Origin of the sequence: Mesorhizobium sp. M8A.F.Ca.ET.161.01.1.1 (assembly GCF_004792105.1) — a bacterium.
GTDB lineage: Bacteria > Pseudomonadota > Alphaproteobacteria > Rhizobiales > Rhizobiaceae > Mesorhizobium.
The window spans coordinates 1-57,525 of the sequence record NZ_SRTD01000018.1; the positions used below are offsets into that span (position 1 = coordinate 1).

The 57,525-nt window shown below is 65.0% G+C and carries 51 protein-coding genes and 1 pseudogene (1 of these 52 only partly in view); 23 read left to right on the forward strand and 29 right to left on the reverse strand.

From position 1 onward, the window contains the following. Positions 1–320 precede the first annotated feature (320 nt). Entirely contained in the window at positions 321–1,148 is an 828-nt protein-coding gene (locus EN804_RS28910) for a ferredoxin--NADP reductase (protein WP_127275363.1), read from the reverse strand. A 220-nt stretch (positions 1,149–1,368) separates the two neighbouring features. Here EN804_RS28910 and EN804_RS28915 point away from each other — a divergent pair, with 220 nt between their 5' ends. From EN804_RS28915 to EN804_RS28930, 3 genes are all read left to right on the forward strand, one after another. Next, positions 1,369–3,453 carry a hydantoinase/oxoprolinase family protein gene (locus tag EN804_RS28915; RefSeq protein WP_135921832.1) on the forward strand — a complete coding sequence of 695 codons (2,085 nt, stop codon included), beginning with the start codon at positions 1,369–1,371 and terminating at the stop codon, positions 3,451–3,453. A 265-nt stretch (positions 3,454–3,718) separates the two neighbouring features. Beyond that, positions 3,719–5,416 (forward strand): hydantoinase B/oxoprolinase family protein, encoded by a 1,698-nt coding sequence (locus EN804_RS28925; RefSeq protein WP_135921833.1) that lies wholly within the window; start codon positions 3,719–3,721, stop codon positions 5,414–5,416. Positions 5,417–5,601: 185 nt separating this feature from the next. After that, positions 5,602–6,717, forward strand: coding sequence for an aminomethyltransferase family protein (locus EN804_RS28930; protein ID WP_135921887.1), 1,116 nt, complete (start codon positions 5,602–5,604; stop codon positions 6,715–6,717). A 276-nt stretch (positions 6,718–6,993) separates the two neighbouring features. Here EN804_RS28930 and EN804_RS28940 read toward each other — a convergent pair whose 3' ends face one another. From EN804_RS28940 to EN804_RS28960, 5 genes are all read right to left on the reverse strand, one after another. Beyond that, positions 6,994–7,650, reverse strand: coding sequence for a methionine ABC transporter permease (locus EN804_RS28940; protein ID WP_135921834.1), 657 nt, complete (start codon positions 7,648–7,650; stop codon positions 6,994–6,996). Next, positions 7,631–8,719 carry a methionine ABC transporter ATP-binding protein gene (locus EN804_RS28945; protein ID WP_135921835.1) on the reverse strand — a complete coding sequence of 363 codons (1,089 nt, stop codon included), beginning with the start codon at positions 8,717–8,719 and terminating at the stop codon, positions 7,631–7,633. The genes EN804_RS28940 and EN804_RS28945 overlap by 20 nt, the downstream gene beginning before the upstream one ends. 85 nt (positions 8,720–8,804) lie before the next feature. Further along, positions 8,805–9,659 (reverse strand): MetQ/NlpA family lipoprotein, encoded by an 855-nt coding sequence (locus EN804_RS28950; RefSeq protein ID WP_135921836.1) that lies wholly within the window; start codon positions 9,657–9,659, stop codon positions 8,805–8,807. 241 nt (positions 9,660–9,900) lie between these two features. Beyond that, positions 9,901–11,388: an aldehyde dehydrogenase gene (locus EN804_RS28955; RefSeq protein WP_135921837.1), complete on the reverse strand. Its 1,488-nt coding sequence runs from the start codon at positions 11,386–11,388 to the stop codon at positions 9,901–9,903. Between the two features lie 59 nt (positions 11,389–11,447). Continuing rightward, the gene (locus EN804_RS28960; RefSeq protein ID WP_135921838.1) at positions 11,448–12,896 is read right to left on the reverse strand and encodes an APC family permease; all 1,449 of its coding nucleotides are present in this window, start codon (positions 12,894–12,896) and stop codon (positions 11,448–11,450) included. A gap of 187 nt (positions 12,897–13,083) precedes the next feature. Between EN804_RS28960 and EN804_RS28965 the strand changes: the two genes are divergently transcribed. Genes EN804_RS28965 through EN804_RS28990 form a run of 6 tightly spaced genes read left to right on the forward strand, consistent with a single transcriptional unit; the run spans position 13,084 to position 19,514 of the window. After that, entirely contained in the window at positions 13,084–13,854 is a 771-nt protein-coding gene (locus EN804_RS28965) for an IclR family transcriptional regulator (RefSeq protein ID WP_135921839.1), read from the forward strand. After that, a complete protein-coding gene (locus tag EN804_RS28970) occupies positions 13,854–15,125 on the forward strand; it encodes a Tm-1-like ATP-binding domain-containing protein (protein WP_189524586.1) in 1,272 nt (423 codons plus the stop codon). The genes EN804_RS28965 and EN804_RS28970 overlap by 1 nt, the downstream gene beginning before the upstream one ends. Then, a complete protein-coding gene (locus tag EN804_RS28975) occupies positions 15,122–15,811 on the forward strand; it encodes an HAD-IA family hydrolase (RefSeq protein WP_135921840.1) in 690 nt (229 codons plus the stop codon). Before EN804_RS28970 ends, EN804_RS28975 begins: the two co-directional genes overlap by 4 nt. Continuing rightward, entirely contained in the window at positions 15,811–17,160 is a 1,350-nt protein-coding gene (locus EN804_RS28980) for an aminotransferase class III-fold pyridoxal phosphate-dependent enzyme (protein ID WP_135921841.1), read from the forward strand. The genes EN804_RS28975 and EN804_RS28980 overlap by 1 nt, the downstream gene beginning before the upstream one ends. A gap of 27 nt (positions 17,161–17,187) precedes the next feature. Beyond that, complete coding sequence (locus tag EN804_RS28985) at positions 17,188–18,495, forward strand: aminotransferase class III-fold pyridoxal phosphate-dependent enzyme (protein ID WP_135921842.1); 1,308 nt, start codon at positions 17,188–17,190, stop codon at positions 18,493–18,495. Then, entirely contained in the window at positions 18,492–19,514 is a 1,023-nt protein-coding gene (locus EN804_RS28990; protein WP_135921843.1) for a phosphotransferase, read from the forward strand. The genes EN804_RS28985 and EN804_RS28990 overlap by 4 nt, the downstream gene beginning before the upstream one ends. A 24-nt stretch (positions 19,515–19,538) precedes the next feature. Here the strand turns inward: EN804_RS28990 and hpaH are convergent, their stop codons facing one another. The 5 genes from hpaH to EN804_RS29020 form a co-directional block, all read right to left on the reverse strand. Beyond that, positions 19,539–20,345, reverse strand: coding sequence for a 2-oxo-hept-4-ene-1,7-dioate hydratase (gene hpaH / locus EN804_RS28995; protein WP_135917544.1), 807 nt, complete (start codon positions 20,343–20,345; stop codon positions 19,539–19,541). Further along, positions 20,342–21,211: a fumarylacetoacetate hydrolase family protein gene (locus tag EN804_RS29000; RefSeq protein ID WP_135921844.1), complete on the reverse strand. Its 870-nt coding sequence runs from the start codon at positions 21,209–21,211 to the stop codon at positions 20,342–20,344. Before EN804_RS29000 ends, hpaH begins: the two co-directional genes overlap by 4 nt. Before the next feature lie 250 nt (positions 21,212–21,461). Next, a complete protein-coding gene (gene hpaD, locus EN804_RS29010) occupies positions 21,462–22,442 on the reverse strand; it encodes a 3,4-dihydroxyphenylacetate 2,3-dioxygenase (RefSeq protein WP_135921845.1) in 981 nt (326 codons plus the stop codon). A gap of 14 nt (positions 22,443–22,456) precedes the next feature. Further along, positions 22,457–23,974, reverse strand: a complete 1,518-nt coding sequence (hpaE, locus tag EN804_RS29015) for a 5-carboxymethyl-2-hydroxymuconate semialdehyde dehydrogenase (RefSeq protein WP_135921846.1) — start codon at positions 23,972–23,974, stop codon at positions 22,457–22,459. Between the two features lie 12 nt (positions 23,975–23,986). Further along, entirely contained in the window at positions 23,987–24,373 is a 387-nt protein-coding gene (locus EN804_RS29020) for a 5-carboxymethyl-2-hydroxymuconate Delta-isomerase (RefSeq protein ID WP_135883909.1), read from the reverse strand. Between the two features lie 215 nt (positions 24,374–24,588). On the opposite strand from EN804_RS29020, the gene hpaR reads away from it, so the two are divergent. Then, on the forward strand, positions 24,589–24,984 hold the full coding sequence (hpaR, locus tag EN804_RS29025; protein ID WP_246693499.1) for a homoprotocatechuate degradation operon regulator HpaR: 396 nt from the start codon (positions 24,589–24,591) through the stop codon (positions 24,982–24,984). 322 nt (positions 24,985–25,306) lie between these two features. Here the strand turns inward: hpaR and EN804_RS29030 are convergent, their stop codons facing one another. Together EN804_RS29030 and EN804_RS29035 are read right to left on the reverse strand one after the other, a co-directional pair. Next, the gene (locus EN804_RS29030; RefSeq protein WP_135921848.1) at positions 25,307–25,816 is read right to left on the reverse strand and encodes a flavin reductase; all 510 of its coding nucleotides are present in this window, start codon (positions 25,814–25,816) and stop codon (positions 25,307–25,309) included. A gap of 5 nt (positions 25,817–25,821) precedes the next feature. Beyond that, the gene (locus EN804_RS29035; protein ID WP_135921849.1) at positions 25,822–27,366 is read right to left on the reverse strand and encodes a 4-hydroxyphenylacetate 3-hydroxylase N-terminal domain-containing protein; all 1,545 of its coding nucleotides are present in this window, start codon (positions 27,364–27,366) and stop codon (positions 25,822–25,824) included. 94 nt (positions 27,367–27,460) lie between these two features. On the opposite strand from EN804_RS29035, the gene EN804_RS29040 reads away from it, so the two are divergent. From EN804_RS29040 to EN804_RS29095, 11 genes and pseudogenes are all read left to right on the forward strand, one after another. Further along, a complete protein-coding gene (locus EN804_RS29040; protein ID WP_135921850.1) occupies positions 27,461–28,330 on the forward strand; it encodes a helix-turn-helix domain-containing protein in 870 nt (289 codons plus the stop codon). Between the two features lie 149 nt (positions 28,331–28,479). Further along, positions 28,480–28,962 carry a hypothetical protein gene (locus EN804_RS29045; protein WP_135883905.1) on the forward strand — a complete coding sequence of 161 codons (483 nt, stop codon included), beginning with the start codon at positions 28,480–28,482 and terminating at the stop codon, positions 28,960–28,962. Between the two features lie 196 nt (positions 28,963–29,158). After that, positions 29,159–30,253: a transporter substrate-binding protein gene (locus EN804_RS29050; RefSeq protein WP_135921851.1), complete on the forward strand. Its 1,095-nt coding sequence runs from the start codon at positions 29,159–29,161 to the stop codon at positions 30,251–30,253. Continuing rightward, on the forward strand, positions 30,250–30,867 hold the full coding sequence (locus EN804_RS29055) for an ANTAR domain-containing protein (protein WP_127278050.1): 618 nt from the start codon (positions 30,250–30,252) through the stop codon (positions 30,865–30,867). Before EN804_RS29050 ends, EN804_RS29055 begins: the two co-directional genes overlap by 4 nt. Continuing rightward, positions 30,845–31,750, forward strand: a complete 906-nt coding sequence (locus EN804_RS29060) for an ABC transporter permease (RefSeq protein ID WP_135921852.1) — start codon at positions 30,845–30,847, stop codon at positions 31,748–31,750. Before EN804_RS29055 ends, EN804_RS29060 begins: the two co-directional genes overlap by 23 nt. A 30-nt stretch (positions 31,751–31,780) precedes the next feature. Further along, complete coding sequence (locus tag EN804_RS29065) at positions 31,781–32,701, forward strand: ABC transporter permease (RefSeq protein WP_127278048.1); 921 nt, start codon at positions 31,781–31,783, stop codon at positions 32,699–32,701. A 46-nt stretch (positions 32,702–32,747) separates the two neighbouring features. Further along, a complete protein-coding gene (locus EN804_RS29070) occupies positions 32,748–34,391 on the forward strand; it encodes an ABC transporter substrate-binding protein (protein WP_135921853.1) in 1,644 nt (547 codons plus the stop codon). Next, entirely contained in the window at positions 34,381–35,325 is a 945-nt protein-coding gene (locus EN804_RS29075; protein ID WP_127278046.1) for an acetamidase/formamidase family protein, read from the forward strand. Before EN804_RS29070 ends, EN804_RS29075 begins: the two co-directional genes overlap by 11 nt. 208 nt (positions 35,326–35,533) lie before the next feature. Further along, positions 35,534–37,297 carry an ABC transporter ATP-binding protein gene (locus EN804_RS29085; protein ID WP_135921854.1) on the forward strand — a complete coding sequence of 588 codons (1,764 nt, stop codon included), beginning with the start codon at positions 35,534–35,536 and terminating at the stop codon, positions 37,295–37,297. Positions 37,298–37,323: 26 nt separating this feature from the next. Then, a pseudogene (locus EN804_RS29090) lies at positions 37,324–37,569 on the forward strand (branched-chain amino acid ABC transporter permease); the annotation flags it as partial. A gap of 355 nt (positions 37,570–37,924) precedes the next feature. Then, positions 37,925–38,764, forward strand: a complete 840-nt coding sequence (locus EN804_RS29095; RefSeq protein ID WP_135921855.1) for a hypothetical protein — start codon at positions 37,925–37,927, stop codon at positions 38,762–38,764. Positions 38,765–38,838: 74 nt separating this feature from the next. Here the strand turns inward: EN804_RS29095 and EN804_RS29100 are convergent, their stop codons facing one another. From EN804_RS29100 to EN804_RS29135, 7 genes are all read right to left on the reverse strand, one after another. After that, the gene (locus EN804_RS29100) at positions 38,839–39,819 is read right to left on the reverse strand and encodes a 2-dehydropantoate 2-reductase (RefSeq protein ID WP_135921856.1); all 981 of its coding nucleotides are present in this window, start codon (positions 39,817–39,819) and stop codon (positions 38,839–38,841) included. A 2-nt stretch (positions 39,820–39,821) separates the two neighbouring features. Continuing rightward, a complete protein-coding gene (locus tag EN804_RS29105) occupies positions 39,822–41,342 on the reverse strand; it encodes an acyl--CoA ligase (protein WP_189524587.1) in 1,521 nt (506 codons plus the stop codon). Between the two features lie 293 nt (positions 41,343–41,635). Further along, entirely contained in the window at positions 41,636–43,222 is a 1,587-nt protein-coding gene (gene ggt / locus EN804_RS29115; RefSeq protein ID WP_135921858.1) for a gamma-glutamyltransferase, read from the reverse strand. 47 nt (positions 43,223–43,269) lie between these two features. Further along, positions 43,270–44,070: an ABC transporter permease gene (locus tag EN804_RS29120; RefSeq protein WP_127277781.1), complete on the reverse strand. Its 801-nt coding sequence runs from the start codon at positions 44,068–44,070 to the stop codon at positions 43,270–43,272. Continuing rightward, complete coding sequence (locus EN804_RS29125; protein ID WP_135921859.1) at positions 44,067–44,993, reverse strand: ABC transporter permease; 927 nt, start codon at positions 44,991–44,993, stop codon at positions 44,067–44,069. The genes EN804_RS29120 and EN804_RS29125 overlap by 4 nt, the downstream gene beginning before the upstream one ends. Further along, entirely contained in the window at positions 44,990–46,075 is a 1,086-nt protein-coding gene (locus EN804_RS29130; protein WP_127277783.1) for an ABC transporter ATP-binding protein, read from the reverse strand. Before EN804_RS29130 ends, EN804_RS29125 begins: the two co-directional genes overlap by 4 nt. Before the next feature lie 75 nt (positions 46,076–46,150). Next, entirely contained in the window at positions 46,151–47,191 is a 1,041-nt protein-coding gene (locus EN804_RS29135; protein ID WP_135921860.1) for an ABC transporter substrate-binding protein, read from the reverse strand. Between the two features lie 217 nt (positions 47,192–47,408). Here EN804_RS29135 and EN804_RS29140 point away from each other — a divergent pair, with 217 nt between their 5' ends. Continuing rightward, the gene (locus EN804_RS29140; protein WP_189524588.1) at positions 47,409–48,110 is read left to right on the forward strand and encodes a GntR family transcriptional regulator; all 702 of its coding nucleotides are present in this window, start codon (positions 47,409–47,411) and stop codon (positions 48,108–48,110) included. 19 nt (positions 48,111–48,129) lie between these two features. On the opposite strand, the gene EN804_RS29145 is transcribed toward EN804_RS29140, so the two are convergent. The 7 genes from EN804_RS29145 to EN804_RS29175 all read right to left on the reverse strand — a co-directional run bounded on the left by EN804_RS29145 (position 48,130) and on the right by EN804_RS29175 (position 55,886). Then, entirely contained in the window at positions 48,130–49,071 is a 942-nt protein-coding gene (locus EN804_RS29145; RefSeq protein WP_135921861.1) for an alpha/beta hydrolase, read from the reverse strand. 45 nt (positions 49,072–49,116) lie between these two features. Further along, positions 49,117–49,899, reverse strand: a complete 783-nt coding sequence (locus EN804_RS29150) for a carnitinyl-CoA dehydratase (protein WP_135883888.1) — start codon at positions 49,897–49,899, stop codon at positions 49,117–49,119. Next, positions 49,892–51,970, reverse strand: a complete 2,079-nt coding sequence (locus tag EN804_RS29155) for an acetate--CoA ligase family protein (RefSeq protein WP_135921862.1) — start codon at positions 51,968–51,970, stop codon at positions 49,892–49,894. Before EN804_RS29155 ends, EN804_RS29150 begins: the two co-directional genes overlap by 8 nt. Before the next feature lie 87 nt (positions 51,971–52,057). After that, positions 52,058–53,221 (reverse strand): acyl-CoA dehydrogenase, encoded by a 1,164-nt coding sequence (locus EN804_RS29160; RefSeq protein ID WP_127277788.1) that lies wholly within the window; start codon positions 53,219–53,221, stop codon positions 52,058–52,060. Positions 53,222–53,225: 4 nt separating this feature from the next. Continuing rightward, positions 53,226–54,320 carry a carnitine 3-dehydrogenase gene (locus tag EN804_RS29165; protein WP_135921863.1) on the reverse strand — a complete coding sequence of 365 codons (1,095 nt, stop codon included), beginning with the start codon at positions 54,318–54,320 and terminating at the stop codon, positions 53,226–53,228. Continuing rightward, a complete protein-coding gene (locus EN804_RS29170) occupies positions 54,317–54,946 on the reverse strand; it encodes an HD domain-containing protein (RefSeq protein ID WP_127871179.1) in 630 nt (209 codons plus the stop codon). Before EN804_RS29170 ends, EN804_RS29165 begins: the two co-directional genes overlap by 4 nt. Before the next feature lie 22 nt (positions 54,947–54,968). Next, complete coding sequence (locus EN804_RS29175; protein ID WP_091586279.1) at positions 54,969–55,886, reverse strand: 3-keto-5-aminohexanoate cleavage protein; 918 nt, start codon at positions 55,884–55,886, stop codon at positions 54,969–54,971. Positions 55,887–55,965: 79 nt separating this feature from the next. Between EN804_RS29175 and EN804_RS29180 the strand changes: the two genes are divergently transcribed. Beyond that, entirely contained in the window at positions 55,966–56,943 is a 978-nt protein-coding gene (locus EN804_RS29180) for a GlxA family transcriptional regulator (RefSeq protein WP_135917583.1), read from the forward strand. Positions 56,944–57,016: 73 nt separating this feature from the next. On the opposite strand, the gene EN804_RS29185 is transcribed toward EN804_RS29180, so the two are convergent. After that, positions 57,017–57,226: a hypothetical protein gene (locus EN804_RS29185; protein WP_127279348.1), complete on the reverse strand. Its 210-nt coding sequence runs from the start codon at positions 57,224–57,226 to the stop codon at positions 57,017–57,019. A 208-nt stretch (positions 57,227–57,434) separates the two neighbouring features. Continuing rightward, positions 57,435–57,525 carry the 3' portion of a xylose isomerase gene (gene xylA, locus EN804_RS29190; protein ID WP_127871181.1) on the reverse strand. Its footprint extends 1,235 nt past the window's final position, so only the last 91 of its 1,326 coding nucleotides appear in the window; its start codon lies beyond the right edge, outside the window; it ends in the stop codon at positions 57,435–57,437.

Here is a 57,525-nt window from a genome sequence, read left to right on the forward strand (position 1 = left end):
TGAAACACATTCTTGGCCAGATCGATTCCAAATCTGATAGCTTGCATGACGGACGGTCTCCTCCGCTGGTGTTTCAACACGACCAGCTTGGCACATTCGATGCCGCAAGGGGCCGTCCACCCATCATTCTAGGGCGGAGCAAGGAGCGGAGCGAAGCGCGCAGACCCTAGAATCCATGCCGTTACGCTAAGGCGTTGCGGCGGCTACAGAATTTTGCACCGTTGCACTCTGCGCCAGAGGACACGGCATGGATACTCGGGTCAAGCCCGAGTATGACGAAGGGATGGGCGTCTCGGCCAATCTCCGACGCCAGGAGCGCCTCAGCCGACGAAGGCGCGTTCGACGACGAAGCTCGAGGGGTGGCTGAGCGACCCTTCCTGGAAGCCGAGGCTTTCGGCCAGCTCCTTGACGTCCTTCAGCATGTGCATCGAGCCGCAGATCATGATGCGGTCGGTTTCCGGATTGAGCTTCTCGATGCCGAGATCGCTGTAGAACTTGCCGGAGCCGATCAGCGCGGTGATGCGGCCCATGCGCGCCGACTCTTCGCGTGTCGTCGAATTGTAGAGCGTGACACGGCCGGCGGTCAGCTCGCCGATCAGCGGGTCGCTTTCCAGTGCCGCCACCAGTTCCTGGCCATAGATCAGCTCGGCATTGTCGCGGCAGGTATGGGTCAGGATCAGCTGATCGAATTTCTCGTAGGTGTCGGGGTCGCGCAGCAGGCTGGCGAAGGGCGCGATGCCGGTGCCGGTCGAGATCATGAACAGCCGCTTGGCCGGGGTCAGCGCGTCGACGACCAGCGTGCCGGTCGACTTCTGGCGCATGATCACGGTGTCGCCGACCTGGATCTTCTGCAGTTCCGAGGTCAGCGGGCCGTCCGGCACCTTGATCGAGAAGAATTCCAGCTCTTCGTCCCAGGCCGGGCTGGCGACGGAGTAGGCGCGGTACACCGGCTTCTCGGCATTGGGCAGGCCGATCATCACGAACTCGCCCGAGCGGAAGCGCAGCGACTGCGGACGGGTGATCCGGAACGAGAACAGCCGGTCGGTATAGTGCTTCACCGAGACGACGGTTTCGGCATAGACATTGGCCGGAATCGGAAACTGCAGCGGGCGGGCTTCAGCGGTATTGAACGCGGGCGTGGTGTTCATCAATTCCAACCTTCTCGCCCAATTACAGACGCGGGCGCCAAACTTTCCCGTGCGCGCCCGAACCATTCAGGTTCCGGCGTGCCTTGCACACACTGCGAGGCGGTAAGCTCTTGTGTCGAGAATTTATTAGTATACAAACGATATTTGCGTCAAGATGCCGCCGTAAAACACCTTTCCAAACTGCGGCATATCCGTAGTCCCAGCATTTCGGGTTTCGACAATGAAAGAGAATTTTTCGGTGCAGCCGCCGGATTCCCTGGGCAGCGTCGTCGCCGGCATCGATGTCGGCGGAACCTTCACCGACCTGCTGCTGATCGACGGCAAGGACGGCGGCAAGGTGTATCTGGCCAAGACCCCGACCACGGTCGACAACCAGGCCTTTGGCGTGGTTTCGGCGCTTGGCGCCACCGGCTTTCCGATCGACGGCATCGATCTCATCGTGCACGGCACGACCACCACCACCAATGCGGTGCTGGAGCGCCGCCTGGCCAGGACCGGCATGATCACCACGCGCGGTTTTCGCGATGTGATCGAGCTTGGCCGGCGCACGCGGCCGCAACCCTATGGCATGACGGGCACCTTCGTTCCGGTCATCCCGCGCAATTTGCGGCTGGAGGTGTCCGAACGCGTCGAGGCATCAGGTGCTATCCGAACGCCGCTCGACGAGGCCGAAATGCGCGATGCCGTGCAGGCGCTGATCGGCGCCGGTTGCGAATCCCTCGTCATCCACTTCCTGCATTCCTACGCCAACCCGTCACATGAGCGGCGGGCGGCCGAAATCGCCGCCGAGTTCTGGCCGAACGGCTACATCACCACCGGCCACGCGCTGCTGTCGGAGGCACGCGAATTCGAGCGCGGGGTAACCGCCTCGGTCAATGCCTCGGTGCAGCCGATCCTGGAGCGCTATGTCGAGCGGCTGCGCAAGGAATTGGCCGACAAGGGCTATGCCCGAGACTTCCTGATCATGAATGGCAATGGCGGCATGATATCGGCCCGCTTCGTCACACGTGAATCGGCAAAGACCGTGATGTCGGGGCCTGCCTCCGGCGTCATCGCCGCCGCCTATACGGGCAAGCGCGCCGGCTTCGAAAACCTTGTCACCTACGATATGGGCGGTACTTCGACCGACGTGGCGCTGATCCGCAACGCCGAGCCGGCGGTCTCGAATGAGATCGAGATCGAATATGCCATGCCGATCCATGTGCCAATGGTGGCGGTGCATACGGTTGGCGCCGGCGGCGGCTCGATCGCTCGCGTCGACGCGGCCGGTCTGATCCAGATCGGCCCGGAAAGCGCGGGCGCCAATCCCGGCCCGATCTGCTATGGCCGCGGCGGCACCGAGCCGACGATCACCGACGCCAATCTGGTGCTCGGCCGGCTGGCGCCGAAGAAATTGCTGGCCGTCGACAATCCGGTCACAGCGGAGCGCGTGACTGGCATTTTCGAGGACCGGATCGGCAAGTCGACCGGCCTCTCCGGCGTCGAAGCGGCTGGCGCGGTGCTCAGGCTCGGCAATATGAAGATGGCCGGCGCCATCCGCATGGTATCCGTATCGCGCGGCCACGATCCCCGCGATTTCGCGCTGTTCGCCTTCGGCGGCGCCGGGCCGCTGCATGCGACGGCGCTCGCCCGCGAACTCGGCCTGCCCAAAGTGCTGGTGCCGGCACGTCCCGGCATCACCAATGCGCTCGGCTGCGTCGTCGCCGATCTGCGCCACGACTTCGTCAACACCATCAACCAGCCAGTGGCCCTGCTTGATGAAAGCCGGCTCCACCAAGTATTGGAACGGCACCGGAACGAAGGCGAGGAACTGATCGCCAAGGAAGCGGTGAAGCCGGCAACGATCCGCGTCACCCACTCCGCGGACATGCAGTTCGTCGGCCAGACCCACATCATCAACGTGCCGTTGCCGTCCTCCTCGGTGACGCGAGCTGCATTGCAGGGCCTGTTCGAGAAAGCCTATTTCGCTCGCTTCAAGGTCGAGCTGCCCGAAATCCGCGCCAACCTCGTCAACCTCAACACCTCGGTCACCGGGATGCGCCCGACGATCGACTTGTCACGCCTGATCGACCCGGCCGGGCGGGCAAAGACGCTGGAAGAGGCGCGGCGCGAAATCCGGCCGGTCTGGTATGGCGGACGCTGGCACGACACGCCGGTGTACATCAGGGAAAAGCTGCCGCTCGATGCGGTCATCGAAGGGCCGGCGATCCTCGAACAGATGGACGCCACCACCGTGCTCGAACCCGGCGACCGCGCGCGCTGCGACGCCGACGGCAACATCATCATCGATGTGGGCAAGGAATGATGGGAAATTCGTCTGTTAGTTTTCTGTCCTTTTACAGTCGGCCTCGCGCTGCCCTGCCGGGCACTTCTCCCCGTATAGTGACGGGGAGAAGGATGCAGCTGCGGCCTCGGCGCTTTTCATGCGACGTTGAAGGTGAGCGAAATCATCGGCGACGGCGTCTTTCTCCCCGTCACCATACGGGGAGAAATGTCCGGCAGGACAATGAGGGGCGGCGCGACGTCTCAGGCCTTCCATGTCCGGCCCCTGCCATGAGGATTACTGAGCAATGACCGGTCTCGACGCCATCACGCTTTCGGTTCTCCAGGCCGCCTTGCAGCAGGTCTGCGACGAGATGGACCTGACCTTTTCCCGCGCCGCCTTCTCGCCCGTCATCGCCGAGGCGAATGATCGCTCGGACGGCATCTATTCGGCCGTCGATGGCTCGCTGATCGCCCAAGGCAGCCAGGGCCTGCCTGTGTTCGTCGGCGTCATGCAATATTCGACCAGGACGGTGATCGAGATGATCGCCGACGGCCGCTGCCTGCCGCCCGAACCCGGCGACATCTACATCGTCAACGATCCCTATCTCGGCGGCACGCATCTGATGGATGTGCGCTTCGCCATGCCGGTCTATCGCGGTGAAAAGATCTTCTGCTGGTTGTCCAACACCGGCCATTGGCCTGATATCGGCGGTTCCGTGCCGGGCGGCTTCTCCGCGTCCGCAACCGCCGTCGAACAGGAAGGCCTGCGGCTGCCGCCGGTAAAGCTGTTCAAGAAGGGCGTGCTCGATCCCGAAATCTACGCCATCATCTGTTCCAACATCCGGGTTGCCGACCAGCGCATCGGCGACATCAGGGCACAGGCCGCCGCGTTGCTGATCGGCCAGGACCGGCTCATGGAAATCCTGGATCGTTACGGAGACGAAACCGTTGTCGAGGCGATCGCCGAACTGCGCCGACGCGCCGCCGAGCAGATGCGCGCCAACATCGCGGCCATTCCCGACGGCACCTATCGCTCCAAGGCCTTCGTCGATTCCGACGGGGTGGTCAACGAACCGCTGACCATCGCGCTCGCCGTCGAGAAACAGGGCGATAGGCTGACCTTCGATTTCACGGGCTCATCAAAGCCCTGCGCTGGGCCGATGAACAGCGTGCTGGCGACGACCTTGTCGTCGGTCTATCTCGCCATGCGCCATATCTTCCCGGATGTGCCGATCAGCGCCGGCGCCTTCGAGCCACTCGAGGTCAAGCGGCCGGAAGGCACCTTCCTGGACGCAAAGTATCCGCGCCCGGTCTCGGGTTGCGCCGCCGAGGTCTCGCAGCGCATCGCCGAGGCGGTGTTCGCCGCCATGGTGCAGGCGCTGCCCAACAAGGTGACGGCGGCTCCCGCCGGCTCCAGCGGCAACTTCGCCTTGGGCGGCAGCGACCCCGCGCGCGGCCGCGACTATGTCATGTACCAGATCTCCGGCGGCGGCTATGGCGGCAATTCGGGCCATGACGGCCTCACCAATGGCTGCTCGACCATCGGCATTTCGAAATCGCCGCCGGTCGAGATCATGGAGCAGGCTTTTCCCGTGCTCTACCGGCACTATGCCTTGCGCGAAGGCTCGGGTGGCGCCGGCAAGCATCGCGGCGGTTTCGGCCTCGCCTACGAGGTCGAGATCCTGCGCGGCGAGGCGCGCGCCTCCTTCGTCATGGATCACGGCCGTTTCGGCCCGCAGGGCGCGCTCGGCGGTGGGGATGGTGAGCCCAACAGCGTGACCGTCTTCCGCGATGGCGAAGAACACATACCGCCGCACCTCTCCAAGGAGCAGGACATCCCGCTCAAGGCCGGCGACCGCGTGCGCGTCGGCACGCCGGGCGGCGGCGGCTATGGCGATCCGCGTGAGCGCGACCCGAAACTGGTCGCTCAGGATGTCCAGCTTGGCTATTATACAGCTGAGCAAGCCAAGCATCTGTTCGGGATCGAGGCACAAGGAAGCTGACCAAACTCGGATGAGCCGCCCCGCGCCGTGATCGCCGCATGACGTGTCGTTTCCGTCTCCGCCGGGAGCATGAAAGCCCGTAGATTTATCCGGTCAACGGAGATCTCGAACATGCGTCTTTTGGGTCGTTTCGTGCTTGCCGCTTCCGTCGCCCTCACCATCGCCACCGGCGCTGCTTGACTATCTTGGCTGAGCGGCGTTCCCCTTTCTACAGCAGCATCGTCGGGCTGGGCGCGACCATGGGCCGGGTCGGCGGCGATTTCATCTCGGCCAAATACTATTCCGGCATTGCCGACGAGCACCTGAACACCCGCGCCAATGTCGGCGTGCAGGACCTCAGCACCATGGGCAAGATGGACATCAAGGGTCCGGACGCCGAGGCGCTGGTCAACCATGTCATCGTCAACGACGCCGCGGCGATGAAACCGGGCAATGTCCGGTACTCCACCGTCTGCCGCGAGGATGGCGGCATCATGGACGACCTCACCGTGTTCCGGCTGGGGCCGGAGCATTTCATGCTGGTGACCGGCTCGGTCAACCGCCTGAAGATGCTGCCTTGGCTCCAGCATCATGCTGAGGGGCGCAAGGCCTATGTCACCGACATCACGGCGGCGGTCGCCTTCCCGACCATCCAGGGTCCGCGTTCGCGCGAACTCCTGAAGGCGCTGGTCGTGGATGCCGATCTCGATGGGTTGAAGCGCTGGGCGTTCACCTCGGGTCGCGTCGGCGAAACCAAGGTCATGATTTCGCGCACAGGCGTGACCGGCGAACTCGGCTTCGAACTGTTCGTGCCGGCGGACGAGGCGACCTCGGTCTGGGATGCGCTGATGCGGACTGGCCAGGCTTTCGGCCTGAAACCTTATGGCGTGCTGGCTATGTTCACGCTCGGGCTGGAGAAGGCCTATCCCGCCCATGGCATCGACATGGACGAGAGCCGCACGCCGTTCCATGTCGGCCTCGACCGCTGGATCAAGTTCGACAAGGGCGATTTCATCGGACGCGAGGCGCTGCTCAAGATCCGCGACAAGGGCCTCGACGAGCGCTGGACCGGCCTGATCCTCGACGGCGACAAGCCGGCCGCGACCGATGCCAGGGTGCTGGCCGATGGCAGGGATGTCGGCGTGGTCACCTATAGCGACCATGGCTATTCCCTCGGCAAGGTGCTGGCCACCGCGCATCTGCGGCTGCCCTTCACGGCTGTGGGCACCGAACTCAGCATCGCCATCGACGGCCAGCCCGTGCGCGCTGTGGTGGCGCCGATGCCGTTCTTCGATCCGGAGGGGGCGAGGTTGAGGGGCTAACCTGGTGTGTGCGCGTCCCACAGCGCCATAGCGGCCAATCCTCCGCGCTGCCCCTCACCTGCCTGCCGGCATCCTCTCCCCGTATAGTGACGGGGAGAGGGGCGCTCCGTCGCCGATTTCGCCAATCATCGGCGTTGCAAGAGGGGCGCCGGCGTCACGGCCGGCTTCTCTCTCCCCGTTCTACGGGGAGAGATGTCCGGCAGGACAGTGAGGGGCGGCGCCAACGCTAAGATTGTTTAGTCAGAAGGTTCGGCCGAACCTGAATATTCAGGCGCCTCACCCTCGCCGGTCGAGCCGCGCCACCAGCCGATCGCCCACCCACTGGATGCCGCAGACCAGGATGATCAGCACGATCACCACCGCCACCATCACCGAGGTTTCAAACCGCTGATAGCCATAGCGGATGGCGAGGTCGCCGAGGCCGCCGGCGCCGATGGCGCCGGCCATCGCGGAGGCGCCGACCAGCGTCACCAGCGTCACCGTGAAGCCGGCGACGATGCCGGGCAGGGCCTCGGGCACCAGCACCTCGCGGATGATCGTCCAGCGGTTGCCGCCCATGGCGCGGGCGGCCTCGATCAGCCCGTGGTCGACCTCGCGCAACGACACTTCGGCAATCCGCGCATAGTAGGGCGTGGCGGCGATCGACAGCGGCACGATGGCCGCCCAGGTGCCGATCGAAGTGCCGACGATCAGCCGCGTCACCGGGATCAGCGCCACCAGAAGGATGATGAACGGCACCGAGCGGAAGCCGTTGATGACGGCGCCGAGCACGCGATTCACCCACAGGCTTTCGGCAATGCCGCCGCGTTCGGTGGCGATCAGCGCCAGGCCGAGCGGCAGGCCGAACACCAGCGAGATTAGGCCGGAGGCGGCCGTCATCAGCACCGTCTCCCAGATCGACCGCAGCAGAAGCTCAAACAGGATCGGCGACATGGCCAAGCACCTCCACCCGCGCCTGGCGGGATTCCAGGAAAGCGATCACCTCGGCGAGATGACCCGCATCGCCGCCAGGGATGGAGAGGAACAGCGTCCCCACCGGCTCTCGCTGGATATGGTCGATGCCGCCATGGACGAGCCGGAAGGCACCGGGCACGGTTCTCGCAAGGTCGGACAGCAGCGGCCCGCGCGCAGGCTCGCCCGCAACGTCGACGCGCAAGATCGTTTCGGTGCCACCCGCGGGCAGCAGCCGCGCCGCCAGCTCCGGCGGCAGTTGCGGCCGGATCGCGCCGAGCAGGCGTCTTGTGATCTCGGACCGTGGATCGGCGAACACAGACCAGACTGGCCCTTCCTCGACGATGCGTCCGGCGTCGATCACCGCCACCCGGTCGGCGATCGAGCGGATCACCTCCATCTCGTGGGTGATCAAAAGGATGGTCAGGCCAAGCTGCCGGTTGATGTCCTTGAGCAAGGCGAGGATGGACCGCGTCGTCTCTGGGTCGAGCGCTGACGTCGCTTCGTCCGACAGAAGCAGCGCCGGCCGCGAGGCCAGCGCCCGGGCGATGCCGACGCGCTGCTTCTGGCCGCCCGACAGTGACGCCGGATAGGCTTTCGCCTTTTCCGACAGGCCGACGAGATCGAGCAGTTCCGCCGCCCGCTTCAGCCGTTCGGCCTTTGGCCGGCCCTCGATCTTCAGCGGCAGCGCCACATTATCCTCGACCGTCTTGGCCGACAGCAGGTTGAAATGCTGGAAGATCATGCCGATGCGCCGCCGCAGCGGCTGCAGGTCGCGCTCGCCGAGCCGGCTGATTTCGCGGCCCTCGATGAACACCTCGCCGGAATCGGGCCGCTCCAACCCGTTGAGGCAGCGGATCAGCGTCGATTTGCCGGCGCCGCTGCGGCCGATGATGCCGAGGATCTCCCCCTTGCGCACCGTCAGGGAAATGCCGTCGAGCGCCGCCGTCGCGCCGAAGCGGCGCTTCAGCTCGACAAGACGCACCACGTCCTGCGCCGGTGCATCGGCGTCGTTCGTGTTCTCGATGGCTGCGGTCACATGCTGGTTCATACGCGGATCCCGAAACAGGATTGCGGCCCGCGCGTTGCGCGGACCGCTTTTCTTGTCAAAGCAGACACTTTCGTGCCCGGATTGCTCAATAGGCGCTGAGGCCGGTGCCCTTGTAGACCTTGTCGAACTCGGCTTTGACCGCCTCGTTCTGGTAGGACGCCACCAGCGTCTTCACCCAGGCCTCGTTCTCGTTGCCGACCTTGACCGCAATGAAGTTGCGGTACGGATTGTCTGCGATCGGCTCCTGGGCGATGCGGTTTTCCGGTGTCAAGCCGCTTTTCAGCGCCCAGTCGGTGTTGACCACGGCTGCGTCGAGGTCCTCGACCGAGCGGCCGACGATGCCGGCGTCGAGTTCCTTGATCTCGACCTTCTTGGGGTTTTCGGCGATGTCGGCGGTGGTGGCCAGGATGCCGGTGCCGTCCTTCAGCTTGATCACGCCCTCATTCTGCAGCACGCGCAGCGCCCGGCCTTCATTGGACGGGTCGTTGGGCACGCCGATGACAGCACCCTGGGGCAAGTCGGCGACCGCTTTGTACTTCTTGGAATACAGGCCGATCGGCCACACGCCGGTATAGCCGACGCGCACGATATGGTAGCCCTGCGTCTTGATCTGGTTGTCGAGATAGGGCTGGTGCTGGAAGGCGTTGGCGTCGATCTCGCCGCGCTCCAGCGCCTCGTTGGGCTGGGTATAGTCGTTGAACACCACCGTCTCGATGCTCAGGCCCTTCTCGGCGGCTTGAGCGACCACGACGCGCCAGACGTCCTCGTCCTCGCCGCTGATGATGCCGACCTTGATCGCCTTCTTGTCCTCGGCGAAGGAGGCATGCGGCGCCATCAGGCTGCCTATCGCGACGGCCGATGCGAACAGCAGAGCCAGGCCACTGCGGCGGTTCAGGGTTGACCTTGGGGAAGAGGACAAAGTGTTGTTGAGGTCGGACATGATTGATCTCTGCGGTTGTGAAGTCATGGCAGCAAGGCGGATTGCCTAGCCTTGTTCACATCGTCAGAAATTCTATCGATTTTATCAAAGAACGCCTTTCGCCATTCTCCCTTGAAGCCGGGAATATTCTCTCAAAAATTTTGAAGAAGGGAGTAAAGACGCCCAGGATCGACCGCAACGGTTGCGGAGCGATCCGGCGGGCGTCAGAAGCGGCGAGGTTTTCAGCGAACCCGGCGGCCCCTCAAAGCGAGATCCAGGCGGTCTTCAGTTCGAGATACTTCTCCAGCGCGTGCAGCGACTTGTCGCGGCCGAAGCCGGATTGCTTGACGCCGCCGAGCGGCACGGTGACGTCGGCGCCGCCATAGGTGTTGACGTGGACAACGCCGGCATGGATGGCCCGCACCATGCGGTGCGCGGTGGAGAGGTTTGATGTCCACACCGCCGAGGCAAGCCCGTAGACCGTCGAGTTGGCAAGCCGCACCGCTTCCTCCTCGGTCTCGAAGCGCATCACGCCGAGCACCGGCCCGAACACCTCTTCGCGGGCAAGCTGCATGTCCTGCGTCACGTTCTCGAAGATCGTCGGCGCCATATAGCTGCCGCCGGTCTCGGCCAGGATCCGTTCGCCGCCGGTGACCAGCCTTGCGCCTTCTTCAGTGGCCATGGCGACGAAACCGAGATTCTTGTCCAACTGCTCCGCGCTCGACACCGCGCCGACATCGCTTGCGAGATCGAGCGGATCGCCGACCTTCAGCCTCGTGGTCGCCGAGAGCAGTTCGTCCATGAAACGGTCATAGACGGAGGCCTGGACAAGCAGCCGCGAGCCGGCGACGCAGACCTGGCCGGAATTGCGGAAGATGCCGTTGGCCGAGACGACAGCCGCCTGTTTCAGGTCCGGCGCGTCGGCAAAGACGATGTTGGGTGACTTGCCGCCGAGTTCGAGGAAGACGCGCTTCAGATTGGAACGGGCGGAGTATTCGAGTAGGCGGCGGCCGACCGGTCCCGAGCCGGTGAAGGCGATGGCGTCGACATCCCCATGCAGGCCGAGCGCCTCGCCGGTGACCGCGCCCCTGCCGGTCACGACATTGAGCACGCCGGCGGGCAGCCCGGCTTCGGCAGCCAGTTCGGCCAGCCGCAGCAGCGTCAGCGAGGCGATCTCCGGCGGCTTGACCACCACGCAATTGCCGGCGGCCAGCGCCGGCGCGATCTTCCAGGCGCCGATCATCAACGGGAAGTTCCAGGGAACGATGACGCCGACGACGCCGAGCGGCTCCTTGTGGATCAGCCCAAGCACGTTGTCGGCGGTCGGCGCGATCTCGCCATAGACCTTGTCGATCGCCTCGGCGTAGTAGCGGATGGTGCCGGCCGCCGACAGCGGCTCGGCCTTGTAGGCCATGCCGATCTCGGTGCCGTTGTCGCGCACGCCGAGCACGGCCAGCTCGTCGACGTGTCTTTCGATCAGCTCGGCGAGCCTGGTCAGCACCTTCTTGCGGAAAGCGGGGGCAGCGCGCGACCATGAACCCTTCTCGAACGCCTTGCGTGCCGAGCGCACGGCGCGGTCGATGTCGGCTGCATTGCCGTCGGCGATGCTGGCGAAAGGCCGGCCGTCGATCGGCGAAATCACCAGCAGGCTCGCGCCGCTTGCCGCCTCCGCTTGGGCGCCATCGATGAACAGGCCGCGCGCGCCGATCTCCGCCTTGCGCAGTGTGTCGATGGCACTTTGACTGATCATTATATTCTCACTTCAGGAGAGTCTGCGGGGCGGCGTGATACGCCGCCCTGATATCTCGCTCAATCCTTGAGCGGTACGCCGAGATTGTCGAAGGCCACCGGATCGCGGCTCTTCAACGCGCCTGCCAGCAGCAGGCCCACCACGCCGGCGATCAGCACCAGCCCCGGCAGGAACGCACCGAGGAAGCCGCCGGCCCCCGACAGGCTGCCGAAATTGATGACGATCAGGTAGATGATGACGACGAAGGCGATGAAGGTCAGCCCGGGCAGGATCGTGGTCTTGAGCGCGTTCTCCTGGGCCGACGGGTTGGCGCGGAAGTACATCACCACGGCGAGCGAGGCGACCGCCATCATGACGATGACGCCGAGCGTCGCAACATTGGTCAGCCACGAGAACAGCGCCAGCACCGGATCGAGCCCGAGCACGGCGAACAGCCCGACGACGACAGCCGCCAGCACGCTCTGGATCACCGAAGCGACATGCGGGCTCTGGTGCGCCGAATGCGTCACGCCGATCGCCTGCGGCAACAGCCTCTCGCGGCCGGAGACATAGATGTAGCGGGCAACGGCATTGTGGAACGCCAGCACGCCGGCAAACAGGCTCGACACGAACAGGATGCTCATCGCATGCGTGAGCAGCGTTCCCGCATAACGGTCGGAGAGGCCGAACAGGAAGGTGGTCGGGTCCTGCAGGTCCTGCAGCGCCGGCAGCAGTTTGTCGACGCCGGCACCCACCGCCATCAGCCAGGCGGTGACCATGTAGAAGACGCCGATCAGCAGCACCGAGAAATAGGTGGCGCGCGGAATGGTGACCTTGGGGTCACGGGCTTCCTCGGCATAGATCGTCGTCGCCTCGAAGCCGATGAAGGCGGCGAAACAGAACAGGATGGCGATCGCCGGCGCGCCCGAGGTGATCTGGCTCCAGCTGAACGGGGCCGCCGAGAGGCCGCTGTCGCCGCCGGTCCTGAGGATCACCAGGTCGAGGATCAGCACCACGGCATATTCGCACAGCACCAGCACCGTCAGGATCTTGGCCGACAGGTCGACCTGGCGGTAACCGAGCACGGCGACGATGGCGATGGCGATGAAACTCCACACCCACCAGGGAAGGTTGATGCCCCAGCTGGCGAACAGCCCGGAGGTCGCCGCACCCAGCAGGCCCATGACGCCGATCTGCATGGCATTGTAGGACAGGATGGCGATCAGCGCCGTGGCGCCGCCGGCAAGGCCGCCCAGGCCGCGCGCGGCGTAGGCATAGAAGGCGCCGGCGTTGCCAACATGGCGCGACATGGCGACATAGCCGACCGCGAAAAGAAGCAGCAGCACCGTGACGATCAGATAGGTGCCGGCAAAGCCGGCGCCGTTCCCCATCAGCATGCCGAGCGGCGTGCCGCCGGCGACCGCCGTGAGCGGGGCGGCGGCCGAGATCACCATGAAGGTGATGGCGCCGACGCCGAGACTGTTCTTGCGCAGCCTGTTGGCCGGCGCCGCTTCCGAAACTGCTGACATTTGTCCCTCCTGTTTGCAAACCGGTTGGCTTGCCGGCCGAATGGCCTGTCCCATACGCTCTGGATGTGGTTCATTATTTGAACCGTTATTTTGAATATAGACTTGCAAACAAAGCGGCTTCCTGTCAAGTTAATTCACACGTTAATTGATTGCCGCTTATGGGGCGCACATTGCTGGGAGGAATGCGTTGAGTACGGTCGGCAAGGCGATTTCACTCTTGGAGCTGTTCACCGTGGCCGAGCCCGAGCTCGGACTGTCGGACCTCGCGCGCCGGTCGGGTTTCGACAAAGCGACGACGCGGCGCCTGCTGGTGGCGCTGACCGGCCACGGTCTCGTCGAGCAGGATGCCGCCACACGGCACTATCGGCTCGGCGCCGGCCTGTCGCGGCTGGCGCGCATCCGCGAGGCCCGCTTTCCCTTCCTGCAGACCGCGGTGCCGCTGGTGCGGGATCTGGCAAGTGCCACGGCCGAGACCGTGCATCTGTCGGAGTATTGCATCGACCGGCTGGTCACCGTCCATGTCGAGCATCCGGCGCGGGCAAACCGGGTCAATGTCGATATCGGCCAGCTCCTGCCCCTGCATTCTACCGCCTCCGGCATCGTCTATCTGGCCTTCGCCAGGGACGAGGCCGTCAAGGCATGCTTGACCACTCCCCTGGAGGCCTTCACCGCGCATACACTGACCGAACCGGCCGCCATCGCGCGCTCCATGGGCGAGGCGCGCGAGCGCGGCTATTCGATTTGCGACCAGGGCCTGGAGGAGGGCGTCATATCAGTCGCCGCGGCAATCCTGGCGGCGGATGGGTTCGCGCTCGGCACGATCGCCGTGGCGGCGCCGAAGGCCAGGACGACGGCGGCCGACATCGCCGAGCGCGGACTTGCGGCCGTGGCCGCGGCGCGCGAGATTTCGATGCGGCTCAACGGCGACAATCTGCAAGCGCTGAGGAGGCAGGCCTGATGTCCGAACCCCGCATCCTGGTCATCGGCACCGGCGATACCAAGGCCGAAGAACTGCTGTTCATGAAAGCATGCATCGAGGCATCGGGCGGCAGTGCCGTGATGATGGATGTCAGCGTGCTGGGCGACCCGCCCTACAGCCCCGATCACGACAAGCACGCGGTCGCCCGCGCCGTGGATGTGACCATCGCCGAGATCATCTCCAGCGGTGACGAGAACACCGCCATGACGCTGATGGCGGGCGGCGCCGTGCAATTGGCGCGCAAGCTCCAGCAAGACGGCGAGATCGACGCCTTCATCGCCATAGGCGGCTCGATGGGAACCGATCTGGCGCTCGATGTAGCGCTTTGTCTGCCGCTCGGTATGCCGAAATTCGTCGTCTCGACCATCGCCTATTCGCACCTGATCCCGCCCGAGCGGGTCGCGCCAGACCTGATGATGATCCTCTGGGCCGGCGGGCTCTACGGCCTCAACTCGATCTGCAAGCTCGTCCTGTCGCAGGCCTGCGGCGCGGTCGTCGGCGCGACGAAGATGATGCTTGAAACCCGCGCCTCCGCGCCGGCGAAAGGCCCGACTATCGGCATGACCTCGCTCGGCAGCTCCTGTCTGCGCTACATGAAGACGCTGAAGCCGGCGCTGGAACGGCGCGGCTATGACGTCGCCGTCTTCCACACCACCGGCATGGGCGGCCGCGCCTTCGAATCGATCGCCGGCCAGGATCATTTCTGCGCGGTGTTCGATTTCAGCCTGCAGGAGATCACCAACCATCTGGCCGGCTCCGTCGTCAGCTCCGGCGCCGACCGGCTGGAGAATGCCGGCGCCCGTGGCGTTCCGCAGATCGCGGCACCTGGTGCGGTCGACATGGTCGACCTGCCAACCTGGCAGGATTTGCCGGCTAAATTTTCCGAGCGCCCGTTCCACGCCCACAACAGGCTGATTGCCTCGATTACAGTCGATGCGGATGACCGCCGCGAGGTCGCCCGGACCATCGCCGGGAAGCTCGGCATGGCCAAGGGCCGTTCCGCGCTCATCCTGCCTTCCCGTGGCATCCAGGAATGGGACACCGAGGGCGAGCCGCTCTATGAGCCCGAAGCGCTTGCCGCTTTCGTCGATGAGATGCGCAGGGCGATCCCCGCGGGCGTCGAGTTCCATGAGATCGACGCTCACATCAACAGCGACACCTTCGTCGCCAAGGCGCTCGAAATCTTCGACCGCTGGGTCGAGGAAGGCATTGTCCCGCGCGGCATGCCGGCCAAGGAGGTCGCCGCGTGAGTGCTGTTTCCGCACAGGCGCTGGTCCTCGACTTCGGCGGCGTCGTCACCCGTACGCTGTTCGAGACCCATGCCTTGACCGAACAGGCGCTGGGCCTGAAGCCGGGAACGCTGCAGTGGCGCGGCCCGTTCGATCCCGGCAGCGATCCGCTGTGGCGTGCCATGCAGGCCGACGAGATCAGCGAGCGCGACTATTGGCGCACCCGCACTCGGGAGGTCGGCCGCCTTGTCGGCGAGGACTGGCAAGCGATGGAAACCTTCGTCCAGCGCGCGCGTGGCGCCGAGCCCGAAAAGGTGGTGCGGCCGGAAGCCATCAGCGCCATTCGCGCCATCCACGCGGCGGGATTTCGCCTGGCGATCCTGTCCAACGAACTCGACCTGTTCTACGGCGCCGGCTTCCGCCGGCGGCTGCCGCTGCTTGACCTGTTCGACGTGATCGTCGACGCCACCTATACCGGCATCCTCAAGCCGGATCCGCGAGCATACGCCTTCGTCACCGAAGCGCTTGGCCTGCCTGCCGCCGCCTGTGTCTTCGTCGACGACCAGCAGCGCAATGTCGATGGCGGCCGTGCCGCCGGCATGCGTACGGTTCATTTCGACGTTTCCCGGCCGGTCCATTCCTATGCCGAGGCCCTCGGCCATTTCGACCTCGTCCAGCTGCCTGAGACCTTTTGCGGAGCCTTGTGATGCGCGACATCAACTTCCTCACCGAGACCAATGCCAGGCCGATCTGGCACCCGATGGCGCATCCGGCCGAGATGCGAGCCAATGCGCCCAAGGTGATCATGAAGGGCGAGGGCGTCATGGTCACCGACATCGCCGGCAACACCGTCCTCGACGCCGTCGGCGGGTTGTGGAACGTCAATCTCGGCTACAGCTGCGACCCGATCAAGCAGGCGATCGCCGACCAGCTCGGCGCACTGCCTTACTACTCCGGCTTTCGCGGCACCTCGACCGGACCGTCGATCGAGCTCGCCTACGAACTTGCGGAATGGTTCGCGCCGGAAGGCATGGTGCGCACCTTCTTCACTTCGGGTGGATCGGATTCGGTCGAGACGGCGCTGCGGCTGGCGAGGCAATATTGGAAGATCCGCGGCCAGGGCGACCGCACGAAGTTCCTCGCCCTGAAGAAGGGCTATCACGGCACGCATTTCGGCGGTGCCTCGGTCAATGGCAACGCCAATTTCCGCCGCAACTACGAACCGCTGCTGCCCGGCGTCTTCCACATTCCCGCACCCTGGACCTTCCGCAACCCGTTCGACGAGGCCGATCCGGCGCGGCTGGCGAAACTGTGCGCCAGGGCGCTGGAGGACGAGATCGCCTTCCAGGGCGGCGACACGATCGCCGCCTTCATCATGGAGCCGGTGCTGGGTGCGGGCGGCGTCATCGTTCCACATGAAAGCTTCATGCCGCTGGTGCGCGAGATCTGTGACCGCCACGAAATCCTGCTGATCGCCGACGAGGTCGTCACCGGTTTCGGCCGCACCGGCGCCTGGGCTGGCTCGCGCCTGACCGGCGTGAAGCCGGACTTCATGACCATCGCCAAGGCGATCACCTCGGGCTATTTCCCGCTCGGCGCCACGCTGATCGGCGCCAAGGTTGCCGACGTCTTCGAGGCCGACAAGACCAGTTTTGGCGCCATCGGCCATGGCTACACCTATTCCGGCCACCCGGTCGGTTGCGCGGCGGGACTGGCCGCACTCGCCGAGACCAAACGGCTTCGCCTCAACGAAAACGCGGCCGCGCGCGGCGCAGAACTGGCGGTGGTCCTCGAAGGTTTGAAAGCGAAGCACGCGATCGTTGGCGATGTCAGGTACAAGAGCCTGATGGCGGCGGTGGAACTGGTTGCCGACCGCGCGACGAAGAAACCCGCCGACAAGAAGACCATGGCTGTCGTTTCGGAGGGGGCCTACGAGGCCGGCGTCATGCTGCGCGTCTCCGGTAACAACATCATCTTGTCGCCACCGCTCATCATCAGCGCCGCCGATGTCGCGAAGATCGGTGAGGCGATCGACGCAGGCCTGTCGAAGGTCTGACGCATGCAACGGAGGTTTGGTACACCGATGGCCCAATCGCGGCAAGAACAGGCTGGGGAAACACTGGTTAGCCGGCGTGGCCGGCTGCTCGGCGCGAAATCGCAACTGTTCTATGACGAGCCCGTGCATCTTGTACGCGGCGAGGGTGTCTGGCTCTACGACGCCGATGGCCGCAAATATCTCGACGCCTATAACAATGTCGCCCATGTCGGCCATTGTCACCCGCATGTGGTCGAGGCGCTGTGCCGGCAGGCGAGCCTGCTCAACACCCACACGCGCTATCTCCACACCGCGATCCTCGATTATGTAGAGCGGCTGACCGCCACCTTCGATGCCAGCCTCTCCACCGCCATCCTGACCTGCACCGGCAGCGAGGCCAACGACATCGCGCTGCGCATGGCGCAGGCGGTCTCCGGCCAGATGGGCATCATCGCCACCGACGCCACCTATCACGGCAACACCACAGCCGTTTCGCAGCTCTCAACCCGCATGCCGCCGGTCGGCGGCCGCGCCCACCATGTCAGGCTGGTGCCGGCCCCCGACAGCTATCGCCATCCCGATGCGATGACCAATGGCAAGGCCTTCGGCGATGCCGTGCGCGCGGCGATCGCCTCGCTGGCCGAGGACGGCATCGGCCTCTCCGGCATGATCCTCTGCCCCCTGCTCGCCAATGAGGGCTTTCCGGCACTTCCGAGCGGCTTTTTCGACGACGCCGTATCGGCGGTGCGCGAAGCGGGCGGTCTGATGATCGCCGACGAGGTACAGCCCGGCTTCGGCCGCACCGGCAGCCATTTCTGGGGCCATCAGCGCGCCGGTTTCGTCCCCGACATCGTCACCATGGGCAAACCGATGGGCAACGGCCACCCGGTCGCCGCTGTCGTCACCACTCGAGAGATATTGGCGACCTTCCGCGACGCCTTCCGCTACTTCAACACCTTCGGCGGCAATCCGGTCTCCTGCGCGGTGGCCAATGCGGTCCTCGATGTGCTGGAGGACGAAAACCTCATCGCCAATGCGCGCGATGTCGGCGCCTATGCGCTCGGCCTGCTGCGGCCACTGGCCGATCGTCATGAATCGATCGGCGAGGTCAGGGGCGCCGGCCTTTTCTTCGGGGCCGAACTGGTCCGGGACCGCAAGACACGCGAGCCGGCGCCCGACATCGCCGGCCGCGTCATCAACGCGATGCGCGACCGTGGCGTGCTGATGGGCAAGACCGGCATTCACGGCAATGTGCTGAAGATACGCCCGCCAATGCCCTTCTCCCGTGCCAATGCCGATCTGCTGATCGAAACGCTCGATGAGGTGCTCGGCGAAGTCGGCGGAGTGCCGGCGTGAACGCTGTCTCGACGCATGCCGAGCCTGAAACGGCAGCTGATGTCACCGACCTTGCCAGACGTGCGCTGGACCATTGGGGCGTTCGCGGCGGCGAGCCGGAGCTCTTGAAATACCGTGAGAATGCCGTCTTCCGGATCCACTTGCCCGATAGCCGGCCGGCCGTGATGCGCGTGCATCGGCTTGGCTACCACACGGATGCCGCGCTGCGCGGGGAACTGCAATGGATGGGCTTTCTGCAAGCCGCCGGCGTCGCCACGCCGTCTCCGATCGCAACGCAGGCCGGCGACCCGTTCGTGCTCGTCGGCACCGCCGCTTTGACGCAACCGCGCCAGGTCGATTGCTTGAGCTGGCTCGAGGGCCGCGCCGTCGGCGCGCGCGGCGTACCGCTGGACTATACGCCGGAACAGTTGGAGCAGGTCTTCAGGGAGATCGGGCGAAGCATCGCCCACATGCACAATGTCACCGCCACGTGGACGCCGCCTTCAGGCTTCACCCGCCATGCCTGGGACTTCGACGGCTTCTTCGGCGCGGCCCCGAATTGGGGACGCTTCGAGACCTCCCCCTTCCTCGACGACGCGCGCCGCGATCTGGTTTTCCAGGCGCGGAAAAAGGCGGTGAAGGCGCTGGCGGAACACGAACGCAGCGCTCGCAATTTCGGCATCATCCACGCCGATCTGGTGCGCGAGAACGTGCTGATCCATGATAGTGGGGTGCGCATCATCGACTTCGATGATTGCGGCTTTGGCTGGCACATGTACGACCTCGCCGTCGCGCTATATCAGAACCGCCAGGAGCCGCTCTATCCGCTGATCGAGGCTTCGCTGCTGGACGGCTACCGGCAGCAGCGGGAGTTGACCGCGCTGGATGTCGCCGCGCTGACGCTGTTCGCCGCGCTGCGGGCCTTCGCGTTTCTGGGCTGGGTGCAAAGCCGCGTCGAGGGCGATATCACCCGCGAAGTCGGCCTGAGCATGTCGAACATCGCCGCCGATGTGATTGCGGCCTATTTGCGCGACAAATGAGGCGGTGTGGCTGGCGGGGAACCGTCAGCCTTTCGCGAAATGGATGCTGACCGTTCCCGAACCGCCGAAATCGGCGACGATCGTGTCGCCCGGCCGTGCCTCCACGGGCCGCACGAAGGAACCCGACAGCACCACTTCGCCGGCCGCGATCGATAGGCCGTAGCGGGCGAGCCGGTCGGCCAGCCAGGCCACGCCCATGGCCGGATGGTTGAGCACGCCGGCGCCGAGCCCGGTCTCCTCGACCTCGGCATTGCGCGAGACGATGGCGCCGATCCAGCGCATGTCGGCTTCATCGGGCCGCTGCGGCCGCCCGCCGATGACGATGCCGGCATTGGCGGCATTGTCGGAGATGGTGTCGAAGAAGGTGCGCGCCTTCTTGGTCTCGGCATTGACGCGCTCGATGCGCGTATCGAGGATTTCCAACGCCGGCGTGATGTAGTCGGTGGCGTTGAGCACGTCGAAGAGGGTCATCCCGGGCCCCTTCAGCGGCGCCTTCATGACGAAGGCGATCTCGGCCTCGACGCGCGGCTGGATGAAACGGCCGGCGGCAATGGTCGCGCCGTCGTTGAAGAACATGTCGTCGAAGAGCACGCCCGAATCCGGTGTGTCGATGGCCAGCGCATATTGCATCGCCTTGGAGGTCAGGCCGATCTTCCAGCCTTTCGGCTTCAGCCCGGCATCGGTCTTGCGCTTCACCAGCGCCGCCTGGACGCGATAGGCATCCTCCATCGTCGCTTCCGGGAAATCGAGGCTGAGCAGCCGGATCTGGCGGCGCGAACGCTCGGCTTCGAACAGCCGGTTGGCGGCCTCTTCCACTTGGCTTGGGGTCATTGTGCGGCCTCGTCGACGACGCCGTTTCTGAGCACGCCGATGCCGTCGGCCTCGACCTCGATCACATCGCCCGGTTTCAGCCAGATCGGCGGATCGAAGCGGGCGCCGGCGCCGGTCGGCGTTCCCGTGACGATGATATCGCCAGGCACCAGCGTGGTGAAGGTCGAGATGTAATTGATGATCTTGCGGAAGGAAAAGATCATCCGGCTGGTGCGGTCCTGCTGGCGCGCCTCGCCATTGACGCGGGTGGTCAGCGCGATGTCGGCGATCTGCGCCTCGTCCGTGAACGGCACCAGCCACGGGCCGATCGAGCCGGTGCGCTCGAAGTTCTTGCCTTGCGTGACGTTGAATTTGGCGTGCCGCACCCAGTCGCGGATGGTGCCTTCGTTGCACAGCGACAGGGCGGCGATGTGGTCCAGCGCATCGGCCTCGGCGATGCGCCGGCCGGGCTTGCCGATGACGATGACGATTTCGCCCTCGTAGTCGAGCTGTGGTGATTCCGGCGGCCGCACCAGCGGCGCGCCATGACCGACGAAAGAGCGCGGAAAACGGATGAACAGCGAGGGGTTGGCGGGAGCTGCCTGCCCGTCCTTGTACTCCTCGTTGCGGTCGGGATAGTTGACGCCGACGCAGATGATTTTTTCCGGGGAGGGAATGGGGATGTCGTAGGTGATGGCGTCGAGCGGGAAATCGGGGGCGAAGGCCTCCGCCTCTTCCGCCAGGCGCCGCAGGGCGCCGGCCTCGATGACCTCGCGCAATGTCGGCCATTGGCTGTGGCGGGCCGACAGGTCGACGACACCCTTGCTCGTGACGGCGCCATAGCGCGTCTTGCCGTTGACGGTGAAGGTGGCGAGGCGGGTGCTCATGCTCCGGCTCCGGTTCTATTTGCCGACCGGAATCGCCGAGTTCTACGGCGCCCCCCTCTGTCCTGCCGGACATCTCCCCCACAAGGGGGGAGATCAGCCGGCCGCGCCGTCGGCGCCTCTCTTGCATCGTTGAAAATTGGGTTGAAAATTGGCGAAGGCAGGGATGCCAGCCAATCTCCCCCCAAGTGGGGGAGATGTCCGGCAGGACAGAGGGGGGTGCGACAGAACGCCGACATCTCCTAATAGCCCTTCACGGCGCGATGATCGGCGAGGCCGTCAGATCCGGCTGGCGCACTGTGGCGCCCGCAAAGACACTGCCCTCCTCGAACCAGCTTTTCGGTGCCGGCGCGCCCCACAACGTCTGGCGCTGCGGGTCCTTCAAATCCCATTTGATCGGCTCGAGGTCGGGATCGACCGTCTGGTAGTCCGAACAGTAGATCTCGATGCGATGATTGTCGGGATCACGGACATAGAGGAAGAACGCATTGGAAATGCCGTGGCGGCCGGGGCCGCGTTCGATGTTCGGCAGGTAGCCGGTAGTCGCCATCAGGTCGAGCAGATCGATGATGTTGAGCGGCGTCGGCACCCAGAAGGCGACGTGGTGCAGGCGCGGGCCGATACCGTTGGTGAAGGCGATGTCGTGGACGCCGCCCTTGCGATGCGTCCAGGCCGCCCACAGCTTTCCGCTTGAGGCATCTTCCGTATATTCGGTAACGCGAAAACCGAGCTCGTTGTAGAAGGTGACGGACTCGTCGACATTGGGCGAGAAGCAGTTGAAATGGTCGATGCGCAACGGCTTCACGCCCTTGTAGAGCGCGTATTTCTGGTGGATCGGCGGCAACCGCTCCATCGTCGCGTAGAATTCCAGCGGAATGCCGTGCGGGTCGCGCGTGCGGAAGGTGCGCGACTGGTAGGGACGCTCGACCCATTCGACCGGCAGGCCCTTGCCCCTGAAGAAGTGCTCTGCCTTGTCGAGGTCCTCGTCGGAAAAAACCTTGAAACCGAGATCGCGGGCTTCCGGCGTCGTTGCCTTGCGCAGCACGATGCAGTGATGGCCGCGCTCCTCCATGGCCCTGAGGTAGATGGCGCCCGATGTCTCGTCGGTGACCTGCAGGCCGAGCGTGTCGACATAGAAGGCGCGGGATCGGGCAAGGTCGGTCACCGCGAGCTCGACATGGCTGAGCCGAACGATGTTGAAGGCGGGGTAGAGGTTGGGCTTGGGCAAGGGCATCTGGTTTCCTCCGGTCAGCCGCCGAGTTTCTGGATTGCGTGCGCCGAAGTGGCGAAGGCGACGTTCTTCGTCTCCATGTAGAAATCGAAGGAATGGTCGCCGCCGTCGCGGCCGATGCCGGAGTTCTTGACGCCGCCGAACGGCGTCGGCAGATGGCGCACATTCTCCGAATTGACCCAGATCATGCCGGCATCCAGCGCATCGGTGAAGCGGAAGGCGCGGGTCACGTCGGATGTCCAGAGATAGCCGGTGAGGCCATATTGCGTGTCGTTGGCCAATGCCAGCGCCTCCGCCTCGTCCTTGAAGGCGATCGCGGTCAGCACCGGCCCGAAAATCTCTTCCTGGGCAATACGCATCCTGTTGGTCGCGCCGGTGAACAATGTCGGGCTGACATAACAGCCACCGCCCGGGCCTGCGAACTTGCCACCGCCGGCGGCGACCACCGCGCCCTCCGATTTGCCGATCTCGATATAGGACAGCACCTTCTCCTCATGCACCGGATGGATCAGCGGTCCCACAACGGTTTTCGGATCGAGGGGATGGCCTATTCTGATGCGCTTTGCCTTCTCCGCCACCAGATCGGTGAACCGGTCGTAGACCGAGGCCTCCACCAGCAGGCGCGACGACGATGTGCAGCGCTCGCCATTCAGCGAGTAGATCATGAACACCGCCGCATCCGCCGCGCGCTCCAGATCCGCATCGGCGAAGACGATCACCGGGTTCTTGCCGCCGAGTTCGAAATGCACGCGCTTCAGCGTATCGGCGCCTTGCTTCATGATCATCGAGCCGGTGCGGCTTTCGCCGACGAAACCGATCGCCTTGATGACGGGGTGCTCGGTCAGCGCCTTGCCGGCATGTTCGCCGAGGCCGTTGACCAGGTTCCACACCCCCTTCGGCAGGCCGGCCTCCTCGGCGATCTCGACCAGCAGCCGCGCCGTCAGCGGCGAGAACTCAGCCGGCTTATGAACCACCGTGCAGCCGGCGGCCAGTGCCGGCGCGATCTTCCAGGTCGACAGCATGAATGGCGTGTTCCACGGCGTGATGATGCCGACCGGTCCGATCGGCACCCGCGTCGTCATGTTGACCTGGCCAGGCGTCCGCAGCGTTTCGCCATCACGCGCTTCCGGCGCGCGGTCGGCGAAGAAACGGAAGTTTTCGGCGCCGCGCAGTGCGGCCTTGGCCATGAACTTCAGCGCCTGGCCGGTGTCCATGCATTCGACGAAGGCAATCTCCTCGGCGCGCGCCTCGATCGCGTCGGCTATTTTGTGCAGCAGCTTCTTGCGCGCCTCGCCAGGCATGCCGGCCCAGGCCGGAAATGCCGCCTTCGCCGCTTTTGCCGCGCGGTCGATGTCGGCGATGCCGCCGCGCGCGACCTTGGCCAGTGGCTTGAGATCGACCGGCGACAACGTCTCGAAGGTCGAGCCGTCGGCGGCAGGCACCGCTTCGCCGCCGATCTGGTTCAGCACGCCATCGCGCTTGAAGCGGGCGAGGTAGGCTTGCGCCTTTTTCAGATTGCCTTCGAGATCGGACATGTCGGTCTTTCGTCACTTGCCGCGCAGCCGCGGGTGGATTGCATTCTTCTTCCAGCTCAACACCGGGTCGATTTCCCTGATCTCCAGCGACAAGGCGAAATGCGGGGTCTCGAACAGCGTTGCCAGGTATTGGCTTACCGCGGTGAACACGGCCTCGCCGGTGCGTTTCTTGTCCTCGGCGCCGCGGCCGCTACCGATGCGAAACGACATATCGAGAAAGGCGTTTTCCGGCAGGCGATCGGCAATGGCGTAGGCGTCGGCGCGAAAAGCCCGCACCCGCACGGCGCCGGTCTCGAACAGCCCGGTGTCGAGCACCGTGCGCAACACCAGCGCGCACAATTCACTCATGTCGACCTTGGCATCGAGATTGGCCGAATACTCGATGGAGAAGTGCGGCACCGCGTTTCGTTCCCTGGATTCTTGCATTTTGTAGTTAACGCGTTAATTACATGATGTACCCCCAAAGTCAAGTCTTGCATCGGGCTGGAGGCGACGATACGGGATGGAAAGGTCGGGGTTTGACGTTGGTCCATGTGGGGTCAAGACTCGCCGACCACCGCATTTATTGGGGGCGCTGCTTCTTGCTGCCGGAAAACACTCGTCGCTCCTTACCGATGGCATTGCTTCACGCCCGCGAAGCCGTGATGGCGCGGTTTCGCCCCATGCTTGCCGCGCATGACGTGACCGAGCAGCAATGGCGCGTTCTGCGCGTGCTGAGCGAGGCCGGCCCGGTCGAGGCGACCGAGCTTGCCGAGCGCGCCTCGGTGCTGCCGCCGAGCCTGACCCGCATCATCAAGGCGCTCGAGGGCCGGAAATTCATCACCCGCAACAAGGCGGAAGGCGACGGCCGCCGCGTCGTGTTGACCATCGCGCCGGCTGGCTCGGCCCTGATCGATGCGCTCTCGCCCGAGCGCCGTATCATCTACGACGACATCGAAAAGCGCTTCGGCCATGAAAAGCTGGAGCAGCTGCTTGATTTGCTGGAAAGCCTGATCGACGGCGAGAGCTGAGGCTTTTCGGTTCGTCGCGGCGGCTCGCATGATCGCGCCAGGACAGCAACACGCCTTCGCGATTAGCCGCGACATCCATCGTGTCGTCATCCTAGGGCGAAGCAGGAGCGAAGCTCCGTCGCGCAGACCCTAGGATCCATGCCGGGACTCCTGAGCGCCCCCACGGTGCAGATTCTGCACCGCTGCACTCGTCGTCTAATGTCACGGAATGGATCCCAGGGTCTCCGCGACGCCGCTTCGCGGCTGCTCCGCCCAGGGATGACGAGGTTGAGAGGGCGGCGGCCGATCTCCAATGCCTGTACCGCGCTCCCAAGGCCTCGCCTCACCCGCCAAAACTCCCCAGCCGCGTCGGCTGCGTGTAGTTGCGGTCGACATAGAGCAGCGCCGAGCCGCCGCTGCCGTGCCTGACGTCGGTGACGCGGCCGATCATGACATTGTGCGTGCCGACGAGGTGCACCGTCTCGATCTCGCAGTCGAAATTGACGATCGCGTCCGACAGCGCCGGCGTGCCCGACGTCAGCGTCTGCCAGCGCGCCGACGAGTAGCGGGCTTCCATGTCCCTGGTCGCGCCGGCAAACTTTCCTGCCAGATGCATGTGGTCATGCGTCAGCACGTTGACGCAGAAGCGCCAGTTGGCGAGGAACATGGCGGCCTGCGTCGACCGTCCGTTCATGCACACAAGCAGCGTCGGCGGCTCGTCGGAGACGGTGCACATGGCCGTGGCGGTGAAGCCGCCGCGTCCGGCCGGCCCGTCGGTGGTGATGATGTTGACCGGCGCGCAGACCCTTGCCATGGCGTCGCGGAAATCGGCTTTCGAAATCTGCGCGGCCATAGGCTTCATCCCGCCGTTGGAGTGAGTGGCGGCAACCAGGTGTCGCCCGTCCAGCCATGCTGGTCATAGTCGGCCATGCAGGTGTCGACGAGTTCCTCCATCGCCTTCAGCCGGCCGCCGCGCTCGGCGCCTTTCAGCACCTGCAGGCGCACCTCTTCCGGGGCGCCGGCATAGTTGAGCTCGTAGAGCGCGTGGCGGCCGCCGAACTCGGTGCCGGTCGCGTCCCACAACAGCTTCATGATCTTGATGCGCTCGATGTGGCCCATGTCGTTGGAGCCGCGCACATATTGCGCCAGATATTTGTCGATCTCGGGATTGTTGAAATCGCGCACCGACGACGGCAAATAGATCAGGCCGGATGCGATCACACGGCGCACCGTGTCGATGACACGCGGATAGGCCTCCGACATGAAGGTGCGGTAAGCCAGCGCGGCATCGAGATTGGGCAGCACCGCGCCGTTCGCCCACGGGATCGGGTTGTGGGCCATGGCATTGGAGAAACTCCAGAACATGTGGCGCAGCGCAATGACCTCGCCAAGCGCTGCCTGGTTGCCGCGAAACGCGTCGCCGCCGGTGGCGCGCAGCGCCTTGGCCAGCAGGCCGGCGAGGAAGTCGAGCTTCACGGCAAAACGGGTGCAGCCCTGGAAGCAGTAACCGTGCATGAAGCCGGATGCCGGGTGGAACGACAGGATCTTTTGCGCGTCGCGCAGCACCAGCACGTCCTCCCAGGGGATGAAGACATTGTCGAGCACGAGGATGGCGTCGTTCTCGTCGAAGCGCGACGACAAGGGATAGTCGAAGGGCGCGCCGACCGTGTTGGCCGTCTGCTCATAGGAGACGCGGCAGAACATCTTTATCCCCGGCGCGTTCATCGGCACGATGAACATCACCGACAGCGACGGATCCTCGGTCACCGTCGCCGAGCCCTGCGCCAGGAAATTGTAGTGCGTCAGCGCTGAGGACGTCGCCACCACCTTGGCGCCGGAAACATAGATGCCGGCATCAGTTTCCCCAGTGATGTGGACGAAGACGTCCTTCACCTGTTCGGCCGGTTTGTGGCGGTCGATCGGCGGGTTGACGATCGCGTGGTTCATGAACAGCACGGCTTCCTGCGCCCGCTTGTGCCAGGACAGCGCATTGTCCTTGAACGGTCCGTACCAGTCGGCATTGGCGCCGAGCGTGTTCATCAGCGCCGCCTTGTAGTCGGGCGTGCGCCCCATCCAGCCATAGGACATGCGTGACCACTCGGCGATCGCCGTCTGCTGGGCCGCGAGTTCGCCGGAGGATTTGGCGACGCGGAAATATTTGTGGGTATAGCCACCCGACCCGGTGTCGGTCGCAGAGGTCAGCGTCTCTCGACGCTTGCCGTCATGCAGCGCATCGTAGAGCCGCGCCAGCGACCGCGCCGAATTGCGCATCGCCGGATGGGTGGTGACGTCTGCTATGCGCTCGCCATTGATATAGACCTCGCGCCCGTCGCGCAGGCTCTCCAGATACTCCGCCCCCGTGAACGGGCGCGCTTTGTCCGCGCGAAAATCTTCCGACCGCATGATGCTCCTCCACTTGGTGTCGCACACCCTAGCGCCGCCGCTGGCGATCGGGTATGGACGGAACGGCAAAACCGATTGGACTTTTTCCGGCGCCATGAGCCAGAATTCCATCCCCGATTTCTTCGTCTATGGCGAGCCGGTGCGGCCGCTCGATGTTGGCTTCCTGCATGTCGAGACGGTGCTTGCCCGCAGCAACATTCACCTTGGCCAGGTTGCCGCGCACAAGCACCCGCAGATGGGCCAGATCACCTACTGGACCGGCGGTTCCGGCACCTACCGCATCGAGGATCGCTCCTGGGACTTTTCGGCGCCGGCCGTCAGCTTCGTGCCAAGCACTATCGTGCATGGTTTTTCGATCGGGCCAGGTACCGACGCCATCGTCGTCTCGGTCGCCGACGATGCGCTCGCCACGCTTGCTGGCCACAGCCTGCTGCCGCTCGACCGGCCGGTCTTCACCGACGCCCTGCCCCAGCACGCCGCATGGCAAAGGCTGGCAACGGTGCTGGACATGATCGCCGCCGAATACGCCGAGGCGCAGGGCGGCAGCGACAAGGTGCTGCCGGCGCTGATCGCTGTCGCGCTCTCCCAAATCGCGAGGCTCGCTCCTGAGGCGACGGATGCCCGGGGCTCTTCCGACACCTCACTGGCGAGGGGGCTGCGGAGGCTCGTCGATGCGCATTTCCGCGACAACTGGCCGGTCGACCGCTACGTCGAGGCCCTCGCCACGACGCCGCATTTGCTCGACAAGGCCGCCCACGCGGTGCTGGGCAGCGGCGTCAAGCGGGTGGTCGGCGAGCGCCGGTTGCTGGAAGCCAAGCGGCTGCTGCTGTTCACCGTGCGCACGGTCGAGGACATCGCCTACGAAATCGGCTTCGACGATCCGGCCTATTTCTCCCGCTTCTTCCGCGAGCGTACCGGCGAGGCGCCGGCCGCGTGGCGGCGGAGGCAATTGCGGGGTCAGTGATCCTTACGCTGATTGATTGTGCCTGAAGCCAGCATTCTTCCCCGATGCAGCCACGGCCACCTTTTCGTGAAGGTGCGCGGGTTGATCCGGCGGCCTGCATGCCTAGGTAGGGAGAGCGGCCGGGGCGCCACGCGATCTCAACAATCGGTATGACATTTTCCTGTATTCGAAAGCTTGCCCTTTCTGGTCTCATCGTCGCCGTCCAGTCTTCCTGCGTCGTTCCCGACGACACGTCGCGCATCGCCAAGGTTGATCCCACGGCGGCGGCGGCTCGCAAGGAGATGGTCGGCCTCAGCGAAGCCGACGTTCGAATGTGCGCGGGGTTTCCAACCGCCACCGCGGATGCCGGCGGATCCGGCCAGATCTGGACCTATAAGCGCGTCGTTCAGCGCGGCAATCTCAGCATCGTCGTCCCGACCCTGTCGGTGGGGCCGGTCCCGGCGCTCGGTGGCTCCCTCAATGTCGCTCCCGGCGGCTATTGCGACACGCAGGTCCGCATGGTCGGCGGCCGCGTCGCCGAAGTTGCCTACGCCGGCGACAACAATCTGCCAAACAGGCGCGACGCGCTTTGTGTCAGCACCGTGGATGCTTGCGTGTCCTATGCCCGCCAACACAGGCCGGCGGCCAAATAGCGGCAGCGGATTTCGCGGGAAACGGCGATGGCCGGCCTTCGCTGTTTGACGCGGATGGCGTTGAGGGCTTGACTGACCCGCCGGACCGAATACGCTAAGGCCAAATACCGGCTCTGATCGCCGGGCGGCAAACATGCCTCGTATGCCTCGCCTTTCCGGCGCTGGCTGCGGGGCATTGTCATTTCTGGGGTCCTGTTTGAAACGGCGCATCGAAATCGGCATCCTCTATTCCCGCTCGGGCAGCTATCAGCTCGTTTCCGACGCGTGCCGGATGGGCGCCATGCGCGCCATCGCCGACATCAACGCCGACAGGAGTTCAGGCATCGAGCTGGTGCCGGTCGAGCGCGATCCGCAAAGCAATGCCGATCGCTACGCGACGCTGTGCGAGGATATTTTCAAAACCAGCAACGCCCGCCATGTCGTCGGCTGCGTCACCTCCTGGAGCCGCAAGGAAACGATTCCGGTGCTTGAGAAGGCCGGCGGCATGCTCTGGTATGCTTGCCCCTATGAGGGTTTCGAGGCCAACGAGCATGTCGTCTACATGCACGCCTGCCCCAACCAGCACCTGGTGCCGCTGCTGGCTCATGTCGTGCCGCGCTTCGGCGCCAACGGTTTTCTGCTCGGCTCGAACTACATCTGGGGCTGGGAGATGAACCGCGTCGCGCGCGACCTGATCGCGGACGCCGGCGGCAAGGTCTTGGGCGAGCGCTATCTGCGCATCGGCGAGACCGACGTGTCGCGGCTGATCGCCGAAATCCGGGCGACGCGGCCGAACTTCATCCTCAACAATCTGATCGGCACCTCGTCCTATGCCTTCCTGGCGGCCTATCGCGACCTGGGCGTCGAGGATCCCGCCTTCAGTTCGCAAAACTGCCCGGTGATCTCCTGCAACCTCACCGAGGGTGAACTGCCGGCGATCGGCGAGACCGGCAAGGGCCATCTGTCGGTCGGGCCCTATTTCGCGCCAAGGCCGGCCGCCTTCGCCTCGTCCTTCGAGGCCTCCGCCTATGCCTCGGTGCAGGTGATGGCCGACGTGCTGTCGCGCGATCCCGACGCCGGCCCGGCGGAATTTTCCAAGGCCTTCGCCGAACGGCGCTTTTCCACCCGCCTCGGCCCGATCGCCATCGACGCCCATTCCCAGCACGCGACGCTGCCTGTCATCATCGGGCGGATCGCGGATGGCTTCTTCGAAGTCGTCAGCCGCGAGGACGAGGTCGCGCCGGACCCGTATCTGTCGCGCTACGACCCGGCAAAGACATTCGGCCGGCCACGCCTCAGGGTGGTGTCGTGACCCGAACCCCGCGCATCCCCAATCTCGGCGGCGCCAGGGCCTTTGTCCTGCATCGCCCGCACCCGACGGTGCAGGCGATCACCAGGCAATTGTCGGCCATCGGGCTTGTCACCGTGGACTGCTGGCCGGAACTGGCGCCGGAGGCGCTGGCCGCCGACTTCGTCTTCTTCGACGCCGATCTCGGCTTCGACGAGCAATTCCCCTGGAAGCCGGGCGAGGCGCCGATGCCGCTGGTGGCGCTGATCGGTTCCGAAGCGCCCGGCCGCATCGAATGGGCGCTGTCGCACAAGGCCGATGCCCAGCTCCTGAAGCCGGTCGGCAATGCCGGCGTCTACAGCGCGCTGCTGATCGCGCGCCAGAGTTTCGAGGCTCGAAAGCATTTAGCCGGCGAGATCGCCGCGCTGCGCCAGCGTGTCGCCGAGCGCCAGACCATCGTGCGGGCTGTCTCGGCTTTGTCGAAAGGCGGCGACGACGACCGCGCCTATGCGCAGCTGCGCTCGCTGGCGATGAGCTGGCAGATCAGCGTCGAGGACGCCGCGCGCCGTATCGTGGCGATGACGGACGAGGCCAAGACCGAAGAGGAAGGCGGCGATGACCAGTCCCATCGCGCCTGATCTCACGGCCGGGCGCATGCCGGCCAAGCCGCGCGCCGGCGTCTGGCGCCGGCTGATCAAGCGCCGCCTGGCGCTGCTCGGCTTGGTCATCGTGGCCATCGTCGTCGCCGGCGCGATCCTGGCGCCGTGGCTGACCGGCTACGATCCCAACGAGCAGATGTTCGACGGCCTGACCATCGAGGGCTCGCCGCTGCCGCCGACCGCGAAATTCTGGCTGGGCACCGACCTGCTCGGGCGCGATCTTCTGACCCGCATCCTCTACGGCGCGCGCACCTCGCTGATCATCGGCATCGTCGCCAATGGCGTGGCGCTGCTCATAGGCACGCTTGTCGGCGTCAGCGCGGGCTATTTCCGCGGCTGGGTCGGCAGCGCGCTGATGCGTTTCACCGATCTGATGATGGCCTTCCCGGCGCTGCTGCTGGCCATCTGCCTGGCGGCGGTGTTCCAGCCCAGCCTGTGGATCGTCGCCATGGTCATCGCCCTGGTCAACTGGGTGCAGACCGCGCGCGTCATCTACACCGAAACCTCCTCGCTCGCCGAACGCGAGTTCATCGACGCCGAGCGCACCATCGGCGCGAGCGCACCGCGCATCCTGTTTCGCCACATCCTGCCGCATCTCCTGCCCACCATCATCGTCTGGGGCACGCTCGGCATCTCGACCACGGTGCTGCTGGAGGCGACGCTTTCCTTCCTCGGTATCGGCGTGCAGCCGCCGACGGCATCGTGGGGCAACATCATCTTCGAGAACCAGACCTATTTCCAGGCCGCACCCTGGCTGGTGTTTTTTCCCGGCGCCGCGATCCTGGCGCTGGCGCTGGCCTTCAACCTGATCGGCGACGCGCTGCGCGACATCCTCGACCCGACGCAAAGGGGCCGGGAATAATGGGGGACCGGGAATAATGGGAGGCCGGTCATGATCGCCTATCTCGGCCGCCGACTGATCCAGTCGCTGCTCATCCTGCTCGGCGTCTCGCTGATCACCTTCGCGCTGCTCTATCTCCTGCCCGCCGATCCGGTGCGCCAGATCGCCGGCCGCAGCGCCACGCCGCAGACGGTGGAGAACATCCGCCAGCAGCTCGGCCTCGACCAGCCCTTCGTCGTCCAGTACTGGCACTATCTGGTCAAGCTCGTCGGCGGCGATCTCGGGCGCTCCTACATCCAGCGCTCCGAGGTTACCGAGCTGATCGTCTCGCGGCTACCGGCCAGCCTGCTTCTGATGGTCGGCGCCATCCTGTGCGAATTGCTGATCGGGCTCTCGATGGGCCTGATCGCCGCCGTCAAGCGCGGCACCGCCACCGACCAGACCTTGATGGTCGCCTCCTTCGTCGGCGTCTCGGCGCCGCAATTCGTCGTCGGCCTTTTGCTGCTCTACGTCTTTGCGGTCAGGCTGAGCTGGTTTCCGATCGGTGGCTACGGCACCTGGCGCCATCTCGTGCTGCCCTCGCTCACCATGGGCATTCTCGGCGCCGGCTGGTATGCGCGTATGATGCGCTCGTCGATGATCGACGTGCTGCGCCAGGATTACGTGCGCACCGCGCGTGCGAAAGGGCTGGCGCGCGGCGCCATCATTTTCCGCCACGCGCTGCCCAACGCCATCCTGCCGGTCATCGCCATGATCGGCATCGACATCGGCATCTTCATGGGCGGCATCGTCGTCGTCGAAAGCGTGTTCGGCTGGCCAGGCATCGGCCAGCTGGCGTGGCAGGCCATCCAGCGCGTCGACATTCCGATCATCATGGGCGTCACGCTGGTTTCGGCCTTCGCCATCGTGCTCGGCAACCTCTTGGCCGACATCATCGCGCCGTTCATCGACCCCCGTATCAAACTGAGATGAGCGCCCGGATGAAACCAGAAAACAAACAGAGAAAGGGAACACGACAATGAAGAAGTTTCTCGCATCGACCGTCGCCGCATCGGCCTTGGCGCTGATGCTCGGCATGACCAGCGCCCGCGCCGAGGACACGATCGACCCCAACGCCAGGCAGGGCGGCGAAATCATCGCCACATACAAGGACGATGTCACGACGCTCGATCCGGCGATCGGCTATGACTGGCAGAACTGGTCGATGATCAAGAGCCTGTTCGACGGACTTATGGATTACGAGCCCGGCACCACCAACCTCAAGCCCGACCTCGCCGAGAGCTACGAGATTTCACCCGACGGCAAGACCTTCACCTTCAAGCTGCGCCATGGCGTGAAATTCCACAATGGCCGCGAGATGACGGCCGACGACGTCAAATATTCGCTCGACCGCGTCACCAACCCCAAGACGCAGAGCCCCGGCGCCGGCTTCTTCGGCTCGATCAAGGGTTATGACGACGTCGCTGCGGGCAAGGCCGAGGGCCTCTCCGGCGTCACCGTCGTCGACCCCTACACGGTCAAGTTCGAGCTGACCCGCCCCGATGCCACCTTCCTGCATGTCATGGCCATCAACTTCTCGCATGTCGTGCCGAAGGAAGAGGTCGAAAAATATGGCGCCGATTTCGGCAAGCATCCGGTCGGCACCGGGGCGTTCAAACTCGCCGAGTGGACGCTCGGCCAGCGCATCGTCTTCGAACGCAATCCGGACTATTGGCACAAAGGCCTGCCGCATCTCGACAAGATCACCTTCGAGGTTGGCCAGGAGCCGATCGTGGCTTTGCTGCGCCTGCAGAAAGGTGAGATCGACCTGCCGCTCGACGGCATTCCTCCGGCAAAATTCCAGGAGGTGATGGCCGATCCCGAGCAGAAGGCGCGCGTGGTCGAGGGCGGCCAGCTGCACACCGGCTATGTCACCATGAACACCACCATGGCGCCGTTCGACAATGTGAAGGTGCGCCAGGCCGTCAACATGGCGCTCAACAAGGCGCGCATCATCCAGATCATCAACGGCCGCGCCGTGCCGGCCAACCAGCCTCTGCCGCCATCGATGCCGGGCTACGACAGGGCCTACAAGGGTTATCCCTACGACGTCGCCAAGGCCAAGGCGCTGCTTGCCGAGGCCGGCCACCCCGATGGTTTCGAGACGCAACTGTTCGCCATGAACACCGACCCCAACCCACGCATCGCCCAGGCGATCCAGCAGGACCTTGCGGCAATCGGCATCAAGGCCAGCATCCAGTCGCTGGCGCAGGCCAACGTCATCGCCGCCGGCGGCGACAAGGCCGGCGCGCCGATGATCTGGTCGGGCGGCATGGGCTGGATCGCCGACTTCCCCGATCCGTCGAACTTCTACGGTCCAATCCTGGGCTGCGCCGGTGCCGTGCCGGGCGGCTGGAACTGGTCGTGGTATTGCAACAAGGACCTCGACGCCAAGGCGGCCGAGGCCGACTCGATTGTCGACCCTGCGAAGGCCGGGGAGCGCAGCAAGATGTGGAGCGACATCTACGCGAAGATCATGGCGGACGCGCCCTGGGCGCCGGTCTTCAACGAGCAGCGATTCACCATGAAATCGGCCCGCATGGGAGGCGCCGACAACCTCTATGTCGACCCGGTCCACGTTCCGATCAACTACGACAATGTGTACGTAAAAGATGTGCAATAACTGCGACTACACCATCCACGGGCGCCACCACCATTTCGGCTGGGACAATTCGTTTGTCCCGGCGCAGCGCGTGGCGCCCGGCTCCACCATCGAGTTCCAGTGCCTCGATGCCGGCGGTGGCCAGCTGAGGCCCGATAGCACCGCCGCCGACATTGCCAAGCTCGACTTCGCGGGGATCAATCCGGTTACCGGACCGATCTTCGTCGAGGGTGCCGAGCCCGGCGATGCGCTGAAGGTGACGATCGAGATGTTCAAACCGTCCGGCTTCGGCTGGACGGCGAACATTCCGGGCTTCGGCCTGCTCGCGGACGACTTCAAGGAGCCGGCGCTGAACATCTGGAAATACGATGCGGCTTCACTGGAGCCCGCATTGTTCGGCAAGAACGCCCGCGTGCCGCTGAAGCCCTTTGCCGGCACCATCGGCAATGCGCTGGCCGAGATGGGCCATCACTCCGTGGTGCCGCCACGTCGCGTCGGCGGCAATCTCGACATTCGCGACCTTGCCGCCGGCACCACGCTCTATCTGCCGGTGGAAGTGGCGGGCGCGCTGTTCTCGGTCGGCGACACCCATGCCGCGCAAGGCGACGGCGAGGTTTGCGGCACCGCGATCGAAAGCCCGATGGACGTCGTGCTCAAGCTCGATTTGGTGAAAGATGCGCGGCTGAAGACGCCGCGCTTCACCACATCTGGCCCGGTGACGCGCCATCTCGACGCCAAGGGCTATGAGGTGACGACCGGCATAGGCCCCGACTTGATGACGGGCGCGAAGGAAGCGGTGGCCCAGATGGTCGACCTGTTGGCGGGCCGCTACAAAATAGATCCCGTCGAGGCCTACATGCTGGCCTCGGTCTGCGGCGATCTCCGCATCAGTGAGATCGTCGACATGCCCAACTGGGTGGTGTCGTTCTATTTTCCGCGTTGCGTGTTTGAATGAGGGGTCGGCGCCGCACCCCCCTCTGCCCTGCCGGGCATCTCCCCCTCAAGGAGGGAGATTGGCTGTCATTCATGCCGGCTTCCCCCATTGCAGCGTTGGAAATTGGCGAAGCCCTGCGTGCCGTTCAATCTCCCCCCTCGAGGGGGAGATGTCCGGCAGGACAGAGGGGGGCGTGCCGCGCTAAACCTCTCGGAAGCCTGCGCCTCCAATGACCACCACCAACCCCATCCTCACCATCGCCAACCTCTCCGTCTCCGTGCGCGGCGAGGAGGGCTCCCGCGAGGTCGTCTCCAACCTCTCCCTGACGCTCGAGCGCGGCGAAACGCTCTGCATCGCCGGCGAGTCCGGCTCCGGCAAGTCCATGACCGCGCTTGCCATCATGCAGCTGCTGCCGCAGCCCGCCGCGCGCATCTCCGCCGGCACCATCCGTTTGGCCGACACCGAGCTGACCACGCTTGACGAACGCCGCATGCGCCGTATCCGCGGCGACCGTATCGCCATGATCTTCCAGGAGCCGATGACATCGCTCAATCCGGTGCTGTCGATCGGTCGCCAGCTCACCGAATCCATCGAGGCGCACACCAGCCTGACGCCTGCGCAGGCCCGCCAGCGTGCCATCGAGGCGCTGAAGGCGGTGCGCATTTCGGAAGCCGAAAGCCGGCTAAAACAGTTTCCGCATGAGCTCTCCGGCGGCATGCGCCAGCGGGTGATGATCGCCATGGCACTGGCGCTGGAGCCCGACGTGCTGATCGCCGACGAGCCGACGACGGCGCTCGACGTCACCGTGCAGGGCGAGGTGCTGGAGCTGCTGCGGGACCTGCAACGGCAGCATGGCACCAGCGTCATCCTGATCACCCACGACATGGGCGTGGTCGCCGAGATGGCCGACCGCGTCATCATCATGCGGCATGGAAGCATGGTCGAGGAAGGCAAGACATCTGACATTTTCGCTCACCCGCAAGCCGATTATACGCGCGAGCTGCTCGCCGCCGTGCCGCGTATCGGCAGTGGCGTCGGTCGGCAGGCGTCGAAAGAGATTGCCGAAGCCGCAATGCCGGCCAATGTCGCCGATGTGAAAGACCTCCATGTCCGCTTCGACCTGCGCGGCGGCGTCTTCGGTCGGGTCACCCGGCGCGTCCATGCCGTCGAGGGCGTCAGCTTCTCGATCGCGCCCAACGAGACGCTGGCGCTGGTCGGCGAATCAGGCTGCGGCAAGTCGACCACCGCCAAGGCGCTGGCCGGGCTGGTGCCGTATAGCGGCGATATTGTCGTCGGCGGCCGCAACCTGTCCGGCCTCGGCCGCGACGAGCGCAAGGCGGTGCGCCGCGACGTGCAGATGATCTTTCAGGATCCGTTTGCTTCGCTCGACCCGCGCATGCGCGTCGGCGACCTCGTCGCCGAGCCGCTGGTCATCCACGGCATCGCCTCGAAGGAAGAGCGCCGCGAGCGGGTCGCGGCCTTGTTCGATCGTGTCGGCCTATCATCGGATCAGATGGAGCTCTATCCGCACGAGTTCTCCGGCGGCCAGCGCCAGCGTGTCTGCATCGCGCGTGCGCTGGCGCTCAGGCCAAAACTGATCATCGCCGATGAAAGCGTCTCCGCGCTCGACGTCTCGGTGCAGGCGCGCGTGCTCGACCTGTTGAAGGAACTGCAGCGCGAATTCGGTGTCGCCTATCTCTTCATCTCGCACGACATGGCCGTGGTCGAGAACATCTCCGACCGTGTCGCCGTCATGTATCTCGGCCAGATCGTCGAGATGGGCTCGCGCGACCAGGTTTTTTCAAACCCGCGCCACCCCTACACCAAAAGGCTGATCGAAGCCGTGCCGGTGCCCGATCCCGCGCGGCGCAGAAACCGTTTCGCCCGCCTCGATCAGGAAATCCCCAGCGCGACGCGCCGGATCGGCGAGGCGCCGCTGAAACTGGCGCTGAGCGACGTCGGCGACGGCCATCTCGTCGCCGCCGAGGGCTGAGGGACGGCCGCCGCTGGCCGGGCTCCCTCAAGGCGATCGTCTTCCAGTTCGCCACCCTCACCGACGTCACCTGGCAGATGTCGGGCGAGGTGATCCTGATGACGCTTCTCGGCGGCATCGGCACCATGGTCGGCCCGATCATCGGCGCCAGCCTCGTCGTCGGCCTGGAAAACACGCTGGCCACGTCAGGCTTCCCGATGACCATCGCGACGGGGCTGATCTTCATGGTGTGCGTGCTCATTTTCCGACGCGACATCGTCGGCGAACTTTAAGCGCGGCTTCTCAAACGGCCGGGCAGGGGCTGATCAGGTCCAGATCGACTAACCGCGATTGAGCAGGCTGCCGCAAGGTGCGCTTTGCCCAGAGTGGGAACGTCTTGATCGGCGAGGCAAGCGAGAAGGCAGCGTCAAGTTCGAGCCGGAGATGAAGAAGAACGGAGCCATCGCCGCATAGGCGTCCGCCTCCGTGGGTATGGACGGATCCAATCATGCGCAATATGGATGTGGTATTCGCATTTTCACCGCGTCGCTGAGGCAGGAGACGTTTGTTGAATGACGCAGCGCAGGGCGGGTTGGCCTTCTGGTCCAATGCCGCTCGCATAAGTGTCGATATCAGGGGATCTGGTCAATGACCGACAACAAGCCAGACGTTACCAAGGATTGGCAAGCGACGCAGGGCCAGAAGTCCTCCGCCACGCGTCTTCGCCTTTTCGCCGCACTGTCGTGGATCGTCGCCATTGGCGGCGAGATCTACGGGATTATTCTGCTTCGCCAGAACAGGTTCGACCAGGGACACCTGCCGCTGATCATCGGCCTTCTGGTCGGCATTGCGATTTTCGCAATCGCCGGCAATTTGCTGTGGAAGGCGGCCAACAGGCACGATCCGGCCCGTGCATCCGACACAGCCAGGTTCTTCTTCCAAAACCAGCTCGGCGCAATCATCACGCTGATAGCCTTCCTCCCGCTGGTTTTCCTGATCCTCACCGACAAAAACATGGATCCGCAGACCAAGAAGGTTGCCGGCGGCCTCGGCGCTGCGCTGGCCGTGCTCGCGACTGTCATGGGGATCAGTTTCAAACCCTCGTCGGTCGAACAATACACCCAGGATATGAACGCCTGCGCAGCCCAGATCAAGTCGGGGCAGCCCACCACCGCCTGTTCGCCCGACGTCGCCGCCCAGGCGCAGGCGATAGCCACCGACTCCGCCGCGGTGGCTGCGGCGACGAAGGACGCGGCAAATCCCGCAGGTCAGGATGTCGTCTACTGGATCGCGCCCGAAAACGGAGCCGCGAAGTCCACGGAGCCGCATGTTTTCCATCTCTGCGCGGGCGTCAGCCCACTGAAGGACAAGACCGTGAATAGTGGCTCGGTGACGGAGGCCTACGCACAGAACGCCGTCCGCATCACGAAACAGATCGAGATGGAACAGAAGCAGTGCGGGTTTACCGCAACAACCAGCATTAACTGAGCACGCCCTGCTTTCGATCGCGTTCAGCTCTTGTCGAGAGGGATGGCGCGCAAGCGCAGGCTCAGCCCGCCCCCTTACCCGTAACACCCGCGCTCCACCGCCAGCCGCCGTACCAGCGCCAGCACCCCATCGATCGCCGGCGTCGGCTGCCCCGTCAGCCGCCCCAGTTCCTGCACCGCGCCCACCAGCGCGTCGATCTCCATAGGGCGGCCGCGTTCCAGGTCCTGCAGCATCGAGGTCTTGTGTTCGCCGACATCGCCGGCGCCCTTGATGCGGCGGTCGACGTCTATGGGGAAGCGCACGCCGAGGCTTTCGCCGATCGCCTGCGCTTCCAGCATCATGGCGCGGGCGAGCGTGCGGGTGCCCTCGTCGGCGACGATTCCCGCCAGCGTGCTGCCGGTCAGCGCCGAGATCGGATTGAAGGAGAGGTTGCCCCACAGTTTTATCCAGATCTCGCCGCGTATGTCGTCGCGCACCGGCGCCTGCAGCCCGGCCTTGACCAACTCCCCGGCCAGAAGCGTGGTCCGTTCGCTCCTCTCGCCCGAGGGCTCGCCGAGCGAGAAGCGCCTGCCCTCGACATGGCGGATCAGGCCCGGCGCGTCGACCTCGACGGCGGGGTAGACGACCGAGCCGATGACGCGCTGCGGGCCGAGCCGTTCCCAGATCGTGCCGCCGGGATCGACCTGCTGCAGCCTGGTGCCTTCGAGCGCGCCGCCGGCCTTGTAGAAATACCACCAGGGCACGCCGTTCTGCATGGTGACGACCGATGTGTCGGGTCCAAGCAGCGGTGCGATCTGGTCGAGCGCGGGCGCGACGGAATGCGCCTTCAGCGCCAGCACGACATAATCCTGCGCGCCGAGGTCTCCCGCCTTGGCGGCGGCCCTGACCGGGGCGGTCGTTTCCTTGCCGTCCTCGATCAGGCGCAGGCCATCTGCCTTGATCGCCTCGAGATGCGCGCCGCGGGCGACGATCGACAGATCGGTGCGGCCGGCAATGGCCAGCTTGGCCGCGAGATAGCCGCCGATGGCACCGGCGCCGAAGATGGTGATCTTCATCGTCAGAGCCCGAGCTTGGCGGCGAGCCCGATGCGCTGCAGCTTGCCGGTGGCGCCCTTGGGGATCTCATCCAGGATCAGCACCTTGCGCGGCACCTTGAAATCGGCGAGCCGGGTCGCGGCGTGGGCGCGGATATCGCCCTCGGTGGCGCTCATGCCTTCGCGCAGCACCACGGCCGCCGCCACCTCCTCGCCAAGCTTGTCATGCGGCATGGCGAAGGTGACGACCTGCGCCACCGCCGGATGGTCCATCAGCACGTCGTCGACCTCGAGCGGCGAGATCTTTTCGCCGCCGCGGTTGATGATCTCCTTCAGCCGGCCGGTAACCTTGAGATAGCCGTCGCCGTCGAGCACGCCCTGGTCGCCGGTGTGGAACCAGCCATGTGCAAAGGCCGTGGCGTTGGTGTCCGGGTTCTTCTCGTAGCCTGACGTGACATTGGGTCCGCGAATGACGATCTCGCCGGTTTCGCCGGCCTGCATCAGCCGTCCGTCCGGCGCCATGACCGCCACTTCGGGTCCGCCCGCCGCACCGACGCTGCCCGGTTTGCGCAGGCCCGGCGGCAGCCGGTTCGAGGCCATCTGGTGCGCGGCCTCGGTCATCCCGTAGGATTCGATGACCGGGCAGCCGAAGGTCGCTTCGAGTTCGGCCATGACCTGCGCCGGCAGCGATGCCGAGGACGAGCGGATGAAGCGCAGGCGTGCCGCCCCCAGCGCTTCGGCATTGCGCGCCGCGCGCGCCAGGATCGCCTGGTGCATGGTCGGCACCGCCGTGTACCAGCTTGGCTTCGCCTCGCTCAGCCATTGGAAGAAGCGCAGCGCATTGAAGCCTGGCGTGCAGTAGATGCCGCCGCCCGATGCGAGCGAGGACAGCACCGCCGCGATCAGCCCATGGATGTGGAACAGCGGCATGATGTTGAGGCAGCGGTCACCGGCCATCAGGCCGAGCGTCGCGCCGATATGGCGGGCGGAGGCCGCGACATTGGCATGGCTGAGCGGCACCAGCTTGGGCCGCGACGTCGTGCCGGAGGTGTGCAGCAGCAGCGCGATGTCGTCGTCCCCCGCCATCGCGGGCGCCGCCTGCGGACCGACCGCCGCCCCCTGGATGACGAAGTTGCCGGCCGGCGCATCTGGCCGCACGATGAGCCGCAGCACGGCGATGCCGAGACGCTCGGCCACCGTCACGGCCGGACCGGTCTCGGTCTCCGCGACGAGGATCGCCTTGGCGCCGATGTCGGTGAGATAGAAATCGAGTTCGTCGGCCCGGTAGGCCGGATTGAGCGGCGCCGTCGAGGCTGTGGCCGCCACCGCGATGAAGGCCGTCGCCATCTCCGGTCCGTTCGGCAGCACGATCGCCACCCGGTCGCCCTGGCCGATGCCGAGGGCGTGCAGCTGAGTGGCGGTGGCGGCGATCAGCGCGCGCAGACCGCCATGGGTCAGCGTGGGCCTGTCGGGCGCCAGGATGGCGGGGGCGTTGTCGTCTCCGGCGGCGAGGCGGCGGGAGAGGTCTGGGTGGGTTTGGGTCATGATCACCGACTATGTTTCAAAGCTTGTGAAAGTCCAGCGGAGGTTCGCGCCGCCCCTCATTGCCCTGCCGGGCATTTCTCCCCGTATAGCGACGGGGGAAAGGGCTGTTCGCCGATGGTTTCGCCAACTGCCAGCGTTGCAGAAAAGCGCCGAGGGAGCGGAGCGTCCCTCTCCCCCGTCACTATACGGGGAGAGGATGCCGGCAGGCAGGTGAGGGGCAGCGCCAGCGCCTGGAGAAGTAGCGAGCAACCTTGAACTGAATCCCATCAGTACGCTCTACCGGTACCCATACCTCAATATCCCAGCGCCATCCCGTCCTTGCGCGGGTCCGACGCCCCGGTCAGCGTTCCCTTCTCCCAGTCGATCAGCACCGCCTGTCCGCCGCCGAGCGGATGGTGCGGCTCGGCGATGGCGTGGCCGCGCCGGCGCAGGCCTTCGATCGCCTCGGTGGGCACGTTGCGCTCCGCCTCCACCATGCCGTCATTGTAGAACACGCGCGGCGCGTCGAGCGCCTGCTGCGGGTCCATGCCGAAATCGATCATGTTGGTCAGAAGGTGGACATGGCCGAAGGGCTGGTAGCCGCCGCCCATCACGCCGAACGGCATCACCACGCGGCCGTTCCTCGTCGCCATGCCCGGCATGATCGTGTGCATCGGCCGCTTGCCGGGCGCGATCGCGTTGGGGTGCGCATGGTCGAGGCGGAAGCTCGAGCCGCGGTTCTGCAGCACCACGCCGGTCTTCGGGCCGACGACGCCGCTGCCGAAGGAATAATAGGTCGAGTTGATGAAGGAGACCGCGTTGCGGTCGCGGTCGACGATCGAGATATAGACCGTGTCGCTGCCGGGCAGTTGCACATCCGGCAGGTGGGTCATGGCGCGCTCGCGGTCGATCTGGGCGCGCAGCCGCTCGGCATAGGCGGTCGACAGGAGCTCTCGCACCGGCACCTGGACACGGTCCTGGTCGCCGACGAAACGGTCTCGGTCGCGATAGGCCAGCCGCCCGGCCTCGATCTCCAGATGCAGGCGCTCGGCGCCGTTGGGATCGAGCTCGCCAAGCTTGAAGCCCGACAGCACGTTCAGCATCAACAGCGCCGTCAGGCCCTGGTTGTTCGGCGGCATCTGGTGGATCTCGTGGCCGCCATAGCTGATGCTCACCGGCGCCACATAGTCGCCCCGGGTCGCGGCAAAATCCTCATGCGAATGCAGCCCGCCCAGTTCCTTGAGCCGGCGCACCATGTCGTCGGCCATCGCGCCTTCGTAGAAACCGGCGCGGCCCTGTTTGGCGATGATGCGCAGGGTGGCGGCAAGCTCCGGCTGCCGGTGCACGTCGCCGGCCTTGGGCGCCACGCCACCCGGCAGGAAGATGCGGGCGGCATGCTCGTCGGCGGAAAGGTCGGTTTCGGGTTCGGCCCAGTCGAAGGCGACGCGGTCGTGCACGACATAGCCGTTCTCGGCATAGTGGATCGCCGGCGCCAGCACCTCGGCCAGGCTCTTGCTGCCATGGTCTTCCAGCAGCCGGCACCAGGCGTCGATGGCGCCCGGCACGGTCACCGCATGCGGCCCCTGTTTGGGAAGTTCGCTAAAGCCCTTGTCGCGATACCAGTCGACGGTCGCGGCCGCCGGCGCCCGGCCAGAGCCGTTGAAGGCCAGCACCTCGCTCTGTCCCCTGGGGCAGTAAAGGACAAAGCAATCGCCGCCGATGCCGGTCGATTGCGGCTCGACCACGCCCTGCACGGCGGCGGCGCAGATGGCGGCATCCATCGCATTGCCGCCGACGCGCAGCATCTCGATGGCCGCAAGCGTCGAAAGCGGATGCGATGTCGCGGCGATCGCTTCGGTGGCACGAACCGGCGAGCGGCCGGGAAACTGGAAATCACGCATTCTGTCTGGATATCCCTAGGTCATTTCTGCGAATTGGTCCGATGAAATCAATGCCGCCGGCCGAAAATCTGTGCCAGCGACAAAAGCAGCACCGACAGCACGATCAGGCAGGTCGAGATGGCAGCGATGGTCGGGTCGATCTGGTCGCGCAGCGCGTTGAACATGCGGCGCGTCAGGGTGGTGGTCTCGCCGCCCGAGATGAACAGCGAGACGACAACTTCGTCGAAGGAGGTGATGAAGGCAAATAGCGCGCCCGAGACGATCGAGAAGCGGATCTGCGGCATCGTTACCTGCCAGAAGGCCGCGATGCGTCCCGCACCCAGGCTGCGCGCCACCCGCTCCTGGTTCATGTCGTAGGAGCGCAGGCCCGAAAGCACCGTCAGCACCACCAGCGGCAGCGCCTGCACCGTATGCGCGATAACGAGGCCGGTCAGCGTGTTGTTGAGGCCGATGCGCGCGTAGAGGAAGAAGGTGCCGATACCGACCAGGATCACCGGGATGATCAGCGACGCCGTGAGCAGCGCGTTGATGGTGCCGTTGAAGCGCAGCGTGCCCCGGTTGATCGCATAGGCGGCAGTGGTGCCGAGCGGCGTCGCCACCAGCGCGGTCATGATAGCTACCTTGACCGACACGATGGTCGCATCGCGCCATTCCAGCGACTGGAAATAGCTCTGGTACCAGCGCAGCGACCATTGCTGCGGCGGGAATTGCAGCAGCGTCGAATCCGAAAACGACATGATGACGATGATGACCGACGGCGCGATCAGGAACAACAGCACGAGGCCGCCGAAGCCGTAGAGCCACAGGCGTTGCCGGTGCGAGATCGGCAGGCCGATACCGTCGCTCATCGCGAGCTCCATACGCCGGTGGCGCGCGCGCCGAGCAGCCACTGGAACAGGCCGAGCAGCGCCAGCGTGACCACCAGCAGCACGACGCCGAGTGCCGCACCAGCCCCCCAGTTGGAATACAGGCTAGTGGTCTGTTCCATGCGCATCGCCCACATCACCACCTTGCCGCCACCCATCAGCGCCGGGGTGACGAAGAAGCCGAGGCAGAGCACGAAGACGATGACCACGCCCGAGGCGAGGCCGGGCAGCGACAGCGGAAAGAAGATTTGCCGGAAAGTCGCGGCCGGGCCGGCGCCGAGGTTCATGCCGGCGCGCAGGCAGTCGGTGTCGATGGTCTTCATCGAGGCATAGAGCGGCAAAACGAGAAATGGCAGCAATATGTGCGTCATGCCGATGACCACGCCGGAAAAATTGTTGGCGAGCGACAGCGGTTGGCTGATCACACCCAGATCGATCAGCCAGCTGTTGATCAGGCCCTTGCGCTGCAGGATCACCAGCCAGGCATAGGTGCGCACCAGCACCGAGGTCCAGAACGGCAGGATGACGAAGATCAGGCAGATCGACGCGACCCGGCGCGGCAGTTGCGACAGCATATAGGCCAGGGGATAGCCGAGCAGCACACAGGCGCCGGTGACGATGAAGGCGACCTTGAAGGTGGTGATGAAGGTCTTGATGTAGGAAGCCTGTTCGAAGAAACGCGCATAATTGGCGGCGCTGAAGGCGCCGGTCTCGTCGAACAGCGACAGCCAGAACAGCCAGCCGATCGGCACGATGATGATGGCGCAGACGAGGAACAGGCTCGGCGCCAGCAGCGCCAGCAGCCGCAGCGACTCACGCCGCGCGTCGGCGCGCAGCGCCTGCGCGTTGAGATCCTGCCCTGCCGGGCCGGCGATCTCCTTCAGCAGGGCGGATTGCGCGCTCATCCCTCGGCCGCCACCAGGATCGTGTCCTTCGCGTCGAGGCCGAGCATGATCGGCTGGCCGGGCGCCGGCATCCTGGCCAGCACATCGCTGCGGCAATAGTCGCGCAACGTCAGCTGCCGGCCGTCGCGCAGGCTGGCGTAGCAAACGAAACTGTCGCCCTGGTAAATGATGTCGCTGACCGTCGCTTCGAGCACATTGATGCCGGCCGACGGGTCAGCTGCCGTGACCAGCCTGAGCTTCTCCGGTCGCACCACCATCAGATGCGGGCCAGCCGGCGGTGTCGGTGCCCCGGTCTGGATCCGCCTGTCCCCATACCAGACCGATCCGTTGCGGCTTTCGACCGGGATGAAGTTCGATTCGCCTATGAAGCCGGCCACGAACTGTGTCTTCGGCGCGGCGTAAAGCGTTTCGGGCCGATCGAGCTGTTCAATGCGGCCGCCGTTCATCACGGCGATGCGGTCAGACATGGTGATGGCTTCGCGCTGGTCGTGCGTGACATAGACCGTCGTCATGCCAAGACGGCGATGAAGCGCGCGCAACTCGATCTGCATGTGCTCGCGCAGGCCCTTGTCGAGCGCCGACAGCGGTTCGTCCATCAAGACGATGCGCGGCTCGAAGACGATGGCGCGCGCCAGGGCCACACGCTGGCGCTGGCCGCCGGAGAGCTGGTCGACGCGGCGCTCGCCCAGTCCCTGCAATTTCACCAGCTCCAGCGCCTTCTCCACCCGCTGCGCCGTCTCGCCGGCCGCGACGCCGCGCTGTTTCAGCGGGAAGGCGATGTTGTGGAAGACGTTCATATGCGGAAACAGCGCATAGTTCTGGAACACCATGCCGATATTGCGCCTGTGCGGCGGCGTGGTGATGATCTCGTCGCCGCCGACCTTGATGCTCCCGGCATTGGCCCTGACGAAACCGGCCAGGATCATCAGCAGCGTCGTCTTTCCCGAGCCGGAGGGGCCAAGCAGGGTCAGGAACTCGCCGGCCTCGACATCGAGGTTCAGGTCGCGCAGTACCGGCACGCTGCCAAATCTCTTCTCGATCCGGCGCATGCTGATCGGCAGCGCGGATGGTGCAATGGACAAGGTTCTTCTCTCCTGGGCAGAAGGCTGAAGGAGCAGGGCGGCGTTCGCGCCGCCCTGCAATGTCAGGGTTCCGGCCTATTGCTGGATCAGATTGTTGAACTTCTCCGTCGCCTCGACGAGGTTGTCACGCCAGAACTCGGCATCCTGCAGCACCTGTTTCTTGACGTTTTCGGGTGACGAGTTGATGTCCTTGATCCGCTCGGGCGGGATCTTACCGGTCTCGAAGGCCTTTTCGTTGACCGGCCCATTGTCGACATAGAGCGGCAGATTGGCCTGCAATTGCGGGCTGACGAACATCGCCAGCGCCTTCATCGCTGCTTCCTTGTTCTTGGCGCCCTTGGGGATGACCATGCAGTCGGCGGTGAGCACGCCCTGGTCGAAGGAGAAGCTGACCGGCGCGCCTGCCTTCTTCAGGGTGCCGGCGCGTCCGTTCCAGATGCTCGCCATGTCGACTTCGCCGTCCTTCACCAGTTGCATGGCCTGGGCGCCGGAGGTCCACCAGGCATCGACATGGCCGCGGATCTTGTCGACCGATTTCAAGGCGCTATCGACATCGACCGGATAGACCTTGTCGATCGGCAGGCCGGAGGCGAGTGCGGCAACGCTCAGCGTCTCCGTCGCCTGGCTGCTGCTCAACGCGCGCCGTCCCGGGAATTTTTCCACGTTCCAGAAGTCGGCCCAGGTCTTCGGGCCCTTGTCGCCGAAGACATCGGTCCGGTAGATCAACACGACGGAGGTGTAGGAAATGCCGACCCAGTCGTCATGCACCAATTTCGGGTTGATGCCGCTCTTGTCGATAATGCCGTAATCCAGCTTTTCGAACAGACCTTCCTTCGAGCCGCGCGCGCATTCGTCGGCGCCGAGCTCGGTGATGTCCCATTTGACGGCATTGCCGGTCACCTGCAGCCGCACGTCGTCGAGGCCGTTGGTGGTGTCTTCCTTGATGGTGATGCCAAGCGCATCGGCTGTCGGCTTGAAGAAGGCCTTGGTCTGCGCCTCCTGATAGGTGCCGCCCCACGAGGCGACGGTGATCGTGTCGGCGGCGACGGCGGGCACTGCGACCGCCGCCACGAGGCCCGCGATCGCCACAACGCTAACGTTTCTGATCCTGTTCATTTCGGTTCTCCAACCGGTGTTCCCATTTGTTTTTGATTTGGCATGCGATTTTGTATACAATTTGGAATGTAGCCGAGAGATCGGTGTTGTCAACTGCGACAGGCACGATCAGTTGGACGCGATGGGACGGTGCCGCAGGGGCGTGGCAAATTGCGCCGACTGCGATTACAAACGAGGCAATGTCCGGCTAAAGCGGCCGGAGAACTGGGAACGGAACTTGGCCAAGGGAACCAAAAACACGCTGCGCGACTCGGTCTATTCCGCGCTCAAGGCGATGATCGTGACCGGCCAGATTCCGCCGGGCTCACGCGTCACCGAAAGCGACATCGCGGCGAAACTCAATGTCAGCCGTACGCCGGTGCGCGAAGCCTTCAACCGGCTGGAGCGCGATGGGCTGGTCACCGGCCGGCCGCGCCAGGGCTATGCCGTCACCGAGTTCGACATCAACATGTTCCGCGAGGCATTCGATATCCGCGAACTGCTAGACGGCCATGCAACCGAACTGGCGGCCACCGCGGCGACCGACAAGGACAAGGCGCGGCTGCGCGCCATGCTGGCCGAATGCGAGCGGCTGGCCGCCATCCCGGATCGCACGACGCGCGAAAAATTCCAGGAACTGGAAGTCGGCATCGACCTGCACCGTGTCATCGCCGAAATCAGCGGCAATGCGATGCTGCACGGCATGCTGTGCGGCATCCTCGACAAGTGCCAGCACTATGTCTGGACCGAACTGTTGTGGCTCGATGAATGGAAGATCGCCCGCGACGAGCATGCCGAGATCGTCGAGGCGATCTGCGCCGGCGACGCCAGCCGGGCGGGCGCCCTGGCGCGCGCCCATGTGCGGGGATCGCGCGAGAACGTGCTGCGCCTGCTGCAGGCGAAATCGGACTATCAGAGTTTTCTGGCCAAGGCCTCCTGAGCGGGGACAGCCCCTGCCCCTACCAGGTCCAGCCGCCCTTTCCGAGCGTCGCCACAGCGTCGACGATGCGGGTGAAGCTGGCGCGGGCGCGGCCGACGCTGTGCCGGGCCCTGAGATAGCCGTGCACCAGGCCCGGTTCCTCGAACCAGGTAGCGTGCCCGCCTGCCGCGACGATGCGGTCGCGATAAGCCTCGCCATCGGACGACAAGGGGTCGCACTCGGCGGTGATCAGCACGGTCGGCGGCAAATTGGCGAAATCGGCATCGGCCAGCGGCGACAGCGTGATGTCGCCGGTCTGGTCGGTTCCCCCGGTGCGGATGTGCTTGTAGAATTCGAGATCGCGCACCGTCAGCATCGGCGCTTCGGCGTGTGTCACATAGGAGCCGCGCGAACGATCGCCGCCGAGACCGGGATAAATCAGCACCTGGCCGATCGGTTTTTTCACATGGCCACGCGTCGCGTGCGCAACGGCGGCGCAAAGGTTGCCGCCGGCGCTGTCACCGCACAGCACGACCGGGCGGTCGTAGGTGCTGGCGGCCCATTCGAAGGCGCTCATCGCATCATCGAAAGCGGCCGGATGCAGATGCTCAGGCGCCAGCCGATAATCGACCGAGACCACTTCATGGCCGGTGCGGCCGCAAAGCTCGGCGCAGACATCGTCATGGCTGTCCAGCCCGCCGAGGATGAAACCACCGCCATGGATGTAGACCACCATCGCCGCATCGTCCGGCATCGCGTTGCGGTAGATGCGGATCGGGACGTCTTGCGCAGGCGTGGCAACAACCCTGGTTTCGGCCGTCACGCCTTGCGGATAGCCGGCAAAGAACTCGCGGCACATCCGGTCATAGATCTCACGCTGCTGGGTGATCGTATAGTCGATCGTGTCGGGCGGATAATAGGAATTGGTCCGCTCGATGAAGGCCCAGGTCTCGGCGTCGATGAGTTTTGCGTAGTCGGTCATGCTGGCTGACCAATTTTCGGGGGTGGCGCTGTCATCTCCGTGGGATCACTTACCCTTCCACACAGGCTCGCGCTTTTCCGCGAAAGCACGAAACCCCTCCATACCGTCCTCCGACCCATAGAGCGCGTCGACTGTCGGCAACTGCCGGCGCGTCACCTTGTTCATCGCATCCTGGAAGGTCAGCGATTCTGCCACCCGTGCCGTCTCCTTGATCGCGGCGAAGACCAGCGGCGGGCCGCTGGCGAGCAGGCGGGCGATCTCCCAGACGCGGTCCTCGAGCTTTTCCTTGGGCAGCACTTCGTTGACCAGGCCCCAGCGATGCGCCTCGGCGACATCCATCCAGCGGCCGGTGAGCAGAAGGTCCATGGCGACATGATAGGGGATGCGCTTCGGCAGCTTGATCGTCGCCGCGTCGGCCAGCGTGCCGGCACGGATTTCGGGCAGTGCGAAGGAGGAATGGTCCGAGGCGTAGATGAGATCGCAGGACAGAGCCAGCTCGAAGCCGCCACCGACCGCCATGCCGTTGACGCAGGCGATGACCGGCTTGTTCAGGTCGCGCAGTTCCTGCAGGCCGGCAAAACCGCCGACGCCATAGTCGCCATCGACCGCGTCGCCGCTGGCCGCTGCCTTGAGGTCCCAGCCGGCGCAGAAGAACTTGTCGCCTGCCGTCTTGACGATGGCGACCCGCAGGCCGGGATCGTCGCGGAATGCCTTGAAGGTCTCGCCCATCAGCCGCGAGGTTTTCAGGTCGATCGCATTGGCCTTGGGCCGGTCGAGCGTGACCTCGAGGATGGTGCCTTCGCGGCGAGTCGAAATGACGTCAGACATTCTTGTTCTCTCCCAGCACCAGCAGCGCGTCGGCGATCCAGGCGCCCTTGCCTTGTGTGCAGACGATCAGCGGATTGATGTCGAGTTCCTCGATCTCGCCGGCATTCTCCTGCACGAAACCGGCGATGCCAGCGATCGCGTCTATGGCCGCGGCGACATCGGCCTTCGGCCGGCCGCGATAGCCCTCGAGCAACGGAAACAGTTTCAGCCCGCGCAGCGCGGCCTCGATGTCGTCGCGCGTCGCCGGCAGCATCAGCGTGACGCTGTCGCGCAGCAATTCGACCAGCACGCCGCCGGTGCCCAGCGTCATGACGGCGCCGAACATCGGGTCGCGGGTGAAGCCGACGATCAGTTCGGCGACGCCGTCGCGCACCATGCGCTCGACATAGAGCCCGGTGCCGAGCGGCAACAGGTCGTGCGCGGCCGTGCTGACCGATTCGGCATCCTTGAGGTTGAGCCGGACAGCGCCGACCTCGGATTTGTGGGTGACGCCCAGTGCCTTCAGGGCAACCGGAAAGCCGAGCGCCATGGACGAAATCACCGCCTCGACCGCATTGCCGGCCCGCTCGCCCTTGGGCACGGGAAGCCCGGCCTTGATCAGCCGCGCCTTGGCTTCGGCCTCGTCGGGCGTGACGTGGTCGCCGCCAGCCGCGCCGGCAGCGGATGTGTCGACCGGCTGCGCCTGCGGTTCAGCCCATGCCCAGCCGATGAAGGCTGCCGCGCCTGCGGCGTCCATCGCCTCGGAAATGCCGAACAGCGGCACCATGCCGCGCGCCATCAGCTCGGCGGTGTATTCCTCGGGCAGGTTCTCCGGTAGCGAGGAAACAATGGCGCCATGCGCCTTGTTGGTCTTCAGCGCCGATTCGAAGGCGCGCAGCGTCGCCCACCAGTCGGTCACCGAGCAGCGGTCGGGGCGCGGGAAGTCGAGCACCAGCATGTTCAAGTCGAAGCCGCCCGACACCATGGCGGTGAAGGTGGCCGTCATCGCCGGCTCGTTGTTCCAGATGAAGGTGTGGTAGTCCAACGGGTTGGCCACCGCGACCAGCGGCCCGAGGGTCGATTTGACATGGGCGCGGTGGGTGTCGGTCAGCACCGGGAAGTTGACCCAGCGCCCTTCGGCACTGTCGGCCATGACCGACGCCTCGCCGCCCGAACAGCTCATCGACGAGAGCTTGTAGCCAGGCAGCGGGCCGGTGATGTGCAGCAGCTTCAGCGCCTCGATGAAGGCGGGGATGGAATCGACACGCGCAATGCCAAGCCGCCTCAGGAAGGCGCCGGAAGCAGCGTCCGAGCCGGCCAGCGATGCGGTGTGCGAAACGGTTGCCTGCCGCGCCTGTTCGGACCGGCCGACCTTCATGGCGATGATCGGTTTCCTGAGCTCGCGCGCCCGTGCGGCTAGGCGCTCGAAGCCGGCTACCGAGTCGAAGGCCTCGATATGCAGGCCGAGCGACGTCACACGCTCATCCTCGATCAGGCCGAGCGCCATTTCCGACAGGCCGGTCTGCGCCTGGTTGCCGGCGGTCATCAGGAAGGCGATCGGCAGGCCGCGCTTCTGCATCGTCATGTTGATGGCGATGTTGGACGACTGGGTGATGATGGCGACGCCCTTGCCGCCTTCGTCCAGCCTGATGCCGCCATGTTGGTCGGGCCACAAAAGCGCGCCGTCGGCATAGTTGATCAGGCCATAGCAGTTCGGCCCGATGATCGGCATCTGGCCGGCGGCCGCGACCAGTTCGGCCTGCAGCCGTTCGCCGTCGTCGTCATAGGCCTCGGTTTCGAGAAATCCGGCGGCAAAGCAGACGGCCCCACCGGCGCCGCGCTCGGCCAGCGCCTTGACCACCTCGATGGTCAGGTGCCGGTTGACGCCGACAAAGGCGGCATCCGGCGCGCCGGGCAGGTCCGCGACCGAGCGGTAGGCCTTGCGGCCGGCCACCTCGTCCTTGGTCGGGTGCACAGGCCAGATCTCGCCGGCAAAGCCCATCTTGATCGATTGCGCCACGACGGCGGCGGCCTGCACGCCACCGAACACGGCGATCGATTTCGGGCGCAGGAGACGTTCAAGTTTATGCATGGTCATCTTTTCGTTTTTTGCGCGATCTCAGGACAAACGATCTTGTTTGCCCGACAAAACCGAATCCCGATTTTGCGCGATCATGCTCTAAGCGCCGAACGGACGCAGCAGCGCCCGCGAAATAATATGTCGCTGAATCTCCGAAGTGCCTTCCCAGATGCGCTCGACGCGGGCATCGCGCCAGATGCGCTCCAGCGGCAGGTCGTCCATCAACCCCATGCCGCCATGGATCTGGATTGCCTCGTCGGCGACAAAGGCGAGCATTTCGGTGGCCTTCAGCTTGGCCATGGCCATGTCCTGGTCGGTGACGGTGCCCTGATCGTACTTCCAGCCGGCTTCGAAGACCATCAGGTCGGCGGCCTTGAGTTCCGTCGCCATGTCGGCGAGCTTGAACGACACGCCCTGGAACTTGCCGATCTGCTGGCCGAACTGCTGGCGCTGCGCGGCGTATTCGACGGCATGGCCAAGCGCCCGCTCGGCACGGCCGAGACAGGTGGCGCCGACCTGCAGACGCGTGGCGCCGAGCCAGGAATTGGCGACGTCGAAGCCCTTGTGCACCTCGCCCAGAACCTGGGATGCCGGCAGCCGGCAATCGTCGAACTCCAAAATGGCGTTGGTGTAGCCGCGATGCGAGACGTTGCGATAGCCGTCGCGCACCGTGAAACCCTTGGTGCCCTTGTCGACGAAGAAGGCGGTGATCTTCTTGCGTTTGCCGCGCGCAGACTCCTCCTCGCCCGAGGCCATGAAGACGATGGCGAAATCGGCGAGATCGGCGTGCGAGATAAAGTGCTTGGTGCCGTTCAGCACCCAGTCGTCGCCATCCTGCACGGCTGATGCCTTCATGCCGCGCAGATCGGAGCCGGCGCCCGGCTCTGTCATTGCCAGGCAATCCCATTTCTCGCCGCGGATGCAGGGGAAAAGGTACTTTTCGCGCTGCTCCGGCGTGCCGGCGAGCAGAATGTTGGAAGGACGCGCCACGCAGGTCCAGTGCAGCGCGTAATTGGCCCGGCCGAGTTCCTTCTCGTAAAGCAGCCAGGTCACCGTATCGAGCCCCGCGCCGCCGACATCGGCCGGCATGTTGGCGGCATAGAGCCCGGCCTCGATCGCCTTGGCCTTGATCTCCTCGATCAGCTCGCGGCGCAGCACGCCGGTGCGCTCGACCTCGCGCTCATGCGGATAAAGCTCGTTCTCGACGAAGGCACGCGTCGTCTCGACAATGAGCTTTTGCTCTTCCGAAAGACCGAAATCCATGGTCTCAGCCCTTCTTCTTTTTCTTCGGCTTTTCGGCTTTCTTCACCGGCTTGGCGGCCTTGGCCTTTTCCGCCGCCTTTGAAGCCGCGGGCTTCTTCGCCGCCAGCTTGGCGAGCTGTTTGGTATAATCCTTGTGCAGCGCGCCGGCGCCCCAGCCCTTGCCCTTGTTCTGCTTCGACAGCGCATCCATGATCGCGACCAGATTGTCGTCGCGGATCTTTTCCAGCTCGCGGATCGACAGGCCATGCGCCTGGTCGTCCGACTGGGTGGCGATCAGGTCGACCAGCTCGTCGTTGAACTCCGGCACGTCCATCAGCTTGGTCCACGGCCATCTCAGGCAGGGCCCGAACTGAGCCATGAAGTGGCGCATGCCGGCCTCGCCGCCGGCGACGCGGTAGACCTGGAACATGCCCATCTGCGCCCAGCGCAGGCCGAAACCATAGCGCATGATGTCGTCGAGTTCCTCGACGGTGCAGATGCCGTCCTTGATCAGCCACAGCGCTTCGCGCCAGGCGGCTTCGAGCAGGCGGTCGCCGACGAAGGCCTCGATCTCCTTGCGGATCACGACCGGCTTCATGCCGATCGAGGCATAGATCTCCTTGGCGACCTCGACCGCCTCGGGGAAGGTCTGGTCGCCGCCGACGATCTCGACCAGCGGCAGCAGGTAGACCGGGTTGAACGGATGGCCGACGACCAAGCGCTCCGGATGCTTCTTCATCGCCACCTGCATGTCGGTCGGCTTGATGCCCGAGGTCGAGGAGCCGACAATGGCGTTGGCCGGCGCATGCGCGTCGATCTCGGCCAGCACCCTGTGCTTGAGATCGAGCCGTTCCGGCACGCTTTCCTGGATGAAGTCCGCATCGGCGACCGCTTCGGCGATCGTCTTGGCGAAGGTCAGCTTGCCCTCCTTGGGCAGACCGCCGGGCACCATCTGCTTATAGGCGCGGCGCGCGCCCTTCATCACTTCCGAAACCTTGCGCGAGGCTTCGGGATCGGGATCGAAAATGGAGACGTCGATGCCGTTCAAGAGCAGGCGCGCGACCCAGCCGGCGCCGATGACACCGCCGCCAATGGCGGCCGCCTTGTTGATGATGCTCATTGAGAGGCTCCGGTTCTTGTCCTGGCGGTTTCGGGATCGGTGAGGGGCACGCGCTCGCCGGCGCGGATGACGGATGGGTCGTAGGCCTTGCGGGCGAAGACTTCGAGCACGAAGGGCCGGAAGAATTCGATCGGCAGCGTCTCATAATCGGGGTCGAAGCTCGACTGGTCCCAGCGCTCGCAAAACGCATCGCAATCGTCGAAATAGGCATGGCCGGCGAAGCGGTCGCGCGCATGGCGATTGCCGCCGAGATGGTGCGCGTAATAGAGGCGCTGGAAGTCGCCGTGCTTCTCCACCACCCAGGTGCATTGCTCGCGCACGAAAGGTTTCAGGATCGACGCGGCGTATTCGTCGTGATTGTAGGGCGCGTAGATGTCGCCGATGTCGTGCAGCAGCGCGCAGGCGATCCAGTCGGTGTCGGCGCCGTCGCGCCAGGCCCGTGTCGCCGCCTGCAGCGAATGGCCGAGCCGGGTGATCTTGTAGCCGGACAGGCCTTCGTCGAGCTGGACCAGCGCGTCGAGCAGCCGCTCGCCGGTCTTGGCCGCATAGTCGATTTCATGGGCGGTCAGGAACTCGTAGTCTTGCCTGTCGCCATCCTTCATCGCGGTGAATTTGACGGTAGCCATAGCGACCCTCCCTGCGAATAATTTATGCCGCTATCGGCGCTCGCTTGGTCAGGTTGAGCTTCTTGCGCACTTCTTCGGGGCCAAGAATTCTGGCGCCGAGATTGGTGACGATGGAGGCGGCGCGCTCGACCAGTTGCGCGTTGGTCGCCAGCACGCCCTTGTCGAGCCAGAGATTGTCTTCCAGGCCGACGCGGACATTGCCGCCGGCGAGCACCGCTGCCGCCGCATAGGCCATCTGGTTGCGGCCGATGGCGAAAGCCGACCAGTTCCAGGTCGACGGCACGTTGTTGACCATCGCCATGAAGGTGTTGAGGTCGTCGGGCGCGCCCCACGGCACGCCCATGCAAAGCTGCACCAGCGCGTCGGGGTTGAGCACCTTTTCCTCGACCAGTTGCTTGGCGAACCAGAGATGCCCGGTGTCGAAGGCCTCGATTTCCGGCTTGACGCCGAGCGCCGTCATCATGCCGCCCATGGCACGCAGCATGCCGGGCGTGTTGGTCATGACATAGTCGGCTTCGGCGAAATTCATGGTGCCGCAGTCCAGCGTGCAGATTTCCGGCAGGCACTGGCGCACATGTTCCATGCGGTTGGTGGCGCCGCCCATGTCGGTGCCCTTTTCGTTGAGCGGCAACGGCGCTTCCGGCGAGCCGAACACCATGTCGCCGCCCATGCCGGCGGTCAGGTTCAGGATGACGTCGACGTCAGCCGCGCGGATACGCTCGGTCACCTCGCGATAGAGATGCACGTCGCGCCTGGGCTTGCCGGTTTCGGGGTCGCGCACATGGCAATGGACGATGGCCGCACCCGCCTTGGCCGCATCGATGGCCGAGTCGGCGATCTGCTTGGGCGAGCGCGGCACATGCGGGCTGCGGTCCTGCGAGCCGCCGGAACCGGTCACGGCACAGGTAATGAAAACCTCACGGTTCATCGCGAGCGGCATCGAAACTCTCCTCCCATTCGAAACAGCCACTAGCATCGCTCGCCTTGATCCAAGCTGCTTTGCGTTTTACGAAGGCGATATGATCAAAAGCGAAAAATCTGTCTTTCGCGCCGAACGCGAGACCCTCAAGGTGACGTTCCTGGTGTTTTCCGGGTCGTCGATCATGTGCGTCGCTTCGGCCGTCGACCCGCTGCGCGCCGCCAACCGCATCTCCGGCGAGACCCTGTTCGATTTCAAGCTGGTCTCGGTCACCGGCGAGGCTCCGGTCACCACCTGCGGCCTGCCGGTGGCGGTCAGCGGGCGTTTCGACGCGGCGGAGCCGACCGACGTTCTCGTCGTCGTCGCCGGTTTCGGCACGCAGAATTACGCGACGTCGGGTCTGCTTTCAGGTTTGCGGAGGGCGGCGCGAGCGGCCCGCGCGTGCGGCGGGGTCGAGGCCGGCACCTGGCTGGTGGCGCGTGCCGGCTTGCTGGAAGGGCGCAGCGCTACCACCCATTGGGAGGACATGGAGGATTTTTCCTCGGCCTTCCCTGGCGTCGACGTCCGTCCGGACCGCTATGTCATCGACGGGCCGGTGTTCACCTCGGGCGGCGCGTCGCCGACTTTCGACCTGATGCTGCATCTCATTCGCACGCGCCTCGGCATGGCCGTGGCGCTCGATGTCGCCAGCGTCTTCATCTACGACCAGGCCCGGGCCTCGACCGATGCCCAGCCGCTGGTCTCGCTCGGCCGGCTCGACGGCTATGATCCGCGCCTGGCGCAGGCCATCCGGCTGATGGAATCGCATGTCGATCAGCCGTTGACCGTCGAGGCGGTCGCCAAACGCGCCGGGGTGACGGCGCGGACCCTGGAAAGCATCTTTCGCAAGTCGATCGGCGAGACGCCGGGCGCCTATTATCTCAGGCTGCGGCTGGGCGCCGCGCGCCGGCTCGTGGTCGACACGCGGATCGCCATGGCGGATATTGCCGGGCGGACGGGGTTCTCGTCGGCCGCGGCTTTTTCCAGGGCATTTTCAAGAGCTTTCGGCGAAGCCCCTGTCAGGCTTCGCCGGGGTTGATTGGGGCCGGGGTTGATTGGGGCCGGGGTTGATTGGGGCCTGGGTTGATTCGGGCCGGAGTTGATTTGGGAAGTCAGGCAGCATTCCGGCGGTCGCTGCCGCCGTCGATCTGCGAGCGCATCTGCCGCGCGAGATGGGTCTCGAAGCGGCTGGCAACGGCGCGGTCCCATTCATTGGTGCTGCGTGCGCCCTGTTTTGGATGCGGCATTGCCATCAGCCGGTCAATGATCGATCCGGCTTCGCCAGGTGAGAGCAGGGCGTCGATTTCACGTTCGTTCTGCATATCGGTTCGCCTCCTTCTTCCTCTCCCGCCACGAGCGATACCTATACGAGATTCGTGACGGCAGTTTGAAGGCAAGAGCGAGGTCATTGAGAGGCGGCAAGGGGCAAAACCTTGTCGTCGGTTTCAGCATGGCGCGCAAAATGTTTCCGCGCGCCAAGCTTTCGAATCGCATAGTGCGCCGGCTTGGATTGCCGACGGCCAGGCAGCGTCAGACGTAGCGGTTGACGATGTTTTCGAGCAGTTCCTGGCGGCCGGAACGCGGCTGCGGCTCGATCTTCTTCTTCACCACGCGTTCGGCG

What these genes read in the sequence shown, in the direction of transcription:
- EN804_RS28910 (WP_127275363.1), bottom strand. Translation starts at nt 1,148, where the DNA reads ATGAACACCACGCCCGCGTTCAATACCGCTGAAGCCCGCCCGCTGCAG.
- EN804_RS28915 (WP_135921832.1), top strand. Translation starts at nt 1,369, where the DNA reads ATGAAAGAGAATTTTTCGGTGCAGCCGCCGGATTCCCTGGGCAGCGTC.
- EN804_RS28925 (WP_135921833.1), top strand. Translation starts at nt 3,719, where the DNA reads ATGACCGGTCTCGACGCCATCACGCTTTCGGTTCTCCAGGCCGCCTTG.
- EN804_RS28940 (WP_135921834.1), bottom strand. Translation starts at nt 7,650, where the DNA reads ATGTCGCCGATCCTGTTTGAGCTTCTGCTGCGGTCGATCTGGGAGACG.
- EN804_RS28945 (WP_135921835.1), bottom strand. Translation starts at nt 8,719, where the DNA reads ATGAACCAGCATGTGACCGCAGCCATCGAGAACACGAACGACGCCGAT.
- EN804_RS28950 (WP_135921836.1), bottom strand. Translation starts at nt 9,659, where the DNA reads ATGTCCGACCTCAACAACACTTTGTCCTCTTCCCCAAGGTCAACCCTG.
- EN804_RS28955 (WP_135921837.1), bottom strand. Translation starts at nt 11,388, where the DNA reads ATGATCAGTCAAAGTGCCATCGACACACTGCGCAAGGCGGAGATCGGC.
- EN804_RS28960 (WP_135921838.1), bottom strand. Translation starts at nt 12,896, where the DNA reads ATGTCAGCAGTTTCGGAAGCGGCGCCGGCCAACAGGCTGCGCAAGAAC.
- EN804_RS28970 (WP_189524586.1), top strand. Translation starts at nt 13,854, where the DNA reads ATGTCCGAACCCCGCATCCTGGTCATCGGCACCGGCGATACCAAGGCC.
- EN804_RS28980 (WP_135921841.1), top strand. Translation starts at nt 15,811, where the DNA reads ATGCGCGACATCAACTTCCTCACCGAGACCAATGCCAGGCCGATCTGG.
- EN804_RS28985 (WP_135921842.1), top strand. Translation starts at nt 17,188, where the DNA reads ATGGCCCAATCGCGGCAAGAACAGGCTGGGGAAACACTGGTTAGCCGG.
- hpaH (WP_135917544.1), bottom strand. Translation starts at nt 20,345, where the DNA reads ATGACCCCAAGCCAAGTGGAAGAGGCCGCCAACCGGCTGTTCGAAGCC.
- EN804_RS29000 (WP_135921844.1), bottom strand. Translation starts at nt 21,211, where the DNA reads ATGAGCACCCGCCTCGCCACCTTCACCGTCAACGGCAAGACGCGCTAT.
- hpaD (WP_135921845.1), bottom strand. Translation starts at nt 22,442, where the DNA reads ATGCCCTTGCCCAAGCCCAACCTCTACCCCGCCTTCAACATCGTTCGG.
- hpaE (WP_135921846.1), bottom strand. Translation starts at nt 23,974, where the DNA reads ATGTCCGATCTCGAAGGCAATCTGAAAAAGGCGCAAGCCTACCTCGCC.
- hpaR (WP_246693499.1), top strand. Translation starts at nt 24,589, where the DNA reads ATGGCATTGCTTCACGCCCGCGAAGCCGTGATGGCGCGGTTTCGCCCC.
- EN804_RS29030 (WP_135921848.1), bottom strand. Translation starts at nt 25,816, where the DNA reads ATGGCCGCGCAGATTTCGAAAGCCGATTTCCGCGACGCCATGGCAAGG.
- EN804_RS29035 (WP_135921849.1), bottom strand. Translation starts at nt 27,366, where the DNA reads ATGCGGTCGGAAGATTTTCGCGCGGACAAAGCGCGCCCGTTCACGGGG.
- EN804_RS29040 (WP_135921850.1), top strand. Translation starts at nt 27,461, where the DNA reads ATGAGCCAGAATTCCATCCCCGATTTCTTCGTCTATGGCGAGCCGGTG.
- EN804_RS29045 (WP_135883905.1), top strand. Translation starts at nt 28,480, where the DNA reads ATGACATTTTCCTGTATTCGAAAGCTTGCCCTTTCTGGTCTCATCGTC.
- EN804_RS29060 (WP_135921852.1), top strand. Translation starts at nt 30,845, where the DNA reads ATGACCAGTCCCATCGCGCCTGATCTCACGGCCGGGCGCATGCCGGCC.
- EN804_RS29065 (WP_127278048.1), top strand. Translation starts at nt 31,781, where the DNA reads ATGATCGCCTATCTCGGCCGCCGACTGATCCAGTCGCTGCTCATCCTG.
- EN804_RS29070 (WP_135921853.1), top strand. Translation starts at nt 32,748, where the DNA reads ATGAAGAAGTTTCTCGCATCGACCGTCGCCGCATCGGCCTTGGCGCTG.
- EN804_RS29075 (WP_127278046.1), top strand. Translation starts at nt 34,381, where the DNA reads ATGTGCAATAACTGCGACTACACCATCCACGGGCGCCACCACCATTTC.
- EN804_RS29085 (WP_135921854.1), top strand. Translation starts at nt 35,534, where the DNA reads ATGACCACCACCAACCCCATCCTCACCATCGCCAACCTCTCCGTCTCC.
- EN804_RS29095 (WP_135921855.1), top strand. Translation starts at nt 37,925, where the DNA reads ATGACCGACAACAAGCCAGACGTTACCAAGGATTGGCAAGCGACGCAG.
- EN804_RS29100 (WP_135921856.1), bottom strand. Translation starts at nt 39,819, where the DNA reads ATGAAGATCACCATCTTCGGCGCCGGTGCCATCGGCGGCTATCTCGCG.
- EN804_RS29105 (WP_189524587.1), bottom strand. Translation starts at nt 41,342, where the DNA reads ATGACCCAAACCCACCCAGACCTCTCCCGCCGCCTCGCCGCCGGAGAC.
- ggt (WP_135921858.1), bottom strand. Translation starts at nt 43,222, where the DNA reads ATGCGTGATTTCCAGTTTCCCGGCCGCTCGCCGGTTCGTGCCACCGAA.
- EN804_RS29120 (WP_127277781.1), bottom strand. Translation starts at nt 44,070, where the DNA reads ATGAGCGACGGTATCGGCCTGCCGATCTCGCACCGGCAACGCCTGTGG.
- EN804_RS29125 (WP_135921859.1), bottom strand. Translation starts at nt 44,993, where the DNA reads ATGAGCGCGCAATCCGCCCTGCTGAAGGAGATCGCCGGCCCGGCAGGG.
- EN804_RS29135 (WP_135921860.1), bottom strand. Translation starts at nt 47,191, where the DNA reads ATGAACAGGATCAGAAACGTTAGCGTTGTGGCGATCGCGGGCCTCGTG.
- EN804_RS29145 (WP_135921861.1), bottom strand. Translation starts at nt 49,071, where the DNA reads ATGACCGACTACGCAAAACTCATCGACGCCGAGACCTGGGCCTTCATC.
- EN804_RS29150 (WP_135883888.1), bottom strand. Translation starts at nt 49,899, where the DNA reads ATGTCTGACGTCATTTCGACTCGCCGCGAAGGCACCATCCTCGAGGTC.
- EN804_RS29155 (WP_135921862.1), bottom strand. Translation starts at nt 51,970, where the DNA reads ATGCATAAACTTGAACGTCTCCTGCGCCCGAAATCGATCGCCGTGTTC.
- EN804_RS29160 (WP_127277788.1), bottom strand. Translation starts at nt 53,221, where the DNA reads ATGGATTTCGGTCTTTCGGAAGAGCAAAAGCTCATTGTCGAGACGACG.
- EN804_RS29165 (WP_135921863.1), bottom strand. Translation starts at nt 54,320, where the DNA reads ATGAGCATCATCAACAAGGCGGCCGCCATTGGCGGCGGTGTCATCGGC.
- EN804_RS29170 (WP_127871179.1), bottom strand. Translation starts at nt 54,946, where the DNA reads ATGGCTACCGTCAAATTCACCGCGATGAAGGATGGCGACAGGCAAGAC.
- EN804_RS29175 (WP_091586279.1), bottom strand. Translation starts at nt 55,886, where the DNA reads ATGCCGCTCGCGATGAACCGTGAGGTTTTCATTACCTGTGCCGTGACC.
- EN804_RS29180 (WP_135917583.1), top strand. Translation starts at nt 55,966, where the DNA reads ATGATCAAAAGCGAAAAATCTGTCTTTCGCGCCGAACGCGAGACCCTC.
- EN804_RS29185 (WP_127279348.1), bottom strand. Translation starts at nt 57,226, where the DNA reads ATGCAGAACGAACGTGAAATCGACGCCCTGCTCTCACCTGGCGAAGCC.